The following is a 56,386-nucleotide window of genomic DNA, read 5'->3' as shown; positions in this document are numbered from 1 at the left end:
AGCCTAAATTACGGCCATCGACGCGGCCCGCCGGCGCGCTCTATGTTGCATGGCAAGCCGGATCGAACCTTTCCGACCCGACAGGCGCTATCTCGGACAGGCTCTGTCTGGGCAAAATATCCGGCAGAGGAAGGCTACCGGCTATGCCGAAGGAATTGAAGCCGGCGAGCGGCGCGACGCCGCTGATAGCAATTACGGCTGCCGCCGTCGACACCGAAACAACCGGGCCCGACGCCACCAAGGCGCGCGTGGTCCAGATTGGCGCGATCGGCATCGCGCATGGCAAGGTCGTCCGGGAAACTCTGCTCGATCTCCTCATCGATCCCGGTGAAGCAATCCCGTCCGAGGCTTCGCTCGTCCACGGCATCACCGATGCCGATGTTGACGGAGCCGGCAGCTTCCCGGATGCATGGGCGCAATTCCAGGAGTTCGTCGGCGACCGCATCCTCGTCGGCCACTCGATCGGCTTCGACCTGGCGGTCTTGGAGCGCGAATGCCGACGCGCCCGATTGCCCTGGAAAAAGCCTCGGGCGCTGTGCGTCCGGCTTCTTGCAACCATAGCAAATCCCAATCTGGCAGACTATTCGCTGGAAACGATCGCCGGATGGCTTCGCCTGGAGATAGTCGGCCGGCATTCGGCTCTGGGCGATGCGATTGCGGCCGGAGACATCTTTGCCGCGTTGATTCCGGAGTTACGCAAGCGCAACATCCGAACACTGGGAGAGGCCGAGGTCGCCTGCCTTGCCCTTTCGGACGCTCTCGAAGCCGGCCATCGCGCCGGTTGGACCGAGCCGGTGTCGCGACCCCAGGCTCCGGCGTTTCAGCCGGTTGATCCCTATGCCTATCGCCATCGCGTCGGCAGCCTCATGAGCAGCCCGCCAGTGGTGGTGAAGGCGACCAAACCGACAAGGCAGGTCATCGACCTCATGGTCAAGCGCAAGATCAGCTCGGTCCTCGTGTCCGAGCGCGGAACGCCGGATCAAGCGATCGAGGCGTATGGCATCGTTACCGAGCGTGACCTGCTGCGCCGCATGTCGTCCGACGCCGAACGGGCTTTTGACGTGCCAATCGGAAACATCGCAACACGACCGCTGATGAGCATCCGCGCCGCCGCCTTCGCTTACCGGGCGATTGGCCGCATGGATCGGCTGAAAGTCCGCCATCTCGCCGTCCGCGATGACGGCGGCATGCTGGTCGGCGTGCTTTCGGCGCGCGACCTGCTGAGGCTTCGCGCCGCCGCTGCCATCGATCTCGACGACACGATCGAACATGCCAGGGATGCCGCCGAACTGGCGGCCAGCTGGTCGATGCTGCCTGGCGTGGTACGTTCGCTCCTAGGCGAAGCAATCGATCCACGCGTGGTGGCGGAAATCATCAGCGACGAACTTTGCTCGCTGACCCGCCGCGCCGCGGTGCTTGCCGAACAGCAGATGCAGATCGAAGGTCACGGCCCGCCGCCCTGCGCCTACGCCGTGCTCGTGCTCGGCTCAGGCGGCCGTGGCGAAAGCCTGATGGCCCCCGACCAGGACAACGCCATCGTCTTTGCAGACGGCGAACCGGATAGGCCCGAAGACAGCTGGTTCAAGAATCTCGGCGCCAGGCTCGCCGACATGCTCGACATCTCAGGCGCGCCGTATTGCAAAGGCGGGGTAATGGCCTCGAATACCGCATTCCGCGGAAGCCTCGACACCTGGAAGCGGCGCGTCGAGGATTGGGTTCGCCGCCTGCGGCCTCAGGACCTGCTCAACGTCGATATCGTCTACGATCTGCGGCCGGTGCATGGCGACACCACCCTGGCCGCGCAGTTCGTCGAATATGCGTATGACCGCGCCCACGCCGAGCCAGTGTTCGCGAAGCTGCTCGGCGAGCAGATGACGACAGGCAATCCGTTCACGGTTTTTGGCGGCTTTCAGCTTGAAAATGGCCGGCTGGACATCAAAAAGCATGGGCTTTTTCCAATCGTCGCAACCGCACGCACGCTTGCAATTCGCCACGGCATCCGCGAGCGGAGCACGCGTGCCCGGCTCGAGAAACTGATCGCGCTGAATATTGGTGGCGAGTCCGACATGAAGGCGATGTTGGCCGGCCATGCCATGCTGATCGGCTTGCTGCTCGCCCAGCAGACGCGTGACATCTACGCCGGTATGCCGGTATCCAACCGCGTCGAGATCAATGCGCTGGCGCGCGAGCAGCAGGCACGGCTCAAGACACTCATCAAGCGCCTTCAGTCGGCGCCCGACCTGGTGCGGGAGCTGATGTTCGCATCGCCGGCGACGCTCGGACAGTAAACAAACTCAGTTGCGCACGGCGCCGAGCAGTTCATCGACGAGGGCGCTGCGGTCGGCCTGCGCCAGGAAATCCTCATTCGCACGCAGCAGATTCATTCTCAGGAAGTTGAAGATATAGTCGTAGTCGTTGGTCAGCAGATTGGGGTGGATCGGGACCATCTCGAAAACCGTTCGCGCCAACGGGTCGGGGATCTCGCGCACCGGGCGGGGCGGACCGATCTGGGTGGCGGCGAGGCGTTGACGTGTGAGCGCGGCGGCGTCCTCCCAAAAAGTGGCGGGCGAGCTCTCCGGAACGGCATATTTGGAGAAGCTTGCCAAGGCGACTTTTTCCAGCGCCGCTGGCAGGCCCCGCTGGCGCAAGCCGGCAGGTTCGCGCAGCGCGCCCTCCACCATTTCCGCCACCATGGCGTAACACGCAGGGTAGGCGCGCCAGCGTGAATGGTTGAGCGCCGCCTGGAATTCCTTCTCGCTGAACAGCTTCTGCCAGTACACCCCGGCCCTGACGCGGCAGAACTCGACGATGCTTTTCTGCGCCAGGAAGGCGGCGCGCGAATCCATGAAGTCAGCCAGTTCGCCGATGCTGACGATCGGTTGCGGCTTGCGCAGGAACTCGGGCAACAGGTCGTTCAGCAGGCCCATGGCGCTCTCCCTTCGGTTTTGTTTCCCAACCGACGTTGACCGTTTAGCCCTCGCCACGCCGCACGGCTAGCCCCCTTGCCGATGCAAGTCCTCTCACGGATTTCTCCAGTCCTTTCACCGATTCTAAAGTCGTATGAACAGCCGCGACAAAAAGTGATACTCGTACAAAGTTACGGTCGGCTGATTCTATACCTGGCCGCGACATATGCCGGAGGGCTTCCGCGTCAGCGGAAGAGGCAAGCTTTAAACGGCGCCTTGCGGTCGAGACGGTTCGCAAGCTGCCAACCAAGGGAGGGTTCAACGCTATGGCGACGCCAGACCGCATAAGTTATTGGAACAAGACCAGGAGCCTCATGTTCGTCATGCTGGGCCTGTGGGTGTTCTTCGGTTACTTCATCCACCTGTTCGCGGTGCAACTCAACACCATCGTCATTTTTGGCTTTCCGCTCGGCTTCTACATGGCCGCTCAGGGTTCGCTCATCGCCTTCGTCGTCATGCTGTTCTGGTTCGCACGGCGCCAGAACGCAATCGACGAAGAGCATGGCGTCCATGAAGAATGATCGGGGAAAACTCAATGGCTAACATGACAGTTACCACGGCAGGCAGAGGCGACTTCACCTCCAATCTCGGTCGCATCTACGGCATCTACACCGGCGGCTTCATCGCCTTCATTATCCTGATGGCGATCATCAGCGCGATGGGCGTCCCGAACAGAATCATCGGCTATATGTTCGTGGCGTTCACGATCACGATCTACGCCGTCATCGGCATTCTCAGCCGCACCATGCATGTCGGCGAGTACTACGTGGCGGGGCGCAGGGTCCCGGCGATCTACAACGGCATGGCGACCGGCGCTGACTGGATGTCCGGTGCGTCCTTCGTCGGCATGGCCGGCACGCTCTACCTGCTCGGCTATGACGGCCTCGCCTTCGTGCTGGGCTGGACCGGTGGCTACGTGCTCGTCGCCATCCTTGTTGCGCCCTATCTGCGCAAGTTCGGCGCCTATACGGTTCCAGACTTCCTGTCGGCGCGCTATGGCGGCAATCTGGCACGCTTTATCGGCGTGATCGTGCTGTTCTCCTGCTCTTTTACCTATGTGGTAGCGCAGATCTACGCGACCGGCATCATCTCGGCACGCTTCCTCGGCCTCGACTTCAACGTAGCAGTCTATGTCGGCCTCGCCGGCATCCTGGTCTGCTCAATGCTGGGCGGCATGCGCGCCGTCACCTGGACACAGGTCGCACAGTACATCGTGCTCATCATCGCCTACCTGATCCCCGCCATCTGGATGTCCACCGTGAAAACCGGCGTGCCGATCCCGCAATTGATGCAGGGCCAGGCACTCGCGAACATCACCGCGCTTGAAACGGCGCAGAACATCGCGGTTCATCACATCACGCCATTCGTGCATGGCGGCTACAATGCGCTCAACTACTTCCTGCTTATTCTCTGCCTGATGGTCGGAACGGCATCCTTGCCGCACGTCCTGATGCGATATTTCACCACTCCGTCGGTGCGTGAAGCGCGTGTCTCGGTCGCCTGGTCGCTGCTGTTCATCTTCATCCTCTATTTCACGGCGCCGGCCTATGCGGCGTTCGCCAAATGGACGATGCTCGATCTGGTGGCATCGGGCCTGACGCCTGAAAACATCAGTGAGAAAGCCGGATGGATGATGCGCTGGGCGGCAGCCGACGGCACGCTCGTCCAGATCTGCGGCAAGGCTGCCACTGACGCCGCAGCAATCGCGGCGGCCTGCGCCGAAAAGGGTGTGACGGCACTTTCCTTCGCCGACATCAACCTCAACGCCGACATGATCGTGCTGGCGACGCCGGAAATGGCCGGCATGCCTTACGTCATCTCGGGCCTCGTCGCCGCCGGCGGACTTGCCGCTGCGCTATCGACTGCGGATGGCCTGCTGCTGGCCATCGCCAACGCGCTCAGCCACGACATCTACTACAAGATGATCGACCAGAATGCTCCGACCGCCCGCCGTCTGGTGGTGTCGCGTATTTTGCTCGTGCTCGTGGCTATCGCCGCCGCCTATGTGGCGTCGACCAAGCCGGGCGACATCCTCGCCATGGTGTCTTGGGCATTCTCGCTCGCCGCCGCGGGTCTGTTCCCCGCGCTGGTGCTCGGCGTTTGGTGGAAGCGCACGAACTCTGCCGGCGCCGTCGCAGGCATGATTGCCGGTTTCGGCATTTGCCTCTATTACTTGCTCGGCACCCGCTACGGCGCAGTTGGATTCTACGAGACGTGGAGTGGGCTGTCCGCGGCACCGGCTGACGCGGTTGCGAAGTTTGCGGAGCTGAAGGCGGCTTGGGCTTCTGCAGCTCCGGACGCACGGGCCGCTGCATGGGCGGCGCTCGACAAGCATGCCCAGACCATCGCCAACTGGTGGGGCGTCAAGAACCTGTCGGCAGCCGCGTTCGGCCTGCCCGTCGGCTTCCTGGTCATGATCGTTGTCTCCAGGCTGACCAGGGAACCATCTTTGGCAATGCAGGAGTTCATCGAGGAACTGCGCGTCCCGCGCGGCAAGCAGATGATGGAAGAAAAGACTGCCTGATCGCGCATGGCAATCGGCGCTCGAGGCGGGGTCCGGCGACGGACCCCGCTTTCATTTCGGGGGCGTCGCTGGCATAACGCGGCGCCGCCGCTGCTTAGGAAATCCCAAATGAACGATTTCTGGTCCCATTGGTATTTCCACGTCCCGAACTTCGTCCTCGCCGCGGTGATGTACACGCTGATCGGGCGTCTCGTGCTCGGTTTCTTCGTGCCCGAAAGCTGGGACAACTACATCTGGCGCTTCTTCAAGACTGTCACGGACCCGTTCCTGCGGGTCGTGCGGACCATTACGCCGTCGATCCTGACCCAGCCGGTGGTGATCGTCTTCAGCGTGCTCTGGCTCATGGCCTTGCGCGTGTTCTATCTCGTCTTGCTGATCAATTTCGGCATTGCGCCAATGGCTTCGCAGGGGGGTTGAGGCAATGGACAGAAACGCTCTTGTGCCGGTCATGGCGGTCGCCATCGTCAACGGCATCTTTTCGCCGTGGGTGCTGATGGTGTTCCTGTTCTATCCGGTCTGGTATCCCGGCTGGGCGCCTCCCCTCAGCCAGGTCGTCTACATGGCAAGCGCGCTGATCCTGTCGACGATGACCATCATGCTCGCCGGCGTGCCGGCCGCGCTCTATGAGCGCTGGTCGGCGCAGCCGAGAAGCATCGTCGTCGCGTCGATCTGGCTTGCCGGCACGGTTTTGTTGACGCTGCCGGCGCTGCCGAATGTGATGCGGGCGCTACGCGGCGGGTGAAAATTTCGCCCAGCCTGTCAGCGCTCTTCCCGGCGGAACGGCTTGAGCAGCGCCGAAGGCGCGACCGCGTTGCGCGACATCACCGCCATGGCGACGATTGTAAAGATGAAGGGCAGCATCAGGAACGCCTCGTAGGGAATATGGCCGAGCCCGCTCGCCTGCATGCGCAGTTGCAAGGCATCGACGAAGGCGAACAGCAGGGCCGCCCCCGCCGAACGCCAGGGATCCCAGCGGCCGAAGACGACCAGCGCGATCGCCACCCAGCCGCGCCCGGAGACAAGGCCGAAGGTGAAGGCGTTGAACTGCACCATCGACAGGAAAGCCCCGGCCAGCCCCATCAGCGCGCCGCCAAGGATCACCGCCTGGAAGCGCGTGGCGATGACGCTGACGCCGGCCGAGTCGGCGGCGCGCGGATTTTCGCCGACCATGCGCACCGACAGGCCCCACGGCGTCCGGTAGAGCACGAAGGCGGCCAGGGGAACGGCTAGCATTGCCATGTAAACCAGCGAAAACTGGTTGAACACCGCTGGTCCGAGCACCGGGATGTCGGAGAGAACAGGGATCGGCAGCGTTTCGAAACTCTTGATGCTGGGCGGCACCGATTGCTGGCCGAAGATCAGCCGGTAAAGGAAATAGGCGAGGCCCGACGAGAACAGCGTCACGCCGATGCCGCAGACATGTTGGCTGAGGCCGAGAGCCACCGTGAACAGCGCATGCACGCCACCCATCAGCGCACCGGCGACAACCGCAGCAAGCACGCCGAGCCACAGGCTGCCGCTGAAGCTGGTCGCGGTGAAACCCGTCATCGCCGACAACAGCATGATGCCTTCGATGCCGAGATTGAGCACGCCGGCCCGCTCGGAGAACATCTCGCCCAGCGTCGCGAAAGCCAAAGGCGTGGCGATGCGGATGATCGCGGCCAGGAAGCCGACCTGAAAAATCTGTTCGAGCACGACGCTCATCGTGCGGCTCCGACGCGGCGGATGCGATAGGCCGTGAACAGCAGCGCCACCAGCATGGCGAGCAGCGCGGTTCCCTGGATGACGTCGCTGAGAAAGGCCGGAACGCCGGTCGCCCGCGACATCGCCTCGGCGCCGGTCATGACGGCGGCGAGGAACAGCGCCGCCGGCATCACGCCAAGCGGGTTGAGCCTCGCCAGCATGGCGACGACGATGCCGGAATAGCCATAGCCCGGCGAGATGTCGCTCATCACCTGGAAATGGACGCCGCCGACCTCGCTGACGCCAGCAAGCCCGGCGAGCCCGCCGGACAGCAGCGCCGTCGAGATCAGCACCCGTTCGACATGGATGCCGCCATAGCGCCCGGCCTCGGGATTTTCGCCGATGACCCTGATCCTGAAGCCGAGCGTCGTGCGCGCAATCAGGAACCAGATGACCGGCGCGGCCACGAAAGCCGCCACGACGCCGAGATGCAGCCGCGTGCCTTCGAGCAGAACCGGGAAATTGGCTGAATCCTCGATCGGCGGAGAGATCGGGTAGCCGCTGAAACTGTCTTTCCAAGGGCCTTCGATCAGCGCCATCAACGCGTAGAAGATGACCGAGTTGAGCAGCAGTGAACTAACGACATCATCGACTTTGAATTTCACCCGCAGCGTCGCCGGGATCAGGGCGACCGCAGCGCCGGCGGCGGCGCCGGCGAGCGCCATCAGCAGCATGGCAAGCGGCCCCGGCATCGGGATGGCGCCGACGGCGCAGCTCGCCACCGCACCGGCAAGCAACTGCCCCTCGGCGCCGATGTTCCAGAATTTGGCACGGAAGGCGACCGCCACGGCAAGGCCGGTGAAGATCATCGGTGTTGCGCGCACCAGCGTTTCGGTGATCGCGTAGCTGTCGCCCAGCGACGCCGAGAACATCACGCCATAAGCCTCGATCACCCCGGCACCGGCCAGCGCGATGAGGCCGCTGCACAGCACCAATGTCGCGCCGATGGCCAGCAACGGCAGAGCCAGGTTGAACCAGGCGGGCGTTGAGGTGCGGGCTTCGAGGCGGAACATCAACTATGGCCCTCCGCCCCGGTCATCATCAGTCCGAGCCGCGCGATCGTGGCGTCGGCGCTGTCCAGCGTTCCGACAATGCGCCCCTCATACATCACCGCAATACGGTCGCAGAGCATCAGCAGCTCTTCAAGATCTTCGCCGATGACGACGATGCCGCAGCCCCTGGCGCGCATGTCGAGGAACTTTTCGTGGATGAAGCGCGCCGCACCAATGTCGAGGCCGCGCGTCGGCTGCGACACGATCAGCACCTTCGGATCGAAGGCGAGCTCGCGCGCCAGCAGCGCCTTTTGCAGATTGCCGCCGGACAGCGCTCCGGCCCGCGTCATCGGCCCGGGGCAGCGTATGTCATAGGCCTTGATCTGCGCCTCGGCGAAGGCGCGGATCGCGTCTGGCCTGAGCAGGCCGTTGCGGCTGAACGCCCCGGTGCCGATGCGCGGCAGCACCATCGAATCCGCCAGCGGCAGATTGGTGACCAGTCCCGTCGTCATGCGGTCTTCCGGAATGCGACCGAGACCGAGCGCCTGCACCTCGCGCGGCGAGAACCGCGAGACAGCTTTGCCGGCTATCGTCATCCGCCCGGCATCGGGCGCGCGAGTGCCGGAGATCACCTCGGCAAGCGCCCGCTGGCCATTGCCCGAAACACCGGCAATGCCGAGGATCTCGCCCGCGCGGACAAAAAGCGAGACATCGGCGAGCGCCATGCCGGAATGCCGCGACGTCGAGATGCCGTCCAGGGTCAGCACCGCGGCACCCGGCGTCGACGGTCCCCTGGCCGGCGGAACGATCTCGTGGCCGCACATCAGCCGCGCCATCTCCGATGAGGTGGTGCTTGCGGGGGCGTCGACGCGCCCGGTCACACGGCCATGCCGCAGCACCACGCAGCGATGGGTGAACGCCCTGACCTCGTTGAGCTTGTGCGAGATGAATATGATGCCGAGACCCTGGGCCGCCATCGATCGCAGCGCCGCAAACAGCCCGTCGACCTCTGTCGGCGCCAGCACCGCCGTCGGCTCGTCGAGGATCAGCAGCCTTGCACCGCGAAACAGCGCCTTGACGATTTCGAGCCGCTGCTGCTCGCCGATCGAAAGCGCCGAGACGGGACGGTCCGGATCGAGCGTGAGCCCGTGCTGGCGGCCGATCTCCGCCAGTCGCGCCAGCCCGCCGGCGCGGTCGATCCGGCCCGATTTGCCGGGAATGCCGATCAGCAGGTTTTCCAGCACCGACAGCCGCGGCGCCAAGTGAAAATGCTGGTGCACCATGCCAATGCCGGCGGCGAGCGCATCGGCCGAGCTGTTGATCGTCACCGGCCGGCCCTGAACCAGGATCTCGCCGGCGTCGGGCGCATAGGCGCCAAACAACACGTTCATCAGCGTCGTCTTGCCGGCGCCATTTTCACCGAGCAGCCCGAGAATCTCGCCTTGTGCCACGCTAAGATCGACGGCCTCGTTCGCCACGACGGCGCCGAAGCTCTTGGAGATGCCGCGCATTTCGATGAGAGGGGCGGGCAAAGGCGAGGGTGCTCCTGATCGGAATTGACTCTACGATTCAACTTTGATCGACGGGAAGCGCTGCACCCCCCTCTGGCCGGCAGGCCAGAGGGGGCGACAAGCGCCAGACCCCAAGAGACAGCACTCAATCCGAAACCGGCGTGTCCTCGTCGACGTTGACGCGGAAATTGCCGTCGAGGATTTCGGCCTTCTTCTTCTCGACCAGCTCCTTGACGTCGGCGGGCAGCGTCTTGTCGAATTTGTGATAGGGCGCCAGAAAGGAGCCGCCCTTGGCCATGCGCGAGAAATCGCCATAATCCTGCGCGGTGAAGACACCGGCCTTGACCAGTTTGATCGCATGCTCGACCGTCGGATACATGTCCCAGACCGGGCCGGTGATCACCGTGTCCGGGCCGAGGTTGGACTGGTCGGACATGTTGGAGATGGCGAGGATCTTCCCCTCGACCGCCGCTTCGATGACGCCGAAACGTTCGGCATAGATCACGTCGACGCCGGCGTCGATCTGGGCGATAGCCGCTTCCTTGGCCTTTGGCGGGTCGAAGAAAGAGCCGATGAAAGCGACCTTCCTCTTGATGTCAGGATTGACCTCGCGGGCGCCGGCAAAGAAGGCATTGACCAGCCGGTTCACTTCCGGAATGCCCATCGCCGCAACGGCGCCGATCATGCCTGATTTCGACATCTTTCCGGCGATCAGGCCGGAGAGATAGGCGGGCTCGTGGATCCAATTGTCGAAGACAGCGAAATTCGGCTCGGCCGGCCCGGCGCCGGAGCCGAACAGAAAGGCGACCTTCGGAAATTGCTTGGCGGTGCGGCGGGATTCGCGTTCGGCAGCGAACGCATCGCCCAGCACCAGCTCATAGCCGCCTTGCGCATATTCGCGCATCACACGGCTGAAATCGGCCGTCTGCACCTTCTCCGACCATTTGTACTCGATGCCGAGTTCCTTCTCGGCCCTCTGCAGGGCGACATGGATCTGGTGGACCCATGGCTCCTCGGTCGGCGTGGCGAAGATCGCGGCCACCTTCAGCTTCTTGTCCTGCGCCAAGGCACTGCCCGGCAGCATGGCTGCAGCCAGGCCAAGCGCGCTTAGTTCCAGCAAATTGCGTCGCGAAAGCCCTTCGCGTTTCGATTGGATTTTGCTCTTCCTGTTTTCCATTGCATGCCCCTCTGATTGACGCCGTGTCGAGCCGGCAGTTTCTTTGAATATCAGGCAAGGGAACTATGGATCGGCGTCCGACCTTTGTCCACATGGTCAAATTTGTCGAAAGCTGCGGCCGACCGCCCTCCGTCGCAAACCACGGCGGCAGGGGATCGCTTTCCTCAATGCTTGATGCGATCGCGCATGGCGTACCAGAGCATGCCGAGCACATAGAGCGGGCCGCGCAGGGCGGTACCGCCGGGAAACGGCATCGGCCTCAGCGTCGAAAACAGATCGAGCCGCGACGCATCGCCGGTGATCGCCTCGGCAAGCAGCTTTCCCGACAGCGTCGACAGGATCACGCCCTTGCCGGAATAGCCATGCGCAAAATAGACCTCGCCATAGTGGCCGACATCCGGCAGGCGCGATGTCGTCACCGAGACCAGCCCGCCCCAGGCATGATCGATGCGGCGGCCGCGCAATTGCGGAAAAGTTTTCTCCATATGCGGCCGCACGAAGCTGGCAATGTCTGCGGGCGGCGACGGCGTGTAGCGCTCGCCGCCGCCGAACAGCAGGCGGCCGTCCGCCGACAGCCGGTAGTAGTTGACGACGAAGCGTGTGTCGGAGACGGCGACATCGCTTGGAATGACGTCGCTGGTGTCGTCCAGCGGCCCGGTGGCGATGATGTAGTTGCCGACCGGCATGATGCGGCTGTTGACGCGCGGTTCGAGCCCCTGAAGCAGGGCGTCGCCGGCCAGCACGACATGCCTGGCCCGGACCGAGCCCTTGGCCGTCGAAACCCTGATGGAGGGCTCCCGCTCCAGCCGCAGCGCCACCGAATTTTCGTGGATGGTGACGCCCGCCGCTGCTGCCGCGCGGGCAAGACCCAGCGTATAGTTCAGCGGATGCATGTGGCCGCCGAGCTCTCGTACATCGCGCCGTGATAGGGCGTGTTCACCATTGCGCGCGCCTGCGCCGCCGACAGCATCTCGACGTCATGAAAGTTCATCACGGAGGCAAGGCACTCGACCTCTTCTTCGAGATCGCGCAGATCGGAGCCGTTGACCGCACCGGCCAGATGGCCGGTGAGCCGGAGGTCGCAATCGATGGCATGGCGCTCGATCAGGTCGAGCACCAGCCCGCGCGCCTCAAGGGCGAGACCGAAAAGCGCCCGCGCCCGTTCGGGCCCATAAAGCTTGACCAGGCCCTTGGCGCCCTTGCGCAGGCCGGGAATGATCTGGCCGCCATTGCGCCCCGACGCCCCCCAGCCGATCTTGCCGCCTTCGAGGAGAACCACCTTCAGCCCGCGCTCGGCGGCATGAAGGGCTGCTGACAGGCCGGTGCAGCCGCCGCCGACCACCACCAGATCGGCGTCGACGTCGCCTTGCAACGCCGGATGATCCGGAGCCGGACTGGCCGTCGCGACATAATAGGATTTGCCGATATCCAGGCCGGAGTTGAAGCCCCCAGAATTAAAGCCCATCATCATACCTTGAGCAGCAGATGATCGCGTTCCCAGCTGGTGACGACGCTCTGGAACAGGTCGAGCTCGACGCTCTTGACGCGCAGATAGGTCTGGACGAAATCCTCGCCGAGCAAGTCCCGAACCGGACTGCAGGCGGCGAAACGGTCGAGCGCCTCCTCCATGGTTTTCGGCAGCGTGCTCTTGCTGCGATAGGCGTTGCCCGAAGCCTCGGGCGAACGCGAGAGCTTTTCCTCGACGCCGAGATAGCCACAGAGCAGCGAGCCGGCCATCGCCAGATAGGGGTTGGCATCGGCGCCGGGCAGCCGGTTTTCCACCCGCCGCGCGGCCCGCCCGCCGGCCGGCACGCGCAGGCCGCAGGAGCGATTGTCATGCGACCACTCGATGTTGGCGGGGGCGCTGTGGTTCGGCCGGATGCGGCGGAACGAATTCACGTTCGGCGCAAACAGCGGCATCACCTCGGGAATGTATTTCTGCAGGCCGCCAATGAAATGCCCGAACATTGCGGTGTCGGCATCGTCACGCCCGGCAAACAGCGTATTCTCGGCCTCGTCGATGACCGACATGTGGAGATGCATCGAGCTGCCGGCTTGCGCGGCAATCGGCTTGGCCATGAAGGTCGCATGCATGCCACCTTCCTGCGCGGCCTGGCGCGTCAACCGCTTGAACAGCAGCACCTTGTCGGCCAGCGGCAGCGCGTCGCCATGCAGGAAATTGATCTCGAGCTGCGCCGTGCCCGATTCGTGGATCAAGGTGTCGAGCGGCAGCTCGGCCGCGGCGGCATAGTCGTAGAGGAGCCGGATCACCGGCTCGAACTCCTCCAACGCCGCCATGTCATAGGGATGCTGCACGGTTTCGGAGCGGCCATTGCGCCCGACCGGCGCGATCAGCGGCCGATCGGGATCGGGATTGGGCGCGGTCAGGTAGAATTCGAGCTCCGGCGCGACTACCGCCCGCCAGCCGCGCTGGCGATAGAGATCGAGCACGGTCCTCAAAACATGACGCGGCGAGGCCATCCACGGCCGGTCGTCCAGGTGAAACGCATCGGCGAAGACATAGGCTTTCCCTGCTCCGGCACCGGGTGCAAGGCAGAGCGTCGCGACATCCGGCACAATCCGCATGTCGGGGTCCTGATAGCCGAAGCCCTCGTCGTTGGAACCGGAATAGCGGCCGTCTATGCAGACCAGGAAGGCGCTGCTCGGCAGGTAGAGCGCGCGGTCTTCGAGCGACTTCAGGAACTTGGCCGTCGGCAAGGTTTTGCCGCGCAACACGCCGTTCACGTCCGGCACCAGGCACTCGACTTCCCTGATCCCCTGCTGCTCCAGCCATCCCTTCGGATCGTCCGTCGGGGTCATTTGCGGTGCATCCGTTGTCGTTGTGTTGAGCATCAGGTCACGTCCTTACGAGGGCGAGAATGGCTTCGGCGGCGGCGTCCGTTCCCGGCGCCCGTGCCATGGTGGCTGCATTCTCTTTGAGACGAAAGCGCATCTCGCCATCGGCCATTAGGCCAAGGATGGCGTTTTCCAGTTCGTCGTCGCTCCAGCCGTCGCGGCTGATGTGGCGTCCGACGCCGGTTTCCTCGGCGCGTCGCGCATTGTCATGCCCGTCCCAGCAGTAGGGCATGATCAGCGACGGCACGCCGAAACGCAGCGCTTCGCAAAAGCTGTTGTTGCCGCCGTGATGGATGAAGAGATCGGATTTCGCGATGACCGTCGGCTGCGGAAACCAGGCGTCGAGATAGACATTGTCCGGAACCGCGCGATAGCTGTCGCGCAGACCGCCGACATTGACGATGAAGCGGGCCGGAAGCCGGTCGAACACGGCGAGCATGCGCTCGATCAGGCCGACATCCATCGCGCCCAGGCTGCCGAAGCTGAGATAGACCAGCGGCCCGTCATTGCGTGGAAAGACCGGCATGTCGAACGGCCCTTCCGAACGGACGCAGCCTTCGAGATAGACGAAGCGGGCCGGGTCGAGCGGCTCGGCGCGCTGCCTGCGCACGATGGTTGGGGTCAGCAGCAGATTGAGATCGGGCGAAGCTTCGAGAAAAAGCCCCTTCGGCAAGGGCGCAAGGCCGGCGTCGGTCCGGAGCCGGTTGAACCGATCATGGGCCGGAGCGACCGCTGCCAGGTAGCGCGCCTCGAAGGCCGCGCGACTGGGGTCGTCAGCGGCGAGCCCGGACAGATAGGGCGGTACATCGGCGTCGGGCAGCTCGGTCTCGGCGCAGGAGACGACGCGCACCCAGGGGCAGCCGGCGGCAGCCAGCGCCGGAAACATGATGACGTTGTCGAGCACCACGGCATCCGGCTTCAGCCTGGCCAGCAACTGGCGCAGCGGCGCCTCGGCATTGACCGCTGTATCGACGATCGCTTCCCAGGTCGGGGCGACGTAGGTTTCGAGCTGATCGATCGGGCTCAGCTTGAAATGCGGCAGATGCCGGCGCACGAAAGCCTGCCAATAGCTCTGGCGTTCGCTGTCGGTCAGCGGCTGGTCGGTCGGCAACTGGTATTCCTGAAAACCATAGTCGGCAAACACGCCGGAAAAGCCGGCGTGGCAGATGAACACCGGCCGGACGCCACGAGCGCGCAAGGCCTGTGCGATGCCGACGCAATTGAGCGCGGCGCCGAAGCTCGCTTCGGGAAACAGCGCGATGGTCGGGCTGGCTTTGCGCATGTTCCTCGTTATTCCGGCCGGCTGATCATGCCGAACAATGCGGGGGCCCCGCGGCTGGCCGCCTGCGGACGCTGGCTGCGGGACAACCGCAGGTGGACGCGAAGCAGATCGGCTGCAACCTCGTACTGCCGGCTTTCCAACTGGTCGAGTATGGTCAGGTGCTCACGCAGCGATTGCTTCAGCCGGAAGACGTTGACGCCGGCATAGGTCCCCGGCAGCCGGCGCAGCCTGAGATGGTCGGACAGCGCGTCGGTGACAAAGCGGTTGCCGGCGCCATCGGCGATCAGGCCGTGAAGGTCGATGTCCAGCCGCTGGAACTCTTTGATATCGAACGCGGCGTCGGGCAGCGCCAGCAGCGTTTCCATGCCTTGGCGCAAGGCTGCCGCGCGGGTCCCGTCCAGCCGAAAGCCAGGCGCCAGAATGGCGGCGGGTTCGAGCAGCAGGCGGAACTCGTAGCTTTCTCCTTGTGCCTCTGGATCGTCAGGCGCCCGCCTGAACAGCCAGGCCTGTCCCGGTGCGCGGTCCAGAAGATTTTCATCTGTCAGTTTCTTTAGAGCTTTTAGTACCGTCTTCCGCTCGGTATCATACCGCCGCATCAGCGCGCCGATGGTCACCGTCTGATCCAGCCGGCGCGCCGACCGGTCGCGCAGGATCATCTCCGCGAGTTCGTCCTCTTCGGCGCTCGGCAGGTCGGCGGCAACGGTCGCCTGGTTAGTGAGGTCGACGGCCAGCCGATAGCCGGATTCAGCTTCCCAGCGCACCACGCCTTTTTCGGTGAGCAGGCGCAACGCAGCCCGCACCGGGGTCCGCGAGACGTTGCAGAGAGAAGCGATCTGCTGTTCCGGGAGATGAGCGCCAGCCTCGAAGCCGCGTTGCCGGGCCACATCGAGAATGCGCTGAGCGAGATCGAGATGGTTGGTACGTGGTCGTCTGGCAACGGCTTGCATGGTGATTCTCGTGAACGGGCTTGACCGCTGCGGTTTGACCGATCGCCCTTGTAGACACAATCGGCGATTTCGCAGCGATCTGGCAAATTATGGATTGACGTACTTTTTTCTGCAATAGTACTGTGACGTCAATCGGCAACAAAAAAGACCGGGGAACAGGATCGAAGCGGCGGCATGATCTGCAAGCGCTGGTCCGACGATTGATTGAATTCGACGATCAACCAGAATGGGAGTCTGTCATGACCGCCACCACCCTGCGGCACCGTTCGTTAAAAACATCCGCGATCGCGCTGGGCCTCGCCATGGTCCTGTCGGCGCCGGCGGCCGCCGCCGACCTCGTCATTTCCAACTGGGACGGCTACATGGCGCCGGATGCCATGGCCGCCTTCAAAACAGCGACCGGCGTTTCCGGCGAGGTTGTCGTTCACGCAACCAATGAGGAGATCATGGGCAAGCTCGTCGCTTCGGGCGGCAAGGGCTATGACGTGGTCTTCGTTTCCTCGCCCTTCGCCGAAGTGCTGAACAAGCTCGGCCTGATCGAGACGATCGACCACGCCAAGGTCCCCAACCTCGCCAATCTCTATCCCGAGGCGGCGAAGCTGTCGCACGACGTCGGCAACAATTTTTCCGTGCCTTACACCTGGGGCACCACCGGCCTCTGCTACCGCTCGGACCTGGTCAAGGCCGAGCCGGCCAGCTGGAACGATCTTCTCGCCCCGTCCGATGCACTCAAGGGCAAGACCACAATGCTGGCAACCGACCGCTGGCTGCTTGCCGCCGGCCAGCTCGCCAAGGGCTACTCGGTCAACGAGACCGACCCGGCCAAGCTCGCCGAGGTCAAGGACCTGCTGATCTCGGCGAAGAAGACCTTGCTCGCCTATGACGACACCACCTTCTATTCGAAGCTGGTCTCGGGCGAGGCGCTGATGGTGCAGGCATGGGATGGCTGGTGCAATTACGGCATCGCCGAAAATCCGCAGATTAAATACACCATACCCAAGGAAGGCTCGGACCTGTGGGTCGACACGATGGTGGTGATGAAGGCATCGGCCAACAAGGACGCTGCCTTCAAGTTCATCAACTTCATGCTGGACGCCAAGAACCACGCCTGGGCGGCCCAGAACATCGACTACAAGGTGCCGAACAAGCCGGCTATGGAAAGCCTGCCTGCGGATTTCCTCGCCAAATTCCCCAATATGGCCATGCCTGTGGCCGAGCTGGTCAAGTTCGAGCAGTTGCGCGATGTCGGCGACGCCCAGCGCGACTATTCGAAGATCGTCAGCGAGATCAAGGCGGCGCAGTAACTGCGTGGCATTTCGGTTCCGGGAAGCAAGCTTGAGGGTGAGCAGGACGTCGGGGCAGCTAATCTCCCCCCTTGAGGGGGAGATGGCCGGCAGGCCAGAGGGGGGGTACTCCTCAATGAGATCTTTCGTCCCTTCCCGCTCCTCCTTGCTGATGGCGCCGGCACTGGCCTGGCTCACTGCCTTGATGGTGGTGCCATGCGCGCTTGTACTGGCGCTCGCCTTCTTCCGGCGCGGCATCTATGGCGGCATCGAATACAGCTTCACACTGGAGAATTTCGGGCTGGTCTTCGACCCGCTCTACGCCGGCATCTTCCTCAATTCGGCGCGCATCGCCGGCACGGCAACCCTGATCGCCGTGGTGATCGGCTATGCCGCCGCCTATGCGATCGCGGCGGCACCGCGCCGGCTGCAGCCGGTATTCCTGTTCTTCGCCGTATTGCCGTTCTGGTCCAACTACCTGATCCGCACCTACGCCTGGATCGTGCTGCTCAACCGTGAAGGCCTGATCACCCAGCTCTTGCGCTGGTTCGGCTACACCGGCGAGCCGCCGTCGATGCTCTATACCGAGGGCGCCGTCATCGCCGGCCTGGTCTACAATTACCTGCCTTTCGTCATCCTCGCCTGCTACGCGCCGCTGTCGCGACTCAATCCGGAGCTGGCCGAGGCCTCGCGCGATCTCGGCGCTTCGGCCATGACCACATTTCGCCGGGTCATCCTGCCGCTGACGTTGCCGGGCATCGCCGCCGGGGCGGTGTTCGTCTTCGTGCTGTCGATCGGCAATTTCGTCACGCCGGCACTGCTCGGCGGCGGCCGCTTCCAGATGATCGGCAATCTCGTCTACGACCAGTTTCTGACCGCCAATGACTGGCCGTTCGGCGCAGCGCTGGCAATGGCGCTGATCGTCATCATGCTGCTGGTGCTGACGGCGCAGGCCTTGGCCGCCGATCGCGCCGCGGGCCGTATCGCCGAAGCGAAGGGAGGCGCCGATGACTGAGCGCTCCCCCGCCACACGGCGCACGCTCTGGCTCGTGCTGACGCTGGTCTTCGCCTTCCTCTACATTCCGATCGCCGTGCTGGTGGCGCTGTCGTTCAACCAGGGCGGGCTGCCGACCGTGTGGTCGGGCTTTTCGCTGAAATGGTATGCCTCGCTCGCCGGAAACGCCGCGATCCTTTCCGCCGCCCTCAACACGCTGATCGTGGCGCTGGTCTCGACAGCCATCGCCACGCTGCTTGGCACCTTGCTGGCGATCGGCGTCGAAATGCGCCGGCAGTATGGAAGCGGCCTTGAGGCGCTGATCTTTGCGCCGATGATCATTCCCGACATCGTGCTGGCGGTCGCGCTGCTCAGCTTCTTTTCCATGCTCGATTTCACCCTGGGCCTGCACACGATCATCCTCGCCCATGTCGTCTTCAACCTCGCCTTCGTCTGCTCGGTGGTGCGCGCGCGGCTGAAGAGTTTCGACTGGTCGATCGTCGAGGCCTCCGCCGATCTCGGCGCCTCGGCCGTCACCACCTTCAGGCGGGTGACATTGCCGGTCATCCTGCCGGCGGTCGTCGCCGGCGCGCTGCTCGCCTTCACCCTTTCGGTCGACGAGTTCATCATCGCGTTCTTCACCGCCGGCGCCGGGCGCGCCTCGACCACGCTGCCGATGCAGATCTATTCGATGATCCGCTTCGGCATCACGCCGGAGATCAATGCATTGGCGAGCATCGTCATGGCGGTCTCAATCACCGCGCTGACCCTGTCGCAGCGGCTCAACCGCGGAGTCGTCGGCCAATGAGCGAGCCCCGCACGCTGCTGGCGATCCACCAGGTGTCGAAGAATTTTGGCCGGGTAACCGCCGTCGACGGCATCTCGCTCGATATCCGCGAGAACGAGTTCTTCGCCTTGCTTGGACCTTCTGGCTGCGGCAAGACCACGCTGCTGCGCATGCTGGCCGGTTTCGAGACGCCCAATGAGGGGCGCATCCTGCTCGACGGCCGCGACATCGCCAAAACCCCGCCCAACAGGCGGCCAGTCAACCTGATGTTTCAGTCCTACGCGCTGTTTCCGCATATGAGCGTCAGGGCCAATGTCTCCTACGGCCTTGAAATGGAACGCTTGCCGGCGAAGGAAATCCGTTCCCGCGTCGATGCCATCCTGGCGACGACCGAGCTCGTCGCCTTCACCGACCGCAAGCCGGAGCAATTGTCGGGCGGCCAGAAACAGCGCGTCGCGCTTGCCCGGGCGTTGGTCAAGCGGCCCCGGCTGCTGCTGCTCGACGAGCCGCTCGGCGCGCTCGACAAGAAGTTGCGCGGCGCCATGCAGCTGGAGCTGAAGCGCCTGCAGCACGAGGTCGGCATCACCTTCGTCATCGTCACCCATGACCAGGAAGAATCGCTTGTCATGGCCGATCGCATGGCCGTGCTCAGGGACGGCAAACTACTGCAATGCGACACGCCGCATGCGGTCTACGAGCATCCGGCCGATCGTTTCGTCGCCGACTTCATCGGCGTCATGAATTTCGTGCCCGGTAAAGCCGCCGCCGGCGGGGTGATGGCGGCCAACGGCGCGCGGATCGCCGGAACGGTTCCCGCAACACTTTCGCCCGGAGCAGCGGCGGTCGCTTCGGTGCGGCCCGAACGCATCCGGCTTTTCCCCTCGCCAGAGACAGCCAACCGGATCGCCGGCACCGTCGAGGCGCTCGCTTATCACGGGCTCGACCTGCAGCTGCATGTCCGCACCGCTCTGTCGCCAAAGCTGTTCCTGGTGCGCGTCACCGCCGACGCCGCCGACCGCCGCCCGGTCGCGTCGGGCGATGCGGTCGAGCTCGGCTGGGATGCCGCCGACGTCAGAATTTTCGCAGATTGATTGAAGGAGAACCTTTCATGGCGCAGAAGACGATCGCGTTTTTTCCGGAAGCAGCCTACGGCCCGGCGCTCAATTCCGTCGGCATCGCCCAGGCGGTCGAGGCGCGCGGCCACAGAGCGGTGTTCCTGTCGGACCCCGGCTTCGTCGACGTCTACAAGGGCTACGGCTTCGAGGCGCATCCGGTGAACCTGTCCGAGCCGATGCCGCCCGAGCAGATGGCCAAGTTTTGGGAAGACTTCATTAACGGCCACATCCCGAATTTTCGCAAATCGCCCTACGACCAGGTCGACAACTACGTGAAGGACTGCTGGACGGCGATCGTCGACAGCGCCAAATGGGCTGAGAAGGACCTGCCCAGCGTGCTGGCGACGATCAAGCCCGAAATCATCTGCGTCGACAACGTCATCCTGTTCCCGGCGATCAAGCAGTATGGCAAGCCGTGGGTGCGCGTCATCTCCTGCTCGGAGAACGAGATCGAGGACGAGGACATCCCGCCGCATCTGTCCGGCTGCGGCGAGAACGACCACGCCTGCCATCAGCGCTACCGCGATCATTTCAACGCCGTCATCAAGCCGATTCATGACGATTTCAATGCGTTTTTGAAAGCGAACAACGAAGCGCCGTATCCGATCGGCCAGTTCTTCGAGGCCTCGCCCTACCTCAACCTGCTGCTTTATCCCGAGGCGGCAAAGTTCAAGCGCCGCCATCCGCTCGACCCGGCAAAATTCCAGTATCTGGAAGGCTGCGTGCGGCAGGAGAAGCCCTATACCGTGCCGACCTTTGCTGAGAACAATGACGGGCCGCTGCTCTACGTTTCGTTCGGCAGCCTTGGCGCCGGCGATGTCGACCTGCTGAAGCGCATCATCGCGACGCTGGCTAAGACGCGCTACCGGGCGCTGGTCAATGTCGGCGGCTACAAGGACCAATACGCGCAGGTACCGGGCAACGTCATCGTCGAGAGCTGGTTTCCGCAGCCCTCGGTGATCCCGCAGGTCGATGCGGTGATCCACCATGGCGGCAACAACTCGTTCACCGAGTGTCTCTACTTCGGCAAGCCGGCGATCATCATGCCCTATGTCTGGGATGGCCACGACAACGCGACCCGGGTCGAGGAGACCGGCCACGGCTTCGGCATGCCGCGCTACGACTGGAGCGATGCCGAGCTGATCGCCAAGATCGAAACCTGCCTGACCGACCCGGCGATCAAGACCAAGCTGGCCAAGACGTCGGCGCAGATGCAGGCGCAGAACGGCCCGGAGAAGGCGGCGGGGCTGCTGGAGAAACTGCTGTGAGTGCGATGCTCGACATGCCGAGCCAAGGCGCCCCCCTCTGTCCTGCCCTCTTTGCCAAAACTTGGCATCTCCCCCACTTGGGGGGAGATTGGCCGTCATCACTGATTTCGCCAATCACAAAGGTCGCAAGAAGAATGCCGTCGCCGGAGCTGCCCATCTCCCCCCTCGTGGGGGAGATGTCCGGCAGGACAGAGGGGGGCGCCGTAGAGCGAGGACCTATCGAAAATGAGCGTCGCACCAGCGGAACTCCCGCATGATCTCCTCCGCGCCGCATCTCCGCCAAGCCTCCACCCGCACCGACCTCGTCGACTGGGGCGCGCAGCCGAATGCGCTGGAAGCTGCTTCGCACTCCACCGGCAGGCTCGTCCACAAGGGGCCGAACAACCAGCCGGAATCCGGCATCTGGGTCTGCACCCCCGGCCGCTGGCGGCTGGCGATCCCGCGCGACGAACTGTGCCATTTCGTTGCCGGCCGCGCGACCTACCAATCGGACGACGGCGAGGTGATAGAAGTCTCCGCTGCCACGGTGGTCATGTTCCCGGCCGGCTGGGCGGGCGAATGCACCGTCCACGAGACCATTCGCAACATCTACATGCTGGCTTGAAGCCGGCCATTGGAGCTTCACGACATGCCGACGCCAATCATGAAATCGCCGCTTGCCCTCACCGACCTGGTCGATTGGGGCGTCATCCCCACCATGATCGAGGGAGACTCCCGCACCTCCGGCAAATTGCTGCACAAGGGACCTGAAGGCCGCTCGGAATGTGGGCTGTGGGTCTGCACGCCGGGCAAATGGCACTGCCACGTCACACGCGACGAATTTTGCCATTTCCTCGAGGGCCGCTGCACCTATGTCCACGAATCCGGCGAAGTCATCGAGATCGAACCGGACACGGCGGCGTTCTTTCCGCAGAACTGGAAGGGCGTCTGCACCATCCACGAGACCGTCAAGAAGGTCTACATGATCCGCTGAGCCTTCTCGATTATTCTAGCCCTGCCGGACACCTGACGCGGTTTTCTCCGCTTCCGATGCTCACCGACTCCAACGTCCGCTCCGCTTCGGTTCTCGAACCACGCCATCTGTCTCGGCAGGGCGAATTCTCAAAAAGGCTCTGCACACACGAGAGGACAGAATGGACTTTTCACCTGACCGGCCGGCCTTCTTCGTCAATCCGGATTATCGACCGATGACCGGTGCGGCAAACCCGGTAGTCGATCCGGCGACGCTGGAAACTGTCGGCGCGATCGCGGCTGCAGCCGACGGCGCGATCGACGCCGTGCTCACCGCTGCGGCCAGGGCGCAAGCTGCCTGGAAAAAGCTCGACGCCAAGAGCCGCGCCAGGCATCTGCATGCTGTCGCCAACGCCATCGAGGCGGCCGACTTCACGCGCTGCGCCGAACTGATGGTGCGCGAGATGGGCAAGCCCTATCCGGAAGCAATCGGCGAGATCGCCAATTGCGCACCGATCTTCCGCTACTACGCCGAAATGGCGCGCGACGACGCCGGCAAGATCGCCGGCACGACGCAGGCCGGATCGTTCCAGTATGCGCGCTACGAGCCCTACGGCACGTCGGTGCACATCATGCCCTACAATTTCCCGATCCTGTTGATGTGCTGGACCGTTGCCGCCTCGCTTGCCGCCGGCAATGCCTGTGTGATCAAGCCGGCCGAAGCGACGACATTGTCGACGCTGGACTACATGACCGTGTTCCGCTCCCTGCCTGAGGGCCTGGTTTCCTGCCTGCCCGGCACGGCGGCCACGGCGCAGGCTTTGATCGCCTCCGACCGCACCCATGCGGTTGCCTTCACCGGTTCGGTCGCCGCCGGCAAGGCAGTCGCCGTGGCCTGCGCCGAGCGCATGAAGCCTTGCGTCATCGAGGCCGGCGGCAGCGATCCGCTGATCATCAGCCGACACGCCCCGCTCGACGTGGCGGCCGCCGGCAGCGTCACCGCCGCCTTCCATCTCACCGGCCAGGTCTGCACCTCGGCCGAACGCTTTTTCGTCGTCGATGCCGTTCATGACCGCTTTGTCGAGCTGTTTGCGCAGAAGACACGGGCGCTGCGCATCGGCAACGGCCTCGACAAGACCGAGATCGGACCGCTGGTCAGCGAGGCGGCGCGGGCGAAAGTCATGCGGCTGGTCGACGATGCGATCCGCAGCGGCGCCAAGGCGATTACCGGCGGGCGTATTCCGCCGGCGCACAATGTCGGCTGGTTCTACGAGCCGACGATCCTGACCGGCGTCACCCCCGACATGGCGATCGTGCGCGAAGAATGTTTCGGACCGGTCGCCGCGATCTGCCGGGTCAAGGATTTCGACGAGGCGATAGCACTTGCCAATGACAGCCCGTTCGGGCTCGGCGCCTCGGTGTTCACCACTGATCTCGCCGAGGCGCATGAGGCTGCGGAGCGGCTTGAAGCCGGCATGGTCTGGGTCAACAATCCTCTGATCGACAATGACGCACTGCCGTTCGGCGGCTGGAAGGCGTCGGGCCTCGGCCGCGAGTTGGGACGCCAGGGGCTGGATGCCTTCCGCCGCTCCAAGATGGTGATCATCGATCACAAGCCGGCGATCCAGGACTGGTGGTATCCTTATCCCGACAGCTGGTTCCGCGAAGCCGGCGGCCGCAAGCACGTATGAGGTGACACAGGGTCAGCGCCGCCAAAGGGCCGCCACTTTAGCGCAGCGCTTTCTGCCCACCAGCGGCGGTGATGACGCCGACGATGATCAGTCCGGTCAGCAACAGCCGGACGCCGGCGCTGACGCCGAACGTGTTGAGCATGGTCAAGAGCAGCACCAGGAACAGGGCCGCGCCCCAGACGCCCGGCACATTGGCCTTGCCGCCGGCCACCGACGTGCCGCCGATGACGACGACGGCGATAGAGGCCAGCAGGTACTCATTGCCGATATCGACATTGGCGCCGCGGAAATAGCCGGCGAGCAGCGCCCCGTCGAGGCCGCCGAGCGCGCCCGACAGGGAGTAGGTGAGGAAGCGGATGCGGCCGACATTGACGCCGGCCAGCCACGCGGCGCGGATGTTCTGGCCGATCGCCAGCACCGAGCGACCATAGATCATGCGCTGCAGCGCGATCGCAGCACCGATGGTGAACAGCACGGTGAGGATCGCCAGCACCGGAATGCCAAGAATCTGCCAGTTGGTGAAACTGGCGAAGCCCGGCGGCGGCTTGATCTGCAAGCCGCGGCCATAGCTGATGTCGATCGACTGGATGATGAAGCTCGCCGACAGCGTGGCGATGATCGGCGGAATGCGCAGCGCCCAGATCAAGAGATAATTGGCGGCGCCGATCGCCATGCCGCAGGCCAGCGCCGCCAGCAGCCCGACGGCGATCATCGAATCGTTGCCGTCCATCACCTTCATGGCGACGGCGCTGGCGAGGCCAATATTGGCCGGCAGCGACAGGTCGACATTGCCCGGTCCGAGCGTGATGACGAACATCTGGCCGACACCGACGATGACGGTGAAGACGGCGAGCGAAAGTGCTGCCGTGATCATGCCGCCGCCGCCATATCCGCCGGTGAAGGTGATCGTCGCCAGCCACACCAGCAGCGCGCCGATGAAGGACCAGATCCAGGGTTTGGCGAGCAGCAATCGCAAAGATGCCATCGCTCATCTCTCCCTGCGGCTGATCAGCACCCGAGCCGCCAGCACGATGATGAGGATGGCGCCGTTGGCGGCCACCTGCCAATCGGGCGGGATGTGCATGAAGGTCAGCAGCGGCGACGCGGCAAGCGCCAGCGTCAGCGCGCCGATCACCGCGCCGATCGGCGATACCCGGCCGCCGACGAATTCGCCGCCGCCGAGGATGACGCCGGCGATCGACAGCAGCGTATAGCCCTTGCCGATATTGGCATCGGCCGAGGTGGTGATGCCGATCAGGGCCATGCCGGACAAAACGCCGAACAGGCCGGTCAATGCGAACAGCACGACCTTGGTCTTGAGCAGCGACCAGCCGGCACGGCTGAGGGCCGCGGCATTGCCGCCCGAGCCGCGCAGGATCACACCATACGAGGTGCGCATCAGCCCGAAATGGACGACCGCGGCAATCAGCAGCGCCGCAATGATCGGGAAGGGGATGAGAGGCGGCTTGAAGGCCATCAGCGACAGTAGCCAGTCCGGTGCCTTGCCGCCGGGCTTCGGCAGGATAAGGATGGCCAGACCCTGCCAGACAAAACTCATGCCGAGCGTCACCACGATTGAAGGCAGGTTGCGCAGATGGATCAGCGCGCCGAGCAGCGCATAGACGCCGATCGACCCGAGCAGGATCAAGACACCGACCAATGGCGCCTCCTTCAGCCACGTCGCCGTGACGCAGCCGACGAAGCCAACGAACGTGCCAATCGACAGGTCCAACTCGTTGCCGGCGATGACGAACATCTGCGCGATCGTCGCCAGGGCGATCGGGACCGCCAAATTGAGCATCAGACTGAAGCCGAAATAGCTGATGGCGCGCGGGTTGAGCCAGGCAATCGCCAGCAGCACCAGCACCAGCGACATCGCAGGCAGCAGCCCGCGGAGCAGGCGCGCCCGCGCCAGCGCGCCTCGCTCGGAGGAACTCCTGGGACCGGTCTCGATGGGTGCCGCCGTCATCTCAGGCCGCGTCGCCGAACGAGGACTGAATGATCTTTTCCTCGGTCAGCTCGTCGCGACCAAGCTTGGCGACGATCCGGCCGTTCTTGAAGACATAGATGTGATGGCAATTGTCGAGCTCTTCGGTTTCCGTGGTGTACCAGAGGAAGGTGCGGCCGCGGCCGGCCTCTTCGCGCACGAGGTCGTAGACTTCGAGCTTGGTGCCGATGTCGACGCCGCGCATCGGGTCGTCCATCAGCACGATCTTGGCGTCGGAACCGAGCGCCCGGGCAAACAGGACCTTCTGCTGGTTGCCGCCGGACAGCGAGAAAATGTTGTTGTTCATGTCAGGGGTGCGGATGCCGATTTTGCTTTGCCAGAAGGTTGCGAGTTCGGCTTCGCGCCGCGGCGAGATCAGCAGACCGTTGCGCAATCGCGCCAGCGAGCGGATGCCGATGTTTTGCGCAATCGACCATTGCGGAAAGATCCCGTCAGACTGGCGGTCGCCGGCCACCAGCGCTACCGGCGCGGTGACCACGATGCCGGTCTTGGCGCGCGCAGCGGCTGCGAAGATCGCCAGCAGCAGGTCGGTCTGGCCGTGGCCGGCAAGCCCGGCAAGGCCGATGATCTCGCCGGCATGCGCCACAAGCTCGTTGCCGTCCTGTTGCCGCGCCGGGCGGGCCCGAACCCGCAGCGACCCGGTCTCCGGCTTTTGGGTGGCGATTTCGGCCGCGATCTTCTCACGCGCTGCCGCTCCACCCATGGTGGTCACCAGCCTGTCGCGATCGAAAGCCTTAGCCGCATCCGACGCGACGACCTTGCCGTCGCGCATCACCACGATGCGGTCGGCATTCCCGAGCACCTCGCCCAGAACATGCGAAATCAGGATGCAGCTCTTGCCCGCGGCGACAAAGCGCCGGACGAAGGCCAGCAGCTGGCCGGCCGTGTGCGCATCGAGCGAGGATGTCGGCTCGTCGAGGATGACCAGCTCGAGCGGATCCTGCGTCACCGTGAAGGCGCGCGCCACCTCGACCATCTGCCGCCTGCCGATGGAGAGGTCGCTGGCGATATCGGCGGCGGAGATGCTGTGGCCCGGGAATATCTCGTCGAGCTTGGCCGCGATAAGATCGGCCGCCTTGCGCCGCCACCCGAAACCGCGCAGTGCCGGGTGGTTGATTCGGGTGTTCTCGGCAACGCTGAGGTTCGGGCACAGCGACAGTTCCTGGAACACGCAGCGTATGCCGAGTTGTTGGGCGCGCGGCACCGAATAATTATCCTCGATGCCGCCACGCACGGCGATCCGACCGCTGTCGGGCACGAGCGTGCCCGCCACCATATGCATGAGCGTCGACTTGCCCGCGCCATTGTGGCCGACGAGACCGACGCATTCGCCGGCGCCGACGTGGAAATTGACGCCGGCAAGCGCCCGAACGGCGCCGAAATGTATTTCGGCGCCGTCCAGCCTGACAATGTCCGCGTCACCCCTAGGCATCCCTAGCGATATCCGGTTGGCGATGCAGCTGGCAACGTGCCAAGCTCACTTGATGTTGGCTTTGATCGCCGCGATGGCGTCTTCCTGCGTGTATTCGTGGCTGGCGACGCCGCCCTTGGGGATGTTGGGCAGTTCGGCCTCGAAATTATCCTGGGTGAAGGCGAGGTATGGCACCAACAGGTCATGCGGCACATCGGTGCGGCCGTCGAGCACCTGCTGCGCCACCCAGAAGGCCAGCGACGACACGCCCGGCGCAATCGACGCCGACCAAGTCTGGTAGCCGTCCTTGTCCTTCTGTTCCTTCCACCACTGCAATTCGTCCTGGCGGTTGCCCATGATGATGGTCGGGCGCGGTTTGCCGGCGGCGGCGAAGGCCTGTGCCGCGCCATAGCCGTCGCCGCCCTGATCGACGACGCCGACGATTTCCGGCAGCGACGGCAGTATCGTCGCGACCGCCTTCTGCGCTGTGGTCTGGTCCCAGTCGCCGGTCACCGAACCGACGATCTTGAACTCGGGGTGGGCGGCGACGCCCTCCAGAATCCCGGCGTGGATGGCGTCGTCGATCGACGTGCCGGCAAGGCCGCGGATTTCCAGCAGATTGCCGCCCTCGGGATGGAACTTGGCCATCTGCTCGACTTCCTGCCTGCCCATGTCCTTGAAGTCGACGACGACGCGGTAGGCGCAGGGCTCGGTGACGATGCCGTCGAAGGAGACGACGACGATGCCGGCATCGCAGGCCTGCTTGACGGCGCCGTTGAGCGCGTCCGGCGAGGCGGCGTTGATGACGATGGCGTCATAGCCTTGCAGGATCAGGTTCTGAACCTGGGCTGCTTGGGTCGGCACTTCCTTGTCGGCCGTCGTGAAGATGTCCGCGGCGGCGACCACCCCGTCGGCGACCGCCTTCTTGGTGACGATGGCATAGCTGTCGAGCATCGCCTGCCGCCACGAATTGCCGGCATAATTGTTGGAAAAGGCGATCTTCTTGTCGCTGGTGTCGGCAAACGCGGTGCCTGACGCGAACATCGCCGCAAGGGCGCTCAAGACGAGTAGCTTCTTCATCTGTTATCCTCCCATGGATTGCTGGTCGTTGTTGGCTGCTGGTGACTGTTTTGACGTCCCTCGTTTCAATATTGCTCTTGTTTCAATATTGTCAGACAAATTTAGATGGGCGCACTTGTCAACAGCGATCGATGGCGGTTTGACGATCAACTTGCGGTGCAATGATTGAAAAGGCTGCGGCTCCTGGTTTAGGGGTGGGCAGGAGATCGAAAATCGAGATGGCAGGGACGCCGACTGATGCGCTGGGCGCACCCGGAATTCCGGCGCGCTGGACGTCGAGCGCCAAGAGCGGCGTCGGAACGGCGCTTTCGCCGGCCTGCCCTGTCAGGTTCACGATCAGCCACGGCATCCTCAACGAGGTCTATTATCCCCGCCTCGACAGCGCCTGCACCCGAGACATGGGACTGGTCGTCACCGGCCCCGGCTTCTATTTCTCGGAAGAAAAGCGCGATGCCGTGCACAGCGTCGAGCCGTTCGAGGATGGGGTGCCCGCCTACAGGCTGGTCAACACCGCCGCCACCTACCGGATCGAAAAGCGCATCGTTACGGACCCGGAACGTCCTGCTCTGCTGCAGGAAATCAGCTTCACGCCGCTGAGAGGCACGGTTGCCGACTACCGCGTCTACGCGCTGCTGGCGCCACATCTGGTCAACGCCGGCATGGCCAACACCGCCTGGGTCGGCGACCACGAGGGAAGGCCTGTCCTGTTTGCCTCGGGACGTGGCGTCTGCCTGGCGCTCGCCTCGTCGCTGCCCTGGGGAGAATGCTCGGCCGGCTATGTCGGTGTCTCCGACGGCTGGCAGCAACTCCGTCGTGACGGCCGGCTCGACCCGGCCTGCCGCAGGGCCGAGGACGGCAATGTCGCGCTGACCGGCGAGATCGGCTTTTCGGCCGCGAACCCGAAGGCGTTGCTGGCGCTGGGTTTCGGAGCGACGCCGCAAGAGGCGGCGGAAAATGCCTCGGCCAGTCTGAAGCGGGGTTTTGAGCCCACGGCCAAATCCTTTATCGAAAAATGGCGCAAATGGCAGGCTGGTTTGCTGCCGCTGGACCGGCATGTAGGAGGGATCAACACCTATCGCCTCAGCACGGCGGTTCTGGCAACGCATCGCTCATCCACTGGCGCGGCCGTCGCCAGCCTGTCGATCCCGTGGGGCTTCAGCAAGGGCGACGACGATATCGGCGGCTATCATCTGGTCTGGCCGCGCGACCTGGTCGAAACCGCGGGCGGCTTCCTCGCCGCCGGCGATCCGGCGCAAGCGCTTGAGATCCTCGCCTATCTCCGCTCGATCCAGCAGCCGGATGGGCATTGGCCGCAGAACGCCTGGCTCGACGGATCGGCCTATTGGCCGGGCATCCAGATGGACGAATGCGCGTTTCCGCTGCTGCTCGCAGACGCGCTGCGCCGGGCTGGGCATCTGGCAGACGCCGCGTTGCTCTCCTTCATGCCGATGATCGAGCGCGCCGCTTCCTATGTCGTGCGCAACGGTCCCGTCACCGGCGAAGACCGCTGGGAAGAGGATGCCGGCTACAGTCCGTTCACGCTCGCCGTCGAAATCGCCGCCCTGCTCGCCGCGGCCGACATGTTCGAAACTTGCGGCAAAGCAGAGCCGGCAAATTATTTGCGTGAAACCGCCGATGTCTGGAACGACCAGATCGAGCGCTGGACTTATGTCGCCGGCACTCCACTCGGTGAAGAGGTCGGCGTCGCGGGCTACTACGTCCGCATCGCACCGCCCGACACCGCCGGTGCGGCGTCGCCGAAAGACGGCTATGTGCCGATCAAGAACCGGCCGCCCGGCGATACCGACCAGCCGGCCGAGGCGATCGTCAGCCCGGATGCGCTGGCGCTTGTCCGCTTCGGCCTCAGGGCCGCCGATGATCCGCGCATCGTCGACACCGTCAAGGTCATCGATGCGCGGCTGCGCTGCGACCTGCCGCAGGGGCCCGTCTGGTATCGCTATACCAGCGACGGCTATGGCGAGCACGCCGACGGCGCGCCCTTCGACGGGACCGGCCAGGGCCGGCCCTGGCCGCTGCTGGTCGGCGAGCGCGCCCATTACGAACTGGCGGCGGGACGCAAGGACAAAGCAGCGAGCCTGTTAAAGACCCTGGAGGATTGTGCCGGGCCCGGAGGCCTGCTGCCGGAGCAGGTCTGGGATGGTCCCGACATGGCCGAACACGAACTGCGGCACGGCGGGCCGTCGGGCAGCGCCATGCCGCTGGTCTGGGCGCATTCGGAGCATATCAAGCTGCTGCGCTCGCTCAATGACGGCGCCGTCTTCGACATGCCGCGGCAAGGCGTGAAGCGCTACATCGAGGACAGGACCGCGGCGCCGCGCCGGACATGGCGCTTCAATCACAAGCTCCGCGCCATTCCCGCCGGCAAGCTGCTGCGCGTCGAACTGCTGACGCGGGCGGTGGTGCATTGGAGCAGCGACGATTGGGCGACCGTCCATGACGCGGAGACGACCGAGAATGCCTTCGGCATCCACCTCACGGACCTGCCCGTTGCCGATGTCCCGCTTGGCAATATGATCGTCTTTACTTTTTTCTGGCCCGATGCCGGCCGTTGGGAGAAGGTCGACTTTTCCATCGGTATCGACAAGCTGGACTAGAGCATGATCCCGAACCGAAGGTCCGCGTTAGCGAAAAGTGGAAACCGGTTTTCGGAAAAGATCATGCTCCAACGATAGAGCAATAGATCTTCTATCCCTCAAGAAGCAGGACGAAAAACATGCAGATCGGAATGATGGGACTGGGCAGGATGGGCGCCAACATGGTGCGGCGCCTGCTGCGCGATGGCCACGAATGCGTGGTCTACGACATCAACCCGGCCAGCGTTGAAGCCCTTGTGACGGCTGGCGCGATCGGAGCCGCTTCGATGGAGGAGTTCGCCGGCAAGCTGACCAAGCCGCGCAGCGCCTGGCTGATGCTGCCGGCGGCGATCACCAGCCGGATCGTCGACCAGGTGGCCGACCTGATGGAGCCGGGCGACATCATCGTCGACGGCGGCAATTCCTATTATCACGAGGCTGTCGACCATGCAGCGCGCCTGGCATTGAAAGGCCTGAACTATGTCGATGTCGGCACCAGCGGCGGCGTCTGGGGCCTCGAGCGCGGCTATTGCCTGATGATCGGCGGCCCCGACCGCGCGGTCCAGCATCTCGATCCGGTCTTCGCCACCCTGGCGCCAGGCGCCGACGCCGGGGCGCCTGCCCCCGGCAAGGATGCAGGAACCGCCCCGTTCGGCTATCTCCACTGCGGACCGAGCGGCGCCGGTCATTTCGTCAAGATGGTCCACAACGGCATCGAGTACGGCGTCATGGCCGCCTATGCCGAGGGCATGAACATCCTGAGGTCGGCGAATGCCGGTAAGCGACAGCGGACGGCCGACGCCGAAACCAGTCCATTGGAAAACCCTCAATACTACCAGTTCGACATCGATATCGCCGAGGTAGCCGAGGTCTGGCGGCATGGCAGCGTCATCGGCTCATGGCTGCTCGACCTCACGGCAGGCGCGTTGAAGGCCGATTCGAGGCTGACGCAGTTCGGCGGACGGGTTTCGGATTCCGGCGAAGGCCGCTGGACGCTGAAGGCGGCGATCGACACCGGCGTGCCGGCGCCGGTTCTGTCCTCGGCCCTGTTCGACCGGTTCTCCTCGCAAGGCGAATCCGAATTCGCCGACAAGCTGCTGTCCGCCATGCGCTATGCCTTTGGCGGCCATGTCGAAAAGCCGAAGACCGGCTCGTGACGGGGAAGACACGCTCATGAACCAGGAACGGTCCGACACGCTGGTGCTTTTCGGGGCGACCGGCGACCTCGCCCACAAAAAAATCTTCCCGGCACTTTATGCCATGGCGGCCAAGGGAACGCTCGCCGAGCCGGTGATCGGCGTCGCTTTCGACGCTTGGGACCTGAAGCAGTTGCAAGAGCGCGCCCGCGACGGCATCGTTAGGGACATCGGCAAGGTCGACGAAAAAATCTTTGCGAAACTTGCCTCGCTGCTTCGCTATGTCAGCGGCGACTACCGCAGCGCGGCGACATTCGAGAAGCTGAAAAGCGCGCTCGGAACCGCGCAGCACCCGCTGCACTATCTGGCGGTGCCGCCGACCATGTTCGAGACGGTCATCCAGGGGCTGGAGCAGTCGGGCGCAGCCCAGGGCGCGCGTCTGATGGTGGAAAAGCCTTTCGGTCACGATCTGCAATCGGCGCGCTGGCTGAACCGGGTCCTGCACCTGGTGTTCGACGAGCAGTCGATCTTTCGCATCGACCATTATCTCGGCAAGGAGGCGATCCAGAACCTACTCTATTTCCGCTTCGCCAATTCCTTTCTCGAACCGATCTGGAACCGCAATTTCGTCGAGAGCGTGCAGATCACCATGGCCGAGGATTTCGGCGTCGAAGGCCGCGGCCGCTTCTACGACGAGGTCGGCTGCATCCGCGATGTCATCGAGAACCATCTGCTCAACATCCTGCTGCTGCTGGCCATGGAGCCGCCCGTTGGCCGCTCGGCCGACGATCTGATCGACGAGAAGGTGCAGGTGCTGCGGGCGATCCGGACGCTGACCAGGGACGATGTCGTGCGCGGCCAATTCAAAGGCTATCTCAGCGAGCCGGGCGTCGCGCCGAATTCGCCGGTCGAGACCTTCGCGGCGGTGCGTTTCTTCGTCGACACCTGGCGCTGGCGGGACGTGCCCTTCTTCATCCGTGCCGGCAAATGCATGCCGGTGCACGCCACCGAGGTCATCGTGCGTTTGAAGCGGCCGCCGCTCGACGTCTTCGACCCGATCAAGCCGGGCGACGCCAACTACGTGCGCTTCCGCATCGACCCGCAGGTGGCGATCTCGATCGGCGCCCAGCGCAAGGCCGCTGGTGACGACATGGTCGGCGAGCAGGTCGAACTCACCGCGCTCGACGACAGCAAGGGCGACATGCCGCCCTATGAGCGGCTGATCGGCGACGCCATGAACGGCAACGGCCAGCTGTTCACCCGCCAGGACGCCAGCGAGCTCGCCTGGCGGATCGTCGGCCCGGTGCTGGGCGACACCACCCCGCCACAGCTTTATGAGCCGGGGACGTGGGGCCCGGCCGATGCGATGGCCGGGTTCGGACCGCCGAACGGCTGGATCAATCCGGCGAAATGAACTCGGAGGCGACGCAATGGCCAAAGCGGCGAAAGAGCCGGCACGGGACAGCGACAAGATCGTGCTTGCGATCGATATTGGCGGCTCCCATGTCAAGATCCTCACCAGCGCCGGCGGCGAGGAGCGCAGAACGGATTCCGGGCACGGCCTGACGCCGCAGCAGATGATCGCGGCCGTGCAGACGCTCGCCGATGGCTTGCCCTATGATGTCATCTCGATGGGTTATCCCGGCCCGGTGCACCACAACAGGCCGCTGACTGACCCTGCCAATCTCGGCGAGGGCTGGGTCGGATTTGACTTCGCAACGCAGTTCGGCAAGCCGGTGAAGGTGGTCAACGACGCGCTGATGCAGGCCATCGGCAGCTACGAAGGCCGGCGGATGCTGTTCCTCGGCCTCGGGACGGGGCTCGGTACTGCCATGATTGTCGACAATGTCGCCCAGCCGATGGAACTCGCGCATCTTCCCTACAAGAAGGGCGGCAGTTTTGAGGATTATGTCGGCGAACGCGGCCTTGAAAAGCGCGGCAAGAAGAAATGGCGCAAACACGTGTTCGACGTCGTCGAGCGGCTGCGCGCCGCCCTGCAGCCTGACTATGTGGTCATCGGCGGCGGCAATGTCGACAAACTGGACGAATTGCCTGCCGGTTGCAGGCGCGGCGACAACACACGCGCCTTCGAAGGTGGATTTCGACTGTGGCGCGACAAATCCCTGGTTGTCTGATATTATGGGGGTTTAGGGCCAGACCTGTTGATCTGGCCTGTCCGTTAGTATTGTTATTCAAAATAATGTGTGGCTTGGTACGGCGTCATTGCGTTACGCAGATTTGCCGACTAGGAATTCTGCGACCCCACCAACGGAGAAAATAGATTGACCGACGACAGCAACAAAGCCCGCAAGGACATCGACCTTCTCGAACTGACCGCTCACATCGTGTCCGCTTACGTCGAGAAGAACCGCTTGCCCGCTTCCGGCCTCGGCGATCTCATCGCCAGCGTCAGCGCGTCGATAGGTGGGCTCGGACAGCCCGCCGTTCCGGTCGCAGCACCGCTGATCCCGGCGGTTAATCCCAAGAAATCGGTGACGCCAGACTACATCATCTGCCTCGAAGACGGCAAGAAGTTCAAATCCCTGAAGCGCCATATCGGCGTTCATTTCGGGCTGACGCCGGATGCCTATCGCGCCAAATGGGGCTTGCCGGCCGACTATCCGATGGTCGCCCCCACCTACGCGGCCTCGCGCTCGCAGTTGGCGAAGGCGATCGGCCTTGGCCGCAAGGCCGCCCCGCCGGCGCCGGTCAAGAAGACCAGGAAGCCCAAGGCCACGGTCTGACGCATTCGAAGCCGCCCTTGACGCTGGAGATTGGCGAAAGCCGTCGCGACGTCCAATCTCCCCCCTTGAGGGGGAGATGCCAATTTGTGGCAAAGAGGGCAGGACAGAGGGGGGTGCGGGGGGAACTCGACCTGCGCGCCTGACAGCCTCTCCACCTCCGCCGAGCTGTGCAATAGCATGGTAGCCGGAAATCCTTGATCCAGAGCGGATTTTGGCGCGCGCCTCGCACCGAACTGCGTTAAAAGCGCTGTGGTCGGACTAGCGCCCTCATGGAAGTGCCCCGCCGGCCGACTTCCTTGCCACGGGGCCTGATTCATGACACCCGAACCTCACGCACCGCCCGACCGGCGCTATGCCGCCTTCCGGCACAAACCCTTCCTGAGCTATTGGGCGGCGCGCTTCCTCGCCACATTCGCCACCCAGATCGTATCCGTCGCCGTCGGCTGGCAGGTGTACGACCTGACCCGCGATCCGTTCGATCTCGGCCTTGTCGGCGTTGTCCAGTTCCTGCCTTCGCTGCTGCTGGTGCTGATCACCGGGGTGGTCGCCGACCGTTTCGGCCGCCGTCTGATCATGGCGCTGATGGTGCTGCTGGAGGCGATCTGCGCGCTGGCCCTGCTGCTGTTGACGCTGCGCGGTCTTAGCGGACCGGGATTGATCTTCGGCGTGCTCGCCATGTTCGGCATCGCGCGCGCCTTCTTCGGACCGGCTGCAGCGTCGCTGTTCGCCAACCTTGTGCCACCAGAGGATTTCGGCAACGCGATCGCCTGGAATTCGTCTGCCTGGCAGACCGCGACCATCGTCGGACCGGTCGCCGGCGGCTTGCTCTACGGGCTCTCGGCGCAAGCGGCATACGGCACCGCTGCCGTTTTGATGTTTGTCGCCGCGGTGCTGGTCTTCACCATCCCAAAACCTGCCCAGCGCAGCGAGACCGACAGGCCGACGATGCAGGCCCTGTTTGCCGGCTTCGGCTATATCTGGAGCGAGAAGATCGTGCTCGGCGCCATTTCGCTCGATTTGTTCGCAGTGCTTTTGTCCGGCGCCACGGCGCTGCTGCCGGTCTATGCGCGCGACATCCTCGAACTCGGCCCATGGGGCCTGGGACTGTTGCGTTCGGCACCGGGGATCGGCGCCATCTGCGTTGCCATCTGGCTGGCCGGACATCCGATCCGCAACCATGCCGGCGTGGTCATGCTCGGCTTCGTCGCGCTGTTCGGCGCCTTCACGGTGCTGTTCGGCCTTTCCACCATCACCTGGTTGTCGATCGCGGCGCTCGCCTTGCTCGGCGCCGCCGACATGTTCAGCGTCTACATCAGAGAGACGCTGATCCAGCTGTGGACGCCGGACGAGGTTCGCGGCCGCGTCAACGCCGTCAATCAGGTTTTCGTCGGCGCCTCCAACGAGCTTGGCGAATTCCGCGCCGGCACCATGGCGGCATTGATCGGCACCGTGCCCGCGGTGGTGATCGGCGGCGTCGGCGCAGTCGTTGTCGCCGGGCTGTGGGCGGTGCTGTTCCCGCAGCTGCGCAAGGTCCGCCACCTCAACGGGCGAAACTGACCCGGGGCGCACTGATCCGGGCAAAACCAGATCACGACAGCGCCGGCTTGCCGAAGATCGTCTGCAGGAATTCGCCGAGCCAGCGTTTCAGATGCATGTCCCAGATCAGCCGGCCGCCGAGGTGATCGCGACCGGGCTGCGCGCCGGGCAACTCGAAGCGATGCGCGCCGCGAACGACCCAGCGCTGCATCATCGCCCTGGTCAATTCGCCATGGAACTGGATGCCCCAGGCATTGTCGCCATAACGAAAGGCCTGGTTGGGATAGGTTTCGGCGGTCGCCAGCAGCGTCGCGTCCTTCGGCAGCGAAAAGCCCTCGCGGTGAAACTGATAGACCATCTCAGGCCAGCGCATCAGCTTCCGGCCCGCCTCGGTCGCTGTCAGCGGATACCAGCCGATCTCGACCAGCCCCTCGCCATGACCCTCGACCTTGCCGCCAAGATGATTGACCAGCATCTGCGCGCCGAGGCAGATGCCGAGCAACGGCCGGTTCTCCCTGAGCGGAATTTTTAGCCAGTCGGTCTCACGGCGGACGAAGTCGTCCTCGTCATTGGCGCTCATTGGTCCGCCGAACACCACGGTTCCGGCATGACCGTCCAGTGTTTCCGGCAAGGCGTCGCCGAGCGGCGGGCAGCGGAGATCGAGCTCGAAGCCTTCTTCGATAAGCATGTGGCCGACGCGCCCGGGGCTCGAACTCTCCTGATGCAGCACGATCAGGATTTTTGGTCTCGGCCTCGGCGTGGATGGCATGGGGGATCCCGTCTATTCGTCGCTCGACGTTCCAGCGGCGCCCGGCACTTCGGCGGCCGCCTTGCGGCGTGCCTCGACGCGGTCGTGGCGTTCGACATCCATCAGCTCGGCGACCCGCCAGACGATATTGTCCTCGAGCTCGTGCAATTCGCCATCGGCATAGACGATTTCCCACATCAGGCCGATGAAGGCTTTGCGCGCGTCTGGATCGAGCTGGCGCTTCAATATGCTGGTGAAGGCGTAGAGGTCGATCGCCTCATTGTCGGCCCGCTCGCCGGCAGCGGCAAGCGCGTCGAGCTCGTCGCCGCTGATCGAATAGCTTTCCGCCAGCACCGTCTTGAACCGCTCCCATTCGGCATCTTGACGCACGCCGTCAGCACTCATCACATGGTAGAGAAGGGCGGATGCGGCAACGCGCGGATCATCGGCGTTGTTGCGGGCGCTGCCGGCTGCCGGCAGGTCTATCAGAAACGACAGAACGCGTTCGAACATGTGATTCTTACTTCCCATCAGGCAAAACTATCAAGCGCAGCCAAATCAAAACAATCGAAACTTGCGCGGTTTTTGGTCTTCGTCGTCCGGATCGACGCCGGGATCGTCTGGCAGCCGGGCCATTTCCTCCGCCGGTTCGACAGCGTCGCCATCCGGCGGCACCGCGGCAGACGCCGTGGCGGTGACCGGCGCAACATCGCCTACGCCAGTTTCCGATGCCGCCGCGGTGGTCGGCCTTTCGGCCGATCCAGCGGGGTTCAACTCGATTACATTTTCCTTTGCCGGCTTCGTTGGCGCCGCAATTGTCGGCACCGCGGCGTCCGGGGCATCCTCGTCACTGTCGATGAGCTGGCCAAGCCGCTCCATCGGCGCACGCCACTCGAACGCGTCGAGCTTGCCGGTGATCGGCGACACCGGCGCCCAGCGTTCGGAGACGACGCCGTCGGCGACCCAGGCCGGATCGCCCGGTGCACGCACTGCCTTGGACAAAAGCTGCCGCACCTTGCCCTGATCGCCGGTCTCGGCCTCCTCGATGTCGGCCAGAAGCAGATAGGCGCCTTCGCGGCGATCCATGCGGATAGCCGCCTCGGCCTCTTTGCGGGCGGCCGAAAAGTCCTGCGCGTCGAGCGCGGCGCGCGCCACCGCCAGCGACGATTCGGCGTGGTTCTTCTTCATCTCCTGCAGCTTCCTTGCCCGGTTCAGCCGGTCGAGCACGGCATCGCCTGGCCGGGCATGGGTGTAAAGCTCGGCGATCTCTGGATGCGGCTCGGCTTTCCACGCCGTTTCGAGGATCTTCGCGCCCTTGCGCACATCATTCTGTCTGAGCAGCAGTTTGGCTGCGATCACCGCCGCCGGCGCGAAATCCGGCCGCAGCCGGTTGGCCTCCAGAGCAGCGGTTTTGGCGGCATTGGGATCGCTGTCGATCAGCGCCTGCGCCTTGGCGGTGAGCAGCACGGCGCGACGCCGGTTGGCGGCATCGCGCTCGATCTGTCGCGTCGATTTCTGCGCCTCGACCAGTTTCAGCGCGCCGTCCCAGTCGCCGCGACCGGTCAGGTCTTCCAATGTCGATTCGGCGGCCCAGGCCAGCTGCGGCGCCATCGCGGCGGCGCGGCCGGCGTAGTGCCGCGCCGCGTTGCGATCGCCGAGGCGTTCGGCCTCAAGATAAAGCCCGCGCAGGCCGAGCAGCCGCATTTCGGGATCGTCGAGCATGGTTTCGAACTTTTCGCGGGCACCCTCATGGTCGCCTTCGAGCAGCGAGGCTTGCGCCTCCAGCAATTGGATCAGCGGCTCCTGGTCGGAGCGGATTAGCTTTGCCGCTTCCTTGGTCTTCTTGCGGGCGAGCGCTCCGTCACCGGCGCCGGCGGCAATCATGCCGGTCGACAGCGCCTGGTAGCCACGATCGCGACGGCGCACACGGAAATAGCGCGAAATGGTGTAGGGGCTGTTCCACAGCGCCTTCAGCAGCCACCAGACGATCATCACTGCGGCTACCACGGCAACGACCGCCACCGCCGCCACCATCAGGCTGACCTGGTATTGATAGCCGCTGAAGGTGACGACCATCTCGCCCGGCCGGTCGGCCAGCCAGGCGAAACCCAGCCCGAGCGAGAAAACAACGGCGAGGAAAAGCAGAATGCGAATCATCAGGTTGCCCTCACGCCTTCATCGCACTGGCGATCAGCGCGTCGACCTGCTTCTCGACCTCGATTCGCGCCTTCAGTTTGCCGGCAAATTCGGCGCCGGCAGCCTTCACCGCCTCGGGCAGCGTATCGTATTCGCTGAGCGCCTTGGCGTAATCGCCCTGGGTAACCGCCACCTCCATGCGCGCGACGGTTTCCGGTGCCCCGGCGCCTTCGACGGCACCGATCGGCCTGACCTTGACCAGCGATTGCGCGCTCGATAGCAGGTTTTGCAGGAAGCCGGCATTCTGGTCGGAGGGCTCGGAGGCAGCGACCATGGCATTGGCGGCGGCAGGCATTTCGGTTGCGATCTCCGACCGGGTCGGAACGCCCTTTTCGGCGTAGGGACGCAAGGCTGCGATCTCTGGAGCATCCGACGCAATCGCCGTAAAGGTTTCGAGTTCGGCGGCGAATGGCGCACCACGGTCGAGTGCTGCCTTCAGCGCTGATGCGGCGATGGCGAGCGCAACCTTCGGCTGCCCGGCCTGTGCCTCGACCTTGCCGGAAAGCTGCGACACCGACTGTTCCAGTGCCGCAAGCCGGCCGTCCTGTGCCTTCGCCGTCTCACCGGCGGATTTCACCGCCGCTTCGAGCCCGGCCAGCTTGTCATTGAGCGGCCCGAGATCGACCGGCGCCGTGTTGCCGGTCTGGCCAAGCGCCGCAACCGCCGTCTCGATCTGCCTGACCTTGTCGCCGAGGGCTGCAAGCCCGGCAGTGTCGCCTGCTCCGCCCTGCTCGATCGCCGATTTCAGCGCCGCGACATCCGTCTTGACCTGATCCAGCGCCGACGACAGCCCGTCCACCTTGGCCGAGGCGTCATTGTTGCCGGCTGTATCCCTGAGCCCGGCAATCTCGCTCTTCAGCGCAGCGATTTCGCTATTGACACCATCGAGCGACACGCCGCCCGAGGGTGAATCGCCAACCCCTGGCGCGCCGAGCAGGCCGGCAAACTGCAGCCCTCCGGCGGCAGCCAGCGCGATGACGCCGCCGATAACGCCGGCAGCGAGGCCGTTGATGCCGCCACGCTTCGGCTGTGCTTGCATATCTTCAGTCCCTGTCTGGGTTTCCTCCGGCGCGTCTGCGGCACTCGCCTTGGCCGATGCGTCCTTGGCCGATGCGTCGTCGAAACTGTAGTCGAAGGCCGGCTTCGCCGATGCCTCCGAGCCGGCCGGATAGGTTGGCTTGGGCCCTTCAGGACCTTTGGCGCCACCCTCTGCCGGCTGTTCCGAGCCGGCCGGCGGGGCCGCTTCGGCATGTTCCCACGGCTCGATGTCGGTCTGGTCGGCATGCACGGGCTCTTCAGGGGCTTCCGGCTGCGACGCGTTTGCCGCTTCCTCAGCCTTCGCCTCGTCGGTCCGCCCGTTGGCGGCATCCTCGTCGGCAACGCGCGACACAGCGCCGGGCTCGAGTTCGATGGTCACCGGCTCGCGACGGCTTTTCGAATGCCGCATCTTCGGCGTCTTGACCATGCTTGGGCTCCGCAAATTTCGCTTCGGGATGGTTCAGAAAGGGTCTAGCACATCACCAAGCGGTGAAAAGGGGCGGCGTGATGACACGGGGTCAAGGCGACGTCCGCAAAAGCTCCAGCAGCGCCTCCTCGCTGGGCTCCGGCGCAACGCGGAGCTTTTCTGAGGCAACAGTCTCCAGGGCTGCGGCGATACGTCCGGACAGGGCAAAAAAACATGTCTTTTTAAAAAGCTCACCCAGCGCCGGCCGCCCGGCCAGGGCCCGCATCGCTGTGGCCGCCTTGGCCGAAAAGAGCAGCACCGCCTCGACCGGCCGGCCGGACAAGCGCGCAAGAACGGCCTCGTCGGAATAATCCAGCGCGACGGTGTTATAGGTCTCGACGGCACGAACCTGAACGCCTGCCGGCTGCAGCCGCTGCTCGAAACCCGAAAACCGCACCCGCCCGCACAAATAGACGATGGTTTGTCCGGCGTAATCGCCGGCAAGCGCATCCGCCAGCGCCGCGGCATCGCCCGGCCCTTCGCCGACGGACAGAAACCCGGCTGCACGGGCAGCCTGCGCCGTCCGTCTGCCGACGGCATGGCAAGGCAAACCGGCGAGCGCCGTGCTGATTTCCTTCGGCGCATGGCGCACGGCATTGCCGCTGGTGACGGCAACGGCCGCGGCATTGGTTGCGACCCCGGCCGCATCGACCGGCAGCGCCACCGTTTCGGTCAGCGGCAGCAGGATCGGCTTAAAACCCAGGTCCTCAAGCCGCTGTGCCGTGCGCGAGGCGCCCGGTTCTGGCCTCGTCACCAGGACGCGGCGCATGTCAGGCCCAGCCGTCGAAGAATTCTTCGCCGGCTTTCGCCCGCACGGTCCTGGCGGCGTCCTCGCCGATGCGCGCGGCATCCTGCGCCGGGCCTTCCGCCTTTACCTCATGGGATTGCGCGCCGTCCGGCGAGATGATCAGCCCGCTGAAGAAGACCGTGTCGGCCGATATTGTCGCATGGCCGGCGATCGGCGTGCGGCAGGAACCGTCGAGCGCCGCCAGGAAAGCGCGTTCGCAGGCCAGCGCCTGCCCGGTCGGCACGTCGTGGACTGCCGTCAGCATCCTTTCGGCATCGAGGTCGCCGATGCGGCTTTCGATGCAGATCGCGCCTTGCCCCGGCGCCGGCGGAAAGCTGTCGAGCGGCATCAGGTCGGTGACGACATCTTCGAGCCCGAGCCGCTTCAGACCGGCATAGGCAAGGATGGTGCCGTCGGCGACGCCCTCGTCGAGCTTGCGCAGCCGCGTCTGCACATTGCCGCGGAACATCACCACGTCGAGGTCCGGCCGCATTCGCCGGATCAGCGCCTGACGCCTGAGCGACGACGAACCGACCTTCGCGCCGTGCGGCAATCCGGCGATCGTTTTGGCCGCCTTGCCGACGAAAGCGTCGCGGGCATCCTCGCGCGGCAGGAAGGCAGACAGTTCCAGCCCGTCGGGCAACACTGTTGGCATGTCCTTCGACGAATGCACGGCGATGTCGATGCGGCGCGCCAGCAGCGCCTCCTCGATTTCCTTGGTGAACAGCCCCTTGCCGCCGGCTTCCGACAGCGGCCGGTCCTGAATGCGATCGCCGCTGGTCGAGATGACGACCACCTCGAATGCCTCAACCACCATACCGTGAGCGGCCATCAGCCGCGCCTGCGTTTCATGCGCCTGCGCCAGCGCCAGGGGGCTGCCGCGTGTTCCGATTTTCAAGGTTGTTTGCATGGCGCGCTGTCCGTGATAACCCCCGGCAGATCAAGGTCTGTTGAGATTCAGGTCAGGCCGAGCCGAAAATTGTGGTTTCCGAGAACCGGAGCGGAGCGTACTTTGAATACGTGAGCACCGGAAGCGCAGGAACCCGCCATTTGCAGGCCGGCATCACCTGAATATCAACAGACCTTGGGCTTTCTCCTAACGGGGAAAGCCTGGTTGTACAATCTCCAGGGATGGCAACGAATTGATCCGCGTGCTGGGCATTGAGACGAGTTGCGACGAGACCGCCGCCAGCGTGGTAGCACTGGAAGGTGGCGGCGCGCCGAAAATCCTGTCCGATATCGTGCTCAGCCAGATCGAAGAGCATGCCGCCTTCGGCGGCGTCGTCCCGGAAATCGCCGCGCGCGCTCATGTCGAGGCGCTGGACGGCATCATCGAGGCCGCGCTTGCCGATTCGGGAGTCGATCTCGCCGATATCGACGCGATCGCTGCGACCGCCGGCCCCGGCCTCGTCGGCGGTCTGATCGTCGGGCTGATGACGGCCAAGGCGATCGCAGCCGCGGCGAACAAGCCGCTGATCGCCATCAACCACCTCGAAGGCCATGCGCTGACCGCGCGGCTGACCGACGGGCTCGACTTTCCCTATCTGTTGCTGCTGGTGTCCGGCGGCCACACGCAGATTGTCGTGGTTCGCGGCGTTGGCGACTACCAGCGCTGGGCGACGACCATCGACGATGCGCTCGGCGAAGCTTTTGACAAGACGGCCAAGATGCTCGGCCTGCCCTATCCTGGCGGGCCGAATGTCGAGAAGGCGGCGGCGACCGGCGACGCCGCGCGCTTCGCCTTCCCGCGCCCGATGAAGGGCTCGGCGCAGCCCGATTTTTCCTTTTCCGGGCTGAAGACCGCCGTGCGCCAGGCAGCGACGGCCATTGCCCCTTTGAGCGACCAGGACGTCGCCGACATCTGCGCCTCTTTCCAGGCGGCGGTGGCGGATGCGCTGGACGATCGTGTATCGAGGGCGCTGAACCGTTTCGGCCAGGAATTTCCGAGCGAGCTGAAGCCTGCGCTCGTCGTTGCCGGCGGTGTCGCCGCCAACCGGACGATCAAGACGACACTCGAAGCCCTGTGCGAAAAAGCCGGATTTGCCTTCGTCGCGCCGCCGCTCAAGCTCTGCACCGACAACGCGGCGATGATCGCCTGGGCCGGCATCGAGCGGCTGCGCGCCGGCATCGCGGGAGAAAACACCACCGATTTCGTTCCGCGTTCGCGCTGGCCGCTGGACAGCATCTCCGCTCCGATGGTCGGCTCGGGCCGGCGCGGAGCCAAGGCATGAGCGGTAGCGGGCACAAGCCGCCAAGCGGCTGGCGTATTGCCGTGCTCGGCGGCGGTGCCTGGGGCACGGCGCTGGCGCTGGCCATGCTGCGCGCCGGCCATTTCGTGCGCCTCTATGCGCGCGACCCGGAGACCGTCGCCGCGATCGACCGTGGCGAAAATCCGCGCTATCTGCCTGGCATCGCGCTCGAGGCCGGCATCGTGGCAACGAGTGATATCGAGGCCGCGCTCGACGACGCCGACTGCGTTCTGGCCGTGGCGCCGACGCAGTCGCTGCGCGCCATGCTGGCCACCGCGAGAGCCCATATGCCGAAAGACGTCCCGCTGGTCCTCTGCGCCAAGGGCATCGAGCGCGACACCGGCGCGCTGCTGTCGGCGATCGCTGGAGAGATCCTGCCTGAAAATCCGATCGCCGCCCTGTCTGGCCCGAGCTTCGCCACTGACGTCGCCAGGGGGCTGCCGACGGCCGTGGTGGTCGCCGCCGGCAATGAGTATCTGGCGGCCGACCTGGCCGCGCGCTTTTCGGCGCAGAATCTGCGCTGCTATTCTAGCGACGACCTCATCGGCGTCGAGATCGGCGGCGCGCTGAAGAACGTCTTCGCCATTGCCGCCGGTGCGGTCACCGGCGCCGAGCTCGGCGCCAGCGCCCAGGCCGCCATGGTGACGCGCGGCTTTGTCGAATTGCGCCGCATCGGCGCTGCTTTCGGCGCCAGGCCGGAGACGCTGATGGGGCTTTCCGGCCTCGGCGACCTGTTGCTCACCTGCTCGTCCGCCCAGTCGCGCAATTTCGCCTACGGGCTGGCGCTGGGGCAGGGCAAGCCACTCGCCGGGCTGCCCTTGGCCGAAGGGGTGCCGACGGCGGCGATCGCCGCTCGCATCGCCACCGAGCGCAACATCGACGCGCCGATCATCATCGCCGTCGCCGCCATACTGGACGGCACGATCACCATCCGTCAGGCTGTGTCGGCTCTGATGACAAGGCCGCTGAAGACCGAAACCGACATGTAATGTTGAACAATCCGGAGATGGAAAGATGCTGTTTGCACTGATTTGCAAGGACAAGCCTGGAGAGCTGCAGGTGCGGCTCGATACGCGGCCCGAGCATGTTGCCTTTTTGGAGGGACTGAACGGCGAGAACAAGCTGGCCTTCGCCGGTCCGTTCGTCGACGCCGACGGCAAGCCGAACGGCAGCCTCGTCGTGGTCGAGGCGCCCGATCTGGCCGCGGCAGAAGCGCTGTCGGCAGCAGACCCCTACGCCAGGGCAGGGCTGTTCGAGAGCGTCGAAATCCGGCAATGGAATTGGACCTTCAACAAGCCGGCGATTGCCTGATAGCCAGCCGCCAGGAGGAGCAAAAACAATGAACTACTGGCTGTTCAAATCCGAACCCTCGGTCTTCTCCTTCGAGGACCTCAAGGCGAAGGGCAAGGCCGGCACGCAGTGGGACGGCGTGCGCAACTATGCGGCGCGCAACAACATGAAGGCGATGCAGATCGGCGATCTCGGCTTCTTCTACCATTCCAACGACGGGCTCGACGTGGTCGGCATCGTCGAGGTCTGCGCGCTGGCCCATCAGGACACCACCACTGACGATCCGCGCTGGGAATGCGTCGATATCCGTGCCGTCAAGGATGTGCCGAAGCCGGTGACGCTGGAACAGGTCAAGGCCAATCCCAAGCTTGCCGAGATGGCGCTGGTCCGGCTCGGACGACTTTCCGTGCAGCCGGTGACGCCGGCCGAATGGAAAGAGGTCTGCGGCATGGGCGACCTGACGCCGGCGCCGTGACGGCGCTGACGCCAAACAGCGCGAGAAACTTCATCCTCGACAACACGACGCTGATGGCGCCGCCGCATGTGCCGGAGATCCTGCTGCATCTGGCCGACGAGGCGCATGATCTGTGGCAGCGGACCGAGGACGAACTGGCCGAAATCGGCCTGCCGCCGCCTTTCTGGGCCTTCGCCTGGGCCGGCGGCCAGGGCCTTGCCCGCTACATCCTCGACAATCCGTCTGATGTGCACGGCAAGCGCGTGCTCGACTTTGCCTCCGGTTCCGGCCTTGTCGCCATTGCGGCAGTGAAGGCCGGCGCGGCAGAGGTGATCGCCGCCGACATCGACCCGTTCTGCGCGACCGCGATCCGCCTCAACGCCGACGCCAATGGCGTCGGGATAATGTTTCTTGGCACCGACTGCATCGGAACCGATGCGGGCTGGGATGTGGTCCTGGCCGGTGACGTCTTCTACGACCAGTTGCTCGCCGACAGGCTGAAGCCATGGTTCGCGACGCTCAAGGCGCGTGGCGCCGACATCATCGTTGGCGATCCCGGCCGCTCCTATCTGCCGAAAGCCGGACTGGAGCCGCTCGCCGTCTACGAAGTGGCGGTAACCCGGGCGCTGGAAGACGCGCTGGTCAAACGCACCACCGTCTGGCGGTTTGCTTGACGACATCGCCGAACAGGCGTTCCATAACGCTTTGTTTTTGAGAGTGTCGTTGTCCCAAAGACCGCTTGGCACCCCCGGCTCGGCCCCGGGGCATGCTTTTGGCCGACATGCTTCCGCGGAGGGAAATCATGGATTTTTTCAGCCGTGAACTGGCTGGCGGTGATCGTCGCCGCGGTGGTGGCGTGGTTGTTCGGCGCTGCCTGGTACATGGGCCTGAGCAAGCCGTGGCTCAAGGCCACCAAGCTTGATCCGGCGACCATGACTAAATCGCCGTTGCCCTTCGTCATCAGCTTCATCGCGGAACTTGTCATGGCGCTCGTCATGTCTCTGGTCATCGGAGCGATGACCGGTGGCGAACCGAGCCTCGTTGCCGGGCTCGTCTTCGGCTTCGTTCTCTGGCTCGGATTCGTCGCCACGACGCTATCCGTCAATCATCGCGACCAAGGGTTCGGCTGGGACCTGACCATCATCGACTGCGGCCACTGGCTCGGCGTGCTGCTTATCATCGGCGCGGTGATCGGCTGGTTCGGCGCGGCGGATGTCGCGGGCTGACGCTGCCGCCATGAATCGCAATGAGGCCGGTCAAACGCGACGCGCTTTAGTCGGCGACTGCCGGCTGATCACTCAGAGCGACCTGAAGCTCATCCAAGCGTCGGCTCCGGCTGCGGGTTGTGAACTTCGTTGAGGAGCCAATCCCTGAACGCCACGACCCTGGGATCGTTGGCGGATGCGATGGGATAGACCAGGAAGTAGGCGAATTCGGGCGGAACCTTGATGCCAAGTTCGAAGGGCCGGATCAGCCGGCCCTCGGAAAGGTCGTTCGCCACCATGGCAAAATCGGCGAGCGCAACGGCATTGCCGTCGAGCGCGGCCTGAACGGCGTCGGTCGAGGTGCCGAACACGATCGTCCGGCTGTCGTCGAAATCGTCGACGCCGGCCGCCGCCATCCACATCCGCCAGTTTGGCCAGGTCACGCCTTGTCGCGCCCACTCGATGTGGGCGAGCGTGTGATGGAAGAGATCGCGCGGCTCGCGCAGCGGCGAGCCGGAGGCCAGCAGGCTGGGGCTGCACACAGGGATGATGATGTTGTCGAACAGCCGGTGGGTGCAAAGGCCGGGATATTTTCCCGCGCCGAAACGGATGCCGACATCGACGTCGTCCAGGTCGAAATCGCGCAATTCAGAGGCAATGTCGAAGCGGAGTTCGATGCCCGGTCGCTGCTTGCGAAAATCGTCGACGCGTCGCATCAGCCATTTTGTCGCGAACTGGGCGTCGAGTGTCACTTTCAGCAACGCCGTTCCACGCGCTAGCTTGTGCGCCCGTGAGACGGCCCGGCCAAGCAGGTCGAGCGCGTCGGTCGAGGCCTCGAACAGCACCGCGCCCGCCTCGGTCAGCCGGATGGTGCGGCTGGTGCGCGTGAACAGCACGATGCCGAGTTGATCCTCGATTTCCTTGATCTGGTGGCTGACCGCGGCCGGGGTCAGGCCAAGTTCGTCCGCGGCGCGGGTGAAATTGAGGTGCCGGGCGGCTGCTTCCAGGGTCCTCAGCGCACGGGTTCCAGGCAGCAGGCGCGCCATCAGAATAGGACGAGGAGAGGTCGGTCGAGCATTTCAAATCATCAAACAAAACTTGAAGATGTAACGAAAACTACTCGTTTCTCGTTTTGATTTCAATCCGACATGATGTGACCATCGAACAAACATCAAACCGGATTTGATGTCCGGAGAAGCGGATTGCACCATGTCTCACATCGTCTTGAGCTCTGTAACCATCCGCCCGGCCTGGCTGCGCGCGGTGTCTGATTGGTTCCGCCATGCAAAAATCGCGGTCAACCTCCCGCCCGAGAACGTCAACGACCTCCCGGACCGCCAATTGCGCGACATCGGCGCCGAGCGCAAGGATGTCGCGCGCGCTATGGATCGGGAACTCGGCCGGTTGGGTCTGCTCGACATCGGCTGGCAGAGGCCGCGGACGTAGGGGAGTAGGGGAGTAGGGGAGTAGGGGAGTAGGAAAGCTAAAAACGTGAGCGGCGCTTCTGCGCAATCCTACGGACAATTTCTTATTCCCTTATTCCCTTATTCCCCTATTCCCCTACCTTACCACCCTCATCACCGTGCGGTCCGACAGCAGCGGCAACAGCCGGGCCATCGTGCGTGCCGTCACCGCGACGCAGCCTTGCGTCGGCGTGAAGTCCGGGCGCGCCAGATGAAAGAAGATGGCGCTGCCGCGTCCACGCCGACGCGGCGCAATGTTCCAGTCGAGCACCAGGCAGGCGTCATAAAGCCGGTCAGCGCGCAGCATCCGCTCGTGGCTGGCGCCATAGGGGATCTTGACCGGACGGTTGTAGTTGCGGTCCTCAGGCACTTCGCACCAGCCTAGATCGCGACCGATCGGCGCCATCGCCAGCCGGGTTTTGCGGCCGCCGGGAAAATGATCGTTACGGAAATATCCCGACAGTATCCGCATCGACCCAAGCGGCGTGGCGCCATCGCCTTCGCGCTTGCCGGCCGATATGCCGCCGCGCCCCAGAGCACAGGAAAACACAAGTTTGCCAGCCTGCAGAAGTCCCTGGCTGGGGTGGCCGGGCCTGGCGCGCACGGTGAGAACACGAAGCCCTTTTCGCAAAAATGCGCTCGCCTCATTGCACGCGCGTTTTTTCTTGTATGATCGTGCCACGGAACAAATCATTGTGATCGGCTGTTGTGCCGGTCAGCTTCCGCATAAACAGGCAGCGGTCAACTGAATTTTCTTTTTAAAACAACGGATTGATCCATGACTTCACGCACCATTCTGATCGTCGATGACGATGACGACCTGCGCGGCACGCTCGTCGAGCAATTGTCTCTCTATGAAGAATTCGACGTCCTGCAGGAATCAACCGCCGCCAAAGGCATCGCCACGGCCCGCGGCGGCATCATCGATCTGCTCATCATGGATGTCGGCCTCCCCGACATGGATGGCCGCGAGGCGGTGAAGATGCTGCGCAAGGGCGGCTACAAGTCGCCTATCATCATGCTGACGGGACACGACACCGATTCCGACACGATTCTCGGCCTCGAAGCCGGCGCCAACGACTATGTGGTCAAGCCGTTCCGCTTCGCGGTTCTCCTGGCCCGCATCCGGGCTCAGCTTCGCCAGCATGAGCAGAGCGAAGACGCCACCTTTTCGGTCGGCCCCTACACTTTCAAGCCTAGCCAGAAGCTTCTGATCGACCAGCGCGGCGCCAAGGTGCGGCTGACCGAAAAAGAAGCCTCGATCATCAAGTATCTCTATCGCGCCGACCAGAAGGTGGTGACGCGCGACGTGCTGCTCGAGGAAGTGTGGGGCTACAATTCCGGCGTCACCACGCACACCCTGGAAACCCATGTCTATCGGCTGCGCCAGAAGATCGAGCGCGATCCTTCCAACGCAGAAATTCTTGTGACAGAAAGTGGTGGCTACAAGCTGGTTCCTTAAACATTTAATCATTCAATCAGCGGTTAGGGGAGGCGCCGCTTTCGGGTACGATCCTGAGACTGGAGGTGGTTCTGGATCGAACTCGCTGACGCAACGGCCCAAAAATCGGATTCGTTTTTTGGAAAGCCCGGTGCGTCGATTTCAAAGCGTTTAGAGCGTCCTTTGCCGCGTCCAAAGGAACGCTCGGCGCTCCAATGGAGGGATTGGACTGGCCGTTCGGGGACACAGCTAGATGGCGTTGGATGACGACATCCGCATCCTGTCCGCCGTGAGGCTCTTCGAGAGCTTCACGGAGGAACAGCTGCGTCTGCTCGCCTTTGGCGCGGAAACCACCAGCCTGCAGGCCGACCACAAGCTCTACCGCGAGGACGACCAGGCCGATTGCGCCTATATCGTGGTCAGCGGGCGCATCGTGCTGTATCGCGAGCAGGATGGCGCCAGCGTCCCGATAGGCACGGCCGGCCCCGGTACGATGTTGAGTGAACTGGCGCTGATCGCCGACACCAACCGGCTGACCAGCGCATCCGCCGAGATCGATTCGGAAGTGCTGCGGCTCAGCCGCAAGATGTTCCACCGCATCCTGGAGGAATATCCCGACATTGCGGTCCACCTGCACCAGCGCATCTCCGAGGATTTTCTGGCAATGATCCGCCGCATCGAGAAACTGGCGCCGCGTTTCGACGACTGAACTAGCTGACGCCTCGAACGTTCTTGGATCTGTAGAGACACCAGAGTGGTTTCTTGAATTCAAGTTCACCCTGGCCCAGAAGTCGAAAACCGCAACGTTGATAGAATCCCAAATTCTTGCGTTCCGCGGTTTCGAGAAACGTCCCCGCTGAGACAGGGTCCCTTTCAGAAAGATCGCAGTAGGCCTCGATGAGCGCGAGGCCAGCCCCCTTTCCCTGAATTGAGGGATGGACCCCCAAAACCCCAAGATAAAAATGCGGCTCCGACGGCTCGTATTTCTCGCTGATCGTCTGAGACTTCTCGAAGCGCGACACCATCAACTCCTGCCGTTGCTGAAGTGAGGCCCATCTCTCCCGGTGATCCGGAAGCCATTCCGGTCGTTGCGTATCATAGCCCATCGCCGCACCCAGGATGCGGCCTTCGCTCTTTAATACCAGCACTGGCATGCCAAGCGCGAGACGCGCTACCATAAGGATCGAGAAGAACTCGGTGACGAGTTCCAATCGTAGTGCAGGATCCCCTTCGAAGAAGAAGGTCATGTGCGGATCGCCTGCAAAGGCATCTGCCAGGCAGTCGGCCGCCGATGTCAAATCCGACGTTTGTGCTGCAACTATCTCCACGTAGCCTAGCCAAACTCCCTGAGGATCTCAGAGGCTATTGAACCTCCAGTGTCTCGTCGAGAGGCACTTGATCATGCTCCGCCCGCTTTGGGACAAAATGCTCTAATCCAGATCGAACCGCGCTATCACCGGCACATGGTCCGACGGCCGTTGCCAGCCGCGCGCCGGCCGCAGGATCTCGTAGCCGGCAAAGCTCGACACCAGGTTTGGCGACGACCAGACATGGTCGAGCCGCCGGCCGCGATCCGACGCTTGCCAATCCTGCGCGCGATAGCTCCACCAGGTGTAGAGCTTCTGCTCATAAGGCACGTTGAGCCGCATCAGGTCGACCCAGTCGCCGGCGAGCCGCATCGCCTCGAAGCTTTCCGTCTCGACCGGCGTATGGCTGACCACTTTCAGGAGCTGCTTGTGCGACCAGACATCGTGCTCGAGCGGCGCGATGTTGAGGTCGCCGACCAGGATCGAGCCGGACACTTCGTCGTGCTCGGCGCGGATGGCGTTCATTTCGGCGACGAAATCCAGCTTGTGCTTGAACTTGCGGTTGATGATCGGGTCGGGCTCGTCGCCGCCGGCCGGAACGTAGAAATTGTGCAGCAGGATCACCTTGCCGCCGGCCCGCACGGTGACCGACAGATGCCGGCAGTCCTCGATCTCGCAGAAGCGGCGCTTTTCGACAATCGCGATCGGCCGGCGCGCTACTGTCGCCACGCCGTGATAGCCCTTCTGGCCGTGGAAGGCGATGTGCCGATAGCCGAGCTTGCGAAACGCCTTCTCGGGAAACAGTTCGTCGGGAACTTTGGTTTCCTGCAGGCAGAGCACGTCCGGTGCCTGTTCGACAAGCAGGCGTTCGACGAGTGGCATGCGCAGGCGGACGGAATTGATGTTCCAGGTGGCGACGGAAAAGGGCATGTGAGGGGTTCCGGGATAGCACGGGGCCGCAGGAACCGGGGCAGTTCCGACGGCTGGTGCCTTTTTTGCCGAGGCAGTTCCGGAAACTACTGCCAGCCATATGCTGCAAAAACAAGCCGGGCGCATTCGAAGCACGGCGCGGGCTGGCACCAGGGTTCGCTGAGATTCAGGTCAGGCCGAGTCGAGAATGGTGGGTTCCGAGAACCGGAGCGGAGCGTACTTAAAGTACGTGAGCCCGCGCATGACCCCGAAATCGAGATCGATTTCGGAAAGGTCATGCGCAAAATCAAAGTTCTACAGCGTCCTTTGTGCGCCCAAATAGGGCGCACGGCGCTGTAGGGAAGCGCAGGAAACCGCCATTCGCAGGCCGGCCTCACCTGAATAACAGCGGATCCTACCGCGACCTGGTGTTCAGTTCGCGGTTGGCTGTATAGTCGATGGCAAAAGTGTCGGGGGCGAAGCTTACGCCTTCCCTGACGTTGAAGATCATCACCGTCGTGTCCTTGCCTTGCGCGTCGGTGATCGTCCACTGGCGCAGTTCATAGGTTTTCGGATCGAACATCATGGTGATCTTCGAACTGCCGAATACCGATTTGTCGGCGAGTTGGATGGTGGTGACGTCGTTCTCTTCCTTGACGCTTTTGACGCGACCGCCGGAGAGGTCGATCTTGGTTTCGAGCAGCAGCTTGAGCGGCGTTTTCGACAGTGGGTAGAGATCGGACGTTTTCAGCCGCTTGTTCAGGATGACCACCGACTTGCCGTCGGAAATCACCCGGAAATTCGACGTCCCATCATAGTTGAAGCGTATCTTGCCCGGCCGTTCCAGAAAGAACTTGCCGCCGGTCTGCTCGCCCTTGGGTCCGAACTGCACGAATTCGCCGGCCATCGATTTGACTGAGGAAAAATGGTCGGCGATCTTCTGCGCGGTGGCTGGCACCGCCGCTTGCGCCGACGCCAGCAACTGGACCCCGGGCACGACATTGATGGCCGCGGCACCTGCCATCACCAGGCCGAGGCCAAGCAGTTGGCGGCGGGTCGGGGCAAAATCGCTGATCGTGGCGAAAGAAGAGTTTTTCATGCCGGTTACTCTCGTCTGGTTTATCTGTTGTCGCAGTGTTTGGCCCCCCAGTTGGGCTTAAGTTTGGCGGCCGAACAGCGCTTGGTCGTTGCAAACGCGCCAGAAGGTTCAAAGTTGCTGCCGTCAGGTTGCAGCCGCGAAAATCCTGTCGGTTGGTGCCGGGCGGATCAGAACTTGTCGTCCTCCGTCGGCACCAGAATCTCGCGTTTTCCGGCATGGTTGGCCGGGCCGACAATGCCTTCCTTCTCCATCTTCTCGATGATCGAAGCGGCGCGGTTGTAGCCGATGCCGAGCCGGCGCTGGATGTAGCTGGTCGAGGCTTTGCCGTCACGCAGCACCACCGCAACCGCCTGGTCGTAGGGATCGTCGGAATCCTCGAAATTGCCGCCGCCACCGCCCGAGCCACCCTTGCCCGACGGCTCGTCGTCGTCCTCGTCGTCATCCTCGGTTATGGCATCGAGATATTCCGGCGCGCCCTGCAGCTTCAGATGCGCGACAATCTTCTCGACCTCGTCATCGGAAACGAAGGGACCGTGCACGCGCTGGATGCGGCCGCCGCCGGCCATGTAGAGCATGTCGCCCATGCCGAGCAGCTGTTCGGCGCCCTGCTCGCCCAGAATGGTGCGGCTGTCGATCTTCGACGTCACCTGGAACGAAATGCGGGTCGGGAAGTTGGCCTTGATCGTGCCGGTGATGACGTCGACCGACGGCCGCTGCGTCGCCATGATGACGTGGATGCCGGCAGCGCGCGCCATCTGCGCCAGGCGCTGCACCGCGCCTTCGATGTCCTTGCCGGCGACCATCATCAAATCGGCCATCTCGTCGATGATGACGACGATGTAGGGCATTGGTTCGAGATCGAGATTTTCCGTCTCATAGACCGCTTCGCCGGTCTGGCGGTCGAAGCCGGTCTGCACGGTGCGCGAGATTTTCTCGCCCTTCTTCTCGGCCTGCTGCACCCGTGCGTTGAACCCGTCGATGTTGCGGACGCCGACCTTGGACATTTTGCGGTAGCGGTCCTCCATCTCGCGCACGGTCCATTTCAGCGCCACCACCGCCTTCTTCGGATCGGTGACGACGGGCGTCAAAAGATGCGGGATGCCGTCATAGACCGAGAGCTCGAGCATTTTCGGGTCGATCATGATCAGCCGGCAGTCCTGCGGCGTCAGTCGGTAAAGAAGTGACAGGATCATAGTGTTGATGGCGACCGACTTGCCCGAGCCGGTGGTGCCGGCGACCAGCACGTGCGGCATCTTGGCGATGTCGACGATGACCGCCTCGCCATTGATGGTCTTGCCGAGCGCCAGCGCCAGCTTGGCCTTGGTGGTCTCGAAATCGCGGCTGGCCATGATTTCCCTGAGATATACGGTCTCGCGCTTGGCGTTCGGCAGCTCGATGCCGATGGCGTTGCGGCCCGGCACCACGGCGACGCGGCAGGCGATCGCGCTCATCGAGCGGGCGATGTCGTCAGACAGGCCGATGACCCGCGACGATTTGATGCCGGGCGCCGGTTCCAGTTCATAGAGCGTGACGACCGGGCCGGGGCGGACATGGATGATCTCGCCCTTGACGCCGAAATCCTCCAGCACACCTTCGAGCAGACGGGCATTCTGCTCCAGCGCGTCCTTGGACAGGCTGGCGTCGCGCACGACGTTCTTCGGCTCGGACAGGAAATGCAGCGACGGCATTTCGAATTGTTCGGAGCCGATCAGCGAGGACTGCGCTTCGCGCTGGACACGCGCGCCCGGAACCGGCCGCGGCGCTGGCGCCGCGACGCGGGTGGCCGCATCGGAGCGGAACGGCTGCACCTTCGCATTGGACGCAGCGCCGCGCGCGGGCTCCGGCGCAAAATCCATGTCATCGTCAAAAACATCGGCGTCGTCGGGATCGAGCGAGGCGCTGCGGTCGTTGACCATGGCGGCGAAGAATTCCGGCTCGACGCGAGCGCGGCCATCGGCACTCATCCGCGATTCGGCGAATTCGGCCGATTCGACCCGTTCGGCAGCGCGCCGCCAGGCGCTGGCGCGCGGCTCCATCTCCGGTTCGAAATCGTCGCGCTCGCGGCGGCGGGCGGCGCGGCGGCGGAGATAGGCCCGCAACGATAGCCACCAATGCGTGATCGCGCCTAGCGCCAGAATGCCCTCGTCGCCCTCATCCTCATCATTGTCGAAAAGCAGGTCGTCCTGGTCCCTCGGATCGGCTGCGGGCGGTTGCTCCAGGACGGCGAAACCGTTCTTGCGTGCAATCAGCGCCGAGCCGTAGGCAAACAGCCACAGTGCCGGCGCGGCCAGAAGCACGGCGAGCACGCTGGCGATGAGACCAGTCGGATAGCCGCCGACGACGAGGCCGGGGATCTTGAGCACCATGTCGCCGAACACGCCGCCGAGACCGGTCGGCAGCGGCCAGGTCTTGGGCGGCACCACGCAGCCGGCGATGGCCGCAGCAAGCACCGCGTAGCCGAACCAAGCGAGCCCGCGCTTCGGCAGCCTGTCGACGCCGCGCGCCGAAAACAGCAGAAATCCCCAGACCACCGCCGGCACCAGCGCCGCGACCGCAGCAAGGCCGAAGAACTGCATGGCCAGGTCGGAGAAGACAGCGCCTACATAGCCCATGGCGTTGGTGACGATGTTGTCGGTGGCGTGGGAGAAGCTTGGATCGGCGACGTTCCAGGTGGCGAGGCTGGCGACGCCGAAGGCGACCAGTGCAAACAGGCCGGCGCCGACGAGCCGGCCGACCTGACGCCGCGCGAACGCCCGGATGCCGTGCCCCGTATCGGCCAGCGCAAGCGGTGCTGAAGCCTCTGAACGCATGCTCTTCCCCGTCTGTCGTTGCCTGGCCGATAGCGTGCGCGCATCTCGGCAGATTCGGGCTCCAGACTATCGGCGGGAAGGTTAAGGCAGCATTAACTATAAGGGGTTGGGGGAAGTATCTTGCGGCTAGTGTCTGGCTTGGCCATCTGCGCGCAAAAAAGAGGCCCGGAACCGGTCCGGGCCTCAATGCGTGAGCCCTTTTCGGGAGCGTCACGACGGGAGGATGCGGGGGGGGGGGGGGGGCCCCCCCCCCGGGGGGGGGGGGGGGGGGGGGGGGGGGGGGGGGGGGGGGGGGGGGGGGGGGGGGGGGGGGGGGGGGGGGGGGGGG

The 56,386-nt window shown here is 64.0% G+C and carries 52 protein-coding genes and 1 pseudogene; 28 read left to right on the top strand and 25 right to left on the bottom strand.

Annotated features, from left to right (window positions below):
- The first annotated feature begins 143 nt into the window (after window positions 1-143).
- Complete coding sequence (locus AC0L16_RS24590) at window positions 144-2,288, top strand: DUF294 nucleotidyltransferase-like domain-containing protein (protein WP_473623821.1); 2,145 nt, start codon at window positions 144-146, stop codon at window positions 2,286-2,288.
- A 6-nt stretch (window positions 2,289-2,294) separates the two neighbouring features.
- Here AC0L16_RS24590 and AC0L16_RS24585 read toward each other — a convergent pair whose 3' ends face one another.
- Complete coding sequence (locus AC0L16_RS24585) at window positions 2,295-2,927, bottom strand: hypothetical protein (protein WP_473623820.1); 633 nt, start codon at window positions 2,925-2,927, stop codon at window positions 2,295-2,297.
- A 305-nt stretch (window positions 2,928-3,232) separates the two neighbouring features.
- Here AC0L16_RS24585 and AC0L16_RS24580 point away from each other — a divergent pair, with 305 nt between their 5' ends.
- From AC0L16_RS24580 to AC0L16_RS24565, 4 genes are all read left to right on the top strand, one after another.
- A complete protein-coding gene (locus tag AC0L16_RS24580; RefSeq protein ID WP_473512325.1) occupies window positions 3,233-3,487 on the top strand; it encodes a DUF4212 domain-containing protein in 255 nt (84 codons plus the stop codon).
- Between the two features lie 14 nt (window positions 3,488-3,501).
- A complete protein-coding gene (locus tag AC0L16_RS24575; protein ID WP_473623819.1) occupies window positions 3,502-5,490 on the top strand; it encodes a sodium:solute symporter family protein in 1,989 nt (662 codons plus the stop codon).
- Between the two features lie 108 nt (window positions 5,491-5,598).
- Window positions 5,599-5,907: a YggT family protein gene (locus tag AC0L16_RS24570; protein ID WP_473623817.1), complete on the top strand. Its 309-nt coding sequence runs from the start codon at window positions 5,599-5,601 to the stop codon at window positions 5,905-5,907.
- Window positions 5,908-5,911: 4 nt separating this feature from the next.
- Entirely contained in the window at window positions 5,912-6,232 is a 321-nt protein-coding gene (locus tag AC0L16_RS24565) for a hypothetical protein (protein ID WP_473623816.1), read from the top strand.
- A 17-nt stretch (window positions 6,233-6,249) separates the two neighbouring features.
- Here the strand turns inward: AC0L16_RS24565 and AC0L16_RS24560 are convergent, their stop codons facing one another.
- The 8 genes and pseudogenes from AC0L16_RS24560 to AC0L16_RS24525 all read right to left on the bottom strand — a co-directional run bounded on the left by AC0L16_RS24560 (window position 6,250) and on the right by AC0L16_RS24525 (window position 15,998).
- Window positions 6,250-7,194 carry an ABC transporter permease gene (locus tag AC0L16_RS24560; RefSeq protein ID WP_473623815.1) on the bottom strand — a complete coding sequence of 315 codons (945 nt, stop codon included), beginning with the start codon at window positions 7,192-7,194 and terminating at the stop codon, window positions 6,250-6,252.
- Window positions 7,191-8,246, bottom strand: coding sequence for an ABC transporter permease (locus AC0L16_RS24555; RefSeq protein ID WP_473623813.1), 1,056 nt, complete (start codon window positions 8,244-8,246; stop codon window positions 7,191-7,193). Before AC0L16_RS24555 ends, AC0L16_RS24560 begins: the two co-directional genes overlap by 4 nt.
- The gene (locus tag AC0L16_RS24550) at window positions 8,246-9,757 is read right to left on the bottom strand and encodes an ABC transporter ATP-binding protein (protein ID WP_473623812.1); all 1,512 of its coding nucleotides are present in this window, start codon (window positions 9,755-9,757) and stop codon (window positions 8,246-8,248) included. The genes AC0L16_RS24555 and AC0L16_RS24550 overlap by 1 nt, the downstream gene beginning before the upstream one ends.
- Window positions 9,758-9,881: 124 nt before the next feature.
- The gene (locus AC0L16_RS24545) at window positions 9,882-10,913 is read right to left on the bottom strand and encodes a BMP family protein (protein ID WP_473623810.1); all 1,032 of its coding nucleotides are present in this window, start codon (window positions 10,911-10,913) and stop codon (window positions 9,882-9,884) included.
- A 164-nt stretch (window positions 10,914-11,077) separates the two neighbouring features.
- Window positions 11,078-12,381, bottom strand: a pseudogene (locus tag AC0L16_RS24540) (NAD(P)/FAD-dependent oxidoreductase).
- The gene (locus AC0L16_RS24535) at window positions 12,381-13,733 is read right to left on the bottom strand and encodes a glutamine synthetase family protein (protein ID WP_473623809.1); all 1,353 of its coding nucleotides are present in this window, start codon (window positions 13,731-13,733) and stop codon (window positions 12,381-12,383) included. The pseudogene AC0L16_RS24540 and the gene AC0L16_RS24535 overlap by 1 nt, the downstream one beginning before the upstream one ends.
- 37 nt (window positions 13,734-13,770) lie before the next feature.
- Entirely contained in the window at window positions 13,771-15,051 is a 1,281-nt protein-coding gene (locus AC0L16_RS24530) for a glycosyltransferase (RefSeq protein ID WP_473623807.1), read from the bottom strand.
- A gap of 8 nt (window positions 15,052-15,059) precedes the next feature.
- The gene (locus tag AC0L16_RS24525) at window positions 15,060-15,998 is read right to left on the bottom strand and encodes a GntR family transcriptional regulator (RefSeq protein ID WP_473623805.1); all 939 of its coding nucleotides are present in this window, start codon (window positions 15,996-15,998) and stop codon (window positions 15,060-15,062) included.
- Window positions 15,999-16,237: 239 nt separating this feature from the next.
- On the opposite strand from AC0L16_RS24525, the gene AC0L16_RS24520 reads away from it, so the two are divergent.
- The 8 genes from AC0L16_RS24520 (at window position 16,238) to AC0L16_RS24485 (ending at window position 24,087) form a co-directional block, all read left to right on the top strand.
- The gene (locus AC0L16_RS24520) at window positions 16,238-17,302 is read left to right on the top strand and encodes a polyamine ABC transporter substrate-binding protein (protein WP_473623804.1); all 1,065 of its coding nucleotides are present in this window, start codon (window positions 16,238-16,240) and stop codon (window positions 17,300-17,302) included.
- A 151-nt stretch (window positions 17,303-17,453) separates the two neighbouring features.
- Window positions 17,454-18,296, top strand: coding sequence for an ABC transporter permease (locus tag AC0L16_RS24515; RefSeq protein ID WP_473623872.1), 843 nt, complete (start codon window positions 17,454-17,456; stop codon window positions 18,294-18,296).
- Window positions 18,289-19,083, top strand: coding sequence for an ABC transporter permease (locus tag AC0L16_RS24510; RefSeq protein WP_473623803.1), 795 nt, complete (start codon window positions 18,289-18,291; stop codon window positions 19,081-19,083). The genes AC0L16_RS24515 and AC0L16_RS24510 overlap by 8 nt, the downstream gene beginning before the upstream one ends.
- The gene (locus AC0L16_RS24505) at window positions 19,080-20,153 is read left to right on the top strand and encodes an ABC transporter ATP-binding protein (protein ID WP_473623801.1); all 1,074 of its coding nucleotides are present in this window, start codon (window positions 19,080-19,082) and stop codon (window positions 20,151-20,153) included. The genes AC0L16_RS24510 and AC0L16_RS24505 overlap by 4 nt, the downstream gene beginning before the upstream one ends.
- Before the next feature lie 17 nt (window positions 20,154-20,170).
- Window positions 20,171-21,445: a nucleotide disphospho-sugar-binding domain-containing protein gene (locus tag AC0L16_RS24500; protein WP_473623800.1), complete on the top strand. Its 1,275-nt coding sequence runs from the start codon at window positions 20,171-20,173 to the stop codon at window positions 21,443-21,445.
- 253 nt (window positions 21,446-21,698) lie between these two features.
- A complete protein-coding gene (locus AC0L16_RS24495) occupies window positions 21,699-22,049 on the top strand; it encodes a cupin domain-containing protein (protein WP_473623798.1) in 351 nt (116 codons plus the stop codon).
- Between the two features lie 24 nt (window positions 22,050-22,073).
- Window positions 22,074-22,418, top strand: a complete 345-nt coding sequence (locus AC0L16_RS24490; RefSeq protein ID WP_473623797.1) for a cupin domain-containing protein — start codon at window positions 22,074-22,076, stop codon at window positions 22,416-22,418.
- A gap of 160 nt (window positions 22,419-22,578) precedes the next feature.
- Window positions 22,579-24,087, top strand: coding sequence for an aldehyde dehydrogenase family protein (locus AC0L16_RS24485; protein ID WP_473623796.1), 1,509 nt, complete (start codon window positions 22,579-22,581; stop codon window positions 24,085-24,087).
- 37 nt (window positions 24,088-24,124) lie between these two features.
- Here the strand turns inward: AC0L16_RS24485 and AC0L16_RS24480 are convergent, their stop codons facing one another.
- The 4 genes from AC0L16_RS24480 to AC0L16_RS24465 are packed head-to-tail and all read right to left on the bottom strand — an operon-like array spanning window position 24,125 to window position 28,586.
- Window positions 24,125-25,072 carry an ABC transporter permease gene (locus AC0L16_RS24480; protein WP_473623794.1) on the bottom strand — a complete coding sequence of 316 codons (948 nt, stop codon included), beginning with the start codon at window positions 25,070-25,072 and terminating at the stop codon, window positions 24,125-24,127.
- A 3-nt stretch (window positions 25,073-25,075) separates the two neighbouring features.
- Window positions 25,076-26,056: an ABC transporter permease gene (locus AC0L16_RS24475; protein ID WP_473623793.1), complete on the bottom strand. Its 981-nt coding sequence runs from the start codon at window positions 26,054-26,056 to the stop codon at window positions 25,076-25,078.
- Between the two features lies 1 nt (window position 26,057).
- Window positions 26,058-27,527, bottom strand: coding sequence for an ATP-binding cassette domain-containing protein (locus tag AC0L16_RS24470; protein WP_473623792.1), 1,470 nt, complete (start codon window positions 27,525-27,527; stop codon window positions 26,058-26,060).
- Window positions 27,528-27,572: 45 nt separating this feature from the next.
- Complete coding sequence (locus AC0L16_RS24465; RefSeq protein ID WP_473623790.1) at window positions 27,573-28,586, bottom strand: substrate-binding domain-containing protein; 1,014 nt, start codon at window positions 28,584-28,586, stop codon at window positions 27,573-27,575.
- Window positions 28,587-28,804: 218 nt separating this feature from the next.
- Between AC0L16_RS24465 and AC0L16_RS24460 the strand changes: the two genes are divergently transcribed.
- From AC0L16_RS24460 to AC0L16_RS24435, 6 genes are all read left to right on the top strand, one after another.
- Window positions 28,805-31,201 (top strand): glucan 1,4-alpha-glucosidase, encoded by a 2,397-nt coding sequence (locus tag AC0L16_RS24460; RefSeq protein WP_473623789.1) that lies wholly within the window; start codon window positions 28,805-28,807, stop codon window positions 31,199-31,201.
- 119 nt (window positions 31,202-31,320) lie between these two features.
- Window positions 31,321-32,337 carry a phosphogluconate dehydrogenase (NAD(+)-dependent, decarboxylating) gene (gene gnd / locus AC0L16_RS24455; protein WP_473623788.1) on the top strand — a complete coding sequence of 339 codons (1,017 nt, stop codon included), beginning with the start codon at window positions 31,321-31,323 and terminating at the stop codon, window positions 32,335-32,337.
- Between the two features lie 16 nt (window positions 32,338-32,353).
- Window positions 32,354-33,730, top strand: coding sequence for a glucose-6-phosphate dehydrogenase (gene zwf, locus AC0L16_RS24450; protein ID WP_473623786.1), 1,377 nt, complete (start codon window positions 32,354-32,356; stop codon window positions 33,728-33,730).
- A 16-nt stretch (window positions 33,731-33,746) separates the two neighbouring features.
- Window positions 33,747-34,451 (top strand): ROK family protein, encoded by a 705-nt coding sequence (locus tag AC0L16_RS24445; RefSeq protein ID WP_473623785.1) that lies wholly within the window; start codon window positions 33,747-33,749, stop codon window positions 34,449-34,451.
- Between the two features lie 147 nt (window positions 34,452-34,598).
- On the top strand, window positions 34,599-35,060 hold the full coding sequence (locus AC0L16_RS24440; protein ID WP_023800548.1) for a Ros/MucR family transcriptional regulator: 462 nt from the start codon (window positions 34,599-34,601) through the stop codon (window positions 35,058-35,060).
- A gap of 315 nt (window positions 35,061-35,375) precedes the next feature.
- On the top strand, window positions 35,376-36,617 hold the full coding sequence (locus AC0L16_RS24435) for an MFS transporter (protein ID WP_473623784.1): 1,242 nt from the start codon (window positions 35,376-35,378) through the stop codon (window positions 36,615-36,617).
- A gap of 31 nt (window positions 36,618-36,648) precedes the next feature.
- Here the strand turns inward: AC0L16_RS24435 and AC0L16_RS24430 are convergent, their stop codons facing one another.
- The 6 genes from AC0L16_RS24430 to hemC all read right to left on the bottom strand — a co-directional run bounded on the left by AC0L16_RS24430 (window position 36,649) and on the right by hemC (window position 42,741).
- Window positions 36,649-37,365 carry a glutamine amidotransferase gene (locus AC0L16_RS24430; RefSeq protein WP_473623782.1) on the bottom strand — a complete coding sequence of 239 codons (717 nt, stop codon included), beginning with the start codon at window positions 37,363-37,365 and terminating at the stop codon, window positions 36,649-36,651.
- A 12-nt stretch (window positions 37,366-37,377) separates the two neighbouring features.
- Entirely contained in the window at window positions 37,378-37,857 is a 480-nt protein-coding gene (locus tag AC0L16_RS24425) for a tellurite resistance TerB family protein (protein ID WP_473623781.1), read from the bottom strand.
- A gap of 45 nt (window positions 37,858-37,902) precedes the next feature.
- A complete protein-coding gene (locus AC0L16_RS24420; protein WP_473623780.1) occupies window positions 37,903-39,501 on the bottom strand; it encodes a heme biosynthesis HemY N-terminal domain-containing protein in 1,599 nt (532 codons plus the stop codon).
- A gap of 10 nt (window positions 39,502-39,511) precedes the next feature.
- Complete coding sequence (locus tag AC0L16_RS24415) at window positions 39,512-41,005, bottom strand: COG4223 family protein (RefSeq protein ID WP_473623778.1); 1,494 nt, start codon at window positions 41,003-41,005, stop codon at window positions 39,512-39,514.
- Window positions 41,006-41,096: 91 nt separating this feature from the next.
- Window positions 41,097-41,813 carry a uroporphyrinogen-III synthase gene (locus AC0L16_RS24410; RefSeq protein ID WP_473623777.1) on the bottom strand — a complete coding sequence of 239 codons (717 nt, stop codon included), beginning with the start codon at window positions 41,811-41,813 and terminating at the stop codon, window positions 41,097-41,099.
- A gap of 1 nt (window position 41,814) precedes the next feature.
- Window positions 41,815-42,741, bottom strand: coding sequence for a hydroxymethylbilane synthase (gene hemC / locus AC0L16_RS24405; protein ID WP_473623775.1), 927 nt, complete (start codon window positions 42,739-42,741; stop codon window positions 41,815-41,817).
- Between the two features lie 235 nt (window positions 42,742-42,976).
- Between hemC and tsaD the strand changes: the two genes are divergently transcribed.
- The 6 genes from tsaD (at window position 42,977) to AC0L16_RS24375 (ending at window position 47,050) form a co-directional block, all read left to right on the top strand.
- Window positions 42,977-44,062, top strand: a complete 1,086-nt coding sequence (gene tsaD / locus AC0L16_RS24400; RefSeq protein ID WP_473623870.1) for a tRNA (adenosine(37)-N6)-threonylcarbamoyltransferase complex transferase subunit TsaD — start codon at window positions 42,977-42,979, stop codon at window positions 44,060-44,062.
- The gene (locus tag AC0L16_RS24395) at window positions 44,059-45,069 is read left to right on the top strand and encodes an NAD(P)H-dependent glycerol-3-phosphate dehydrogenase (RefSeq protein ID WP_473623774.1); all 1,011 of its coding nucleotides are present in this window, start codon (window positions 44,059-44,061) and stop codon (window positions 45,067-45,069) included. Before tsaD ends, AC0L16_RS24395 begins: the two co-directional genes overlap by 4 nt.
- 25 nt (window positions 45,070-45,094) lie before the next feature.
- The gene (locus AC0L16_RS24390; protein ID WP_473623773.1) at window positions 45,095-45,391 is read left to right on the top strand and encodes a YciI-like protein; all 297 of its coding nucleotides are present in this window, start codon (window positions 45,095-45,097) and stop codon (window positions 45,389-45,391) included.
- Between the two features lie 28 nt (window positions 45,392-45,419).
- Window positions 45,420-45,845: an EVE domain-containing protein gene (locus AC0L16_RS24385; RefSeq protein WP_473623771.1), complete on the top strand. Its 426-nt coding sequence runs from the start codon at window positions 45,420-45,422 to the stop codon at window positions 45,843-45,845.
- Window positions 45,846-45,898: 53 nt separating this feature from the next.
- Window positions 45,899-46,498: a class I SAM-dependent methyltransferase gene (locus AC0L16_RS24380; RefSeq protein WP_473623869.1), complete on the top strand. Its 600-nt coding sequence runs from the start codon at window positions 45,899-45,901 to the stop codon at window positions 46,496-46,498.
- Window positions 46,499-46,642: 144 nt separating this feature from the next.
- Entirely contained in the window at window positions 46,643-47,050 is a 408-nt protein-coding gene (locus tag AC0L16_RS24375; RefSeq protein ID WP_473623770.1) for a DUF1761 domain-containing protein, read from the top strand.
- Window positions 47,051-47,139: 89 nt separating this feature from the next.
- Here AC0L16_RS24375 and gcvA read toward each other — a convergent pair whose 3' ends face one another.
- Complete coding sequence (gene gcvA / locus AC0L16_RS24370) at window positions 47,140-48,075, bottom strand: transcriptional regulator GcvA (protein WP_473623769.1); 936 nt, start codon at window positions 48,073-48,075, stop codon at window positions 47,140-47,142.
- Window positions 48,076-48,238: 163 nt separating this feature from the next.
- On the opposite strand from gcvA, the gene AC0L16_RS24365 reads away from it, so the two are divergent.
- A complete protein-coding gene (locus AC0L16_RS24365; RefSeq protein ID WP_473623767.1) occupies window positions 48,239-48,475 on the top strand; it encodes a hypothetical protein in 237 nt (78 codons plus the stop codon).
- Between the two features lie 114 nt (window positions 48,476-48,589).
- Here AC0L16_RS24365 and AC0L16_RS24360 read toward each other — a convergent pair whose 3' ends face one another.
- Window positions 48,590-49,186: a L,D-transpeptidase family protein gene (locus AC0L16_RS24360; protein ID WP_027155920.1), complete on the bottom strand. Its 597-nt coding sequence runs from the start codon at window positions 49,184-49,186 to the stop codon at window positions 48,590-48,592.
- Window positions 49,187-49,270: 84 nt separating this feature from the next.
- Here AC0L16_RS24360 and AC0L16_RS24355 point away from each other — a divergent pair, with 84 nt between their 5' ends.
- Together AC0L16_RS24355 and AC0L16_RS24350 are read left to right on the top strand one after the other, a co-directional pair.
- Window positions 49,271-49,954: a response regulator transcription factor gene (locus AC0L16_RS24355; protein ID WP_023800565.1), complete on the top strand. Its 684-nt coding sequence runs from the start codon at window positions 49,271-49,273 to the stop codon at window positions 49,952-49,954.
- A gap of 232 nt (window positions 49,955-50,186) precedes the next feature.
- A complete protein-coding gene (locus AC0L16_RS24350) occupies window positions 50,187-50,642 on the top strand; it encodes a cyclic nucleotide-binding domain-containing protein (RefSeq protein WP_473623766.1) in 456 nt (151 codons plus the stop codon).
- Between the two features lies 1 nt (window position 50,643).
- Here AC0L16_RS24350 and AC0L16_RS24345 read toward each other — a convergent pair whose 3' ends face one another.
- The 4 genes from AC0L16_RS24345 to AC0L16_RS24330 form a co-directional block, all read right to left on the bottom strand.
- Window positions 50,644-51,261: a GNAT family N-acetyltransferase gene (locus AC0L16_RS24345; protein ID WP_473623765.1), complete on the bottom strand. Its 618-nt coding sequence runs from the start codon at window positions 51,259-51,261 to the stop codon at window positions 50,644-50,646.
- Window positions 51,262-51,363: 102 nt separating this feature from the next.
- Window positions 51,364-52,170 (bottom strand): exodeoxyribonuclease III, encoded by an 807-nt coding sequence (locus AC0L16_RS24340; RefSeq protein WP_473623763.1) that lies wholly within the window; start codon window positions 52,168-52,170, stop codon window positions 51,364-51,366.
- Between the two features lie 394 nt (window positions 52,171-52,564).
- Window positions 52,565-53,248 (bottom strand): outer membrane lipoprotein carrier protein LolA, encoded by a 684-nt coding sequence (locus AC0L16_RS24335; protein WP_473623762.1) that lies wholly within the window; start codon window positions 53,246-53,248, stop codon window positions 52,565-52,567.
- 167 nt (window positions 53,249-53,415) lie between these two features.
- Complete coding sequence (locus AC0L16_RS24330; RefSeq protein ID WP_473623761.1) at window positions 53,416-56,058, bottom strand: FtsK/SpoIIIE family DNA translocase; 2,643 nt, start codon at window positions 56,056-56,058, stop codon at window positions 53,416-53,418.
- Window positions 56,059-56,386 lie beyond the last annotated feature (328 nt).

The organism is Mesorhizobium sp. WSM4848 (assembly GCF_055811375.1).
The sequence above is the reverse complement of the archived record's forward strand: the minus strand, read 5'-3'. Positions and strand labels throughout refer to the sequence as shown.

Excerpts from the sequence above, each read along its gene's own strand:
- AC0L16_RS24590 (WP_473623821.1), top strand. The coding sequence starts at position 144 with ATGCCGAAGGAATTGAAGCCGGCGAGCGGCGCGACGCCGCTGATAGCA.
- AC0L16_RS24585 (WP_473623820.1), bottom strand. The coding sequence starts at position 2,927 with ATGGGCCTGCTGAACGACCTGTTGCCCGAGTTCCTGCGCAAGCCGCAA.
- AC0L16_RS24580 (WP_473512325.1), top strand. The coding sequence starts at position 3,233 with ATGGCGACGCCAGACCGCATAAGTTATTGGAACAAGACCAGGAGCCTC.
- AC0L16_RS24575 (WP_473623819.1), top strand. The coding sequence starts at position 3,502 with ATGGCTAACATGACAGTTACCACGGCAGGCAGAGGCGACTTCACCTCC.
- AC0L16_RS24570 (WP_473623817.1), top strand. The coding sequence starts at position 5,599 with ATGAACGATTTCTGGTCCCATTGGTATTTCCACGTCCCGAACTTCGTC.
- AC0L16_RS24565 (WP_473623816.1), top strand. The coding sequence starts at position 5,912 with ATGGACAGAAACGCTCTTGTGCCGGTCATGGCGGTCGCCATCGTCAAC.
- AC0L16_RS24560 (WP_473623815.1), bottom strand. The coding sequence starts at position 7,194 with ATGAGCGTCGTGCTCGAACAGATTTTTCAGGTCGGCTTCCTGGCCGCG.
- AC0L16_RS24555 (WP_473623813.1), bottom strand. The coding sequence starts at position 8,246 with ATGTTCCGCCTCGAAGCCCGCACCTCAACGCCCGCCTGGTTCAACCTG.
- AC0L16_RS24545 (WP_473623810.1), bottom strand. The coding sequence starts at position 10,913 with ATGGAAAACAGGAAGAGCAAAATCCAATCGAAACGCGAAGGGCTTTCG.
- AC0L16_RS24535 (WP_473623809.1), bottom strand. The coding sequence starts at position 13,733 with ATGACCCCGACGGACGATCCGAAGGGATGGCTGGAGCAGCAGGGGATC.
- AC0L16_RS24530 (WP_473623807.1), bottom strand. The coding sequence starts at position 15,051 with ATGCGCAAAGCCAGCCCGACCATCGCGCTGTTTCCCGAAGCGAGCTTC.
- AC0L16_RS24525 (WP_473623805.1), bottom strand. The coding sequence starts at position 15,998 with ATGCAAGCCGTTGCCAGACGACCACGTACCAACCATCTCGATCTCGCT.
- AC0L16_RS24520 (WP_473623804.1), top strand. The coding sequence starts at position 16,238 with ATGACCGCCACCACCCTGCGGCACCGTTCGTTAAAAACATCCGCGATC.
- AC0L16_RS24515 (WP_473623872.1), top strand. The coding sequence starts at position 17,454 with ATGGCGCCGGCACTGGCCTGGCTCACTGCCTTGATGGTGGTGCCATGC.
- AC0L16_RS24510 (WP_473623803.1), top strand. The coding sequence starts at position 18,289 with ATGACTGAGCGCTCCCCCGCCACACGGCGCACGCTCTGGCTCGTGCTG.
- AC0L16_RS24505 (WP_473623801.1), top strand. The coding sequence starts at position 19,080 with ATGAGCGAGCCCCGCACGCTGCTGGCGATCCACCAGGTGTCGAAGAAT.
- AC0L16_RS24500 (WP_473623800.1), top strand. The coding sequence starts at position 20,171 with ATGGCGCAGAAGACGATCGCGTTTTTTCCGGAAGCAGCCTACGGCCCG.
- AC0L16_RS24495 (WP_473623798.1), top strand. The coding sequence starts at position 21,699 with ATGATCTCCTCCGCGCCGCATCTCCGCCAAGCCTCCACCCGCACCGAC.
- AC0L16_RS24490 (WP_473623797.1), top strand. The coding sequence starts at position 22,074 with ATGCCGACGCCAATCATGAAATCGCCGCTTGCCCTCACCGACCTGGTC.
- AC0L16_RS24485 (WP_473623796.1), top strand. The coding sequence starts at position 22,579 with ATGGACTTTTCACCTGACCGGCCGGCCTTCTTCGTCAATCCGGATTAT.
- AC0L16_RS24480 (WP_473623794.1), bottom strand. The coding sequence starts at position 25,072 with ATGGCATCTTTGCGATTGCTGCTCGCCAAACCCTGGATCTGGTCCTTC.
- AC0L16_RS24475 (WP_473623793.1), bottom strand. The coding sequence starts at position 26,056 with ATGACGGCGGCACCCATCGAGACCGGTCCCAGGAGTTCCTCCGAGCGA.
- AC0L16_RS24470 (WP_473623792.1), bottom strand. The coding sequence starts at position 27,527 with ATGCCTAGGGGTGACGCGGACATTGTCAGGCTGGACGGCGCCGAAATA.
- AC0L16_RS24465 (WP_473623790.1), bottom strand. The coding sequence starts at position 28,586 with ATGAAGAAGCTACTCGTCTTGAGCGCCCTTGCGGCGATGTTCGCGTCA.
- AC0L16_RS24460 (WP_473623789.1), top strand. The coding sequence starts at position 28,805 with ATGGCAGGGACGCCGACTGATGCGCTGGGCGCACCCGGAATTCCGGCG.
- gnd (WP_473623788.1), top strand. The coding sequence starts at position 31,321 with ATGCAGATCGGAATGATGGGACTGGGCAGGATGGGCGCCAACATGGTG.
- zwf (WP_473623786.1), top strand. The coding sequence starts at position 32,354 with ATGAACCAGGAACGGTCCGACACGCTGGTGCTTTTCGGGGCGACCGGC.
- AC0L16_RS24445 (WP_473623785.1), top strand. The coding sequence starts at position 33,747 with ATGGCCAAAGCGGCGAAAGAGCCGGCACGGGACAGCGACAAGATCGTG.
- AC0L16_RS24435 (WP_473623784.1), top strand. The coding sequence starts at position 35,376 with ATGACACCCGAACCTCACGCACCGCCCGACCGGCGCTATGCCGCCTTC.
- AC0L16_RS24430 (WP_473623782.1), bottom strand. The coding sequence starts at position 37,365 with ATGCCATCCACGCCGAGGCCGAGACCAAAAATCCTGATCGTGCTGCAT.
- AC0L16_RS24425 (WP_473623781.1), bottom strand. The coding sequence starts at position 37,857 with ATGTTCGAACGCGTTCTGTCGTTTCTGATAGACCTGCCGGCAGCCGGC.
- AC0L16_RS24420 (WP_473623780.1), bottom strand. The coding sequence starts at position 39,501 with ATGATTCGCATTCTGCTTTTCCTCGCCGTTGTTTTCTCGCTCGGGCTG.
- AC0L16_RS24415 (WP_473623778.1), bottom strand. The coding sequence starts at position 41,005 with ATGGTCAAGACGCCGAAGATGCGGCATTCGAAAAGCCGTCGCGAGCCG.
- AC0L16_RS24410 (WP_473623777.1), bottom strand. The coding sequence starts at position 41,813 with ATGCGCCGCGTCCTGGTGACGAGGCCAGAACCGGGCGCCTCGCGCACG.
- hemC (WP_473623775.1), bottom strand. The coding sequence starts at position 42,741 with ATGCAAACAACCTTGAAAATCGGAACACGCGGCAGCCCCCTGGCGCTG.
- AC0L16_RS24395 (WP_473623774.1), top strand. The coding sequence starts at position 44,059 with ATGAGCGGTAGCGGGCACAAGCCGCCAAGCGGCTGGCGTATTGCCGTG.
- AC0L16_RS24390 (WP_473623773.1), top strand. The coding sequence starts at position 45,095 with ATGCTGTTTGCACTGATTTGCAAGGACAAGCCTGGAGAGCTGCAGGTG.
- AC0L16_RS24385 (WP_473623771.1), top strand. The coding sequence starts at position 45,420 with ATGAACTACTGGCTGTTCAAATCCGAACCCTCGGTCTTCTCCTTCGAG.
- AC0L16_RS24380 (WP_473623869.1), top strand. The coding sequence starts at position 45,899 with ATGGCGCCGCCGCATGTGCCGGAGATCCTGCTGCATCTGGCCGACGAG.
- gcvA (WP_473623769.1), bottom strand. The coding sequence starts at position 48,075 with ATGGCGCGCCTGCTGCCTGGAACCCGTGCGCTGAGGACCCTGGAAGCA.
- AC0L16_RS24365 (WP_473623767.1), top strand. The coding sequence starts at position 48,239 with ATGTCTCACATCGTCTTGAGCTCTGTAACCATCCGCCCGGCCTGGCTG.
- AC0L16_RS24360 (WP_027155920.1), bottom strand. The coding sequence starts at position 49,186 with ATGATTTGTTCCGTGGCACGATCATACAAGAAAAAACGCGCGTGCAAT.
- AC0L16_RS24355 (WP_023800565.1), top strand. The coding sequence starts at position 49,271 with ATGACTTCACGCACCATTCTGATCGTCGATGACGATGACGACCTGCGC.
- AC0L16_RS24350 (WP_473623766.1), top strand. The coding sequence starts at position 50,187 with ATGGCGTTGGATGACGACATCCGCATCCTGTCCGCCGTGAGGCTCTTC.
- AC0L16_RS24340 (WP_473623763.1), bottom strand. The coding sequence starts at position 52,170 with ATGCCCTTTTCCGTCGCCACCTGGAACATCAATTCCGTCCGCCTGCGC.
- AC0L16_RS24335 (WP_473623762.1), bottom strand. The coding sequence starts at position 53,248 with ATGAAAAACTCTTCTTTCGCCACGATCAGCGATTTTGCCCCGACCCGC.
- AC0L16_RS24330 (WP_473623761.1), bottom strand. The coding sequence starts at position 56,058 with ATGCGTTCAGAGGCTTCAGCACCGCTTGCGCTGGCCGATACGGGGCAC.